The organism is Streptosporangium sp. NPDC004379 (assembly GCF_042873875.1).
Lineage (GTDB): Bacteria > Actinomycetota > Actinomycetes > Streptosporangiales > Streptosporangiaceae > Streptosporangium.
Genome location: NZ_JBIAMC010000011.1, coordinates 222205 through 278256, shown reverse-complemented (window position 1 = coordinate 278256; position 56052 = coordinate 222205). Strand labels below are relative to the sequence as shown.

The window sequence follows — 56052 nt, the reverse complement described above, 5'->3', positions numbered from 1 at the left end:
AGCAGAAACCCGCCTCCAGCGGGGCGGCCATTGTGGCCTAGCCGCTCACTGGGGGCGTAGCCGGGCCGGGCCGGTGTCGCAGGAGGGTAGAGGCGGTTGTGGGCGTCTAGGAGCAGCCCAGCTTGGGCGGGGCCGTCGGCCAGGTGGGCGCGGTGCAGCAGGATACGTGCCTGGCCCATGTCCTCCAGGGGACCGAACAGGGTGGCTAGGAACACCATGCGCTCGATGACGGCCGGGGAGGTGAAGGCGGGTGCCGTCGCCTGCCAGTAGCGCATCTCGTGCTTGAGCAAATAGTCCGACAGACCTGGCCGATCTGGGGCGGGGGTCTCTTGCTGTGCGGCGTAGAGGGCGGCCAGGGCGGCCATGTGCAAAGTCAGCGCTGAGGCATAGTCGGGATGGTCCAGGTCTGCTGGCGGCCCCGGCACAGGGTCGGTGTGCTCCAATTGTGCAGCGAACGCGGCGACGGCCTGGCGATAGGCCTGCGGCCGGTCGGCGGCCGGGGTGAAGTCGCCCACGGCGATGGGGTCGGCCAGGTCGGCGCCAGTGCGATCCAGTTGCGCGCATAGGCTCTGCCACAGGTCTTCTCCCGGGCGAGCTAGCAGCAGCAGGCGGACGGTACGGCCGAGCAGATCCCAAGCCAGGCCGTCTATCATTTGGGCCAACGTGGACGGGTGCCAGCGTTCGGCATAGTCGGCCACCACCAGCAGCGGTTGCCCGTCGGCCAACTCGACCGCGCCGCTGCCGTCGCGGAGGCGGGGGGTTTTCTCCACCGCCCGAGCCACCGCCCACCCTGCGGCGTGGCTTATGGAGGCGAAGTGGGCGGCCAGGCGAGTCTTACCCTGCCCTCCGGGCCCATGCAACAAGATCACCGACACGGGTTCATCTGGGTCATCCCGCCAAGCGGTCAATGCCTCTTCCTCGGCGGGGCGAGACCAGTAGGGCACTACCTGGCGCTGCACGTCCAGCAAGTAACTGGGACCGCGCCGAGAACGCGGCAGACGCACCGGCGGAGCAACCCCGAGCATCTCCAGCCGGTAGCCGGGCCGATCGAGAGCGATCAGCACATCCCCAGCAGCGTGCCCGATCTGAATGTTGGGCCCGCCGATCAGTGAGCCGAACACCGACGGGATGCCGGAGGGTAACCCGCCAGGGAGGGATGCAGCCTCAGCGCTCATAGCGGATGTCCACATCCCCGCCAGCATGGCCGACCTGGATGTTGGGTCCTTCGATGGTGGAGTTGGACACGACAGGACCGCCTCCAGCCTTCTCATGGGGCGCTATGGGCTGGGTCCGGGTCTGCGGCAGTTCCTCCGTAGCAGAAGGTAGGACAGTGGCGGAGCGGCGGGCCAGGACGATGCTGTAGACCGCCAGCGGCAACCCGGCCGCCGCGATACACATGCCGATGATGCTCGCCCACTTGTCGGCGTCATCCAGCCCGGCCCGCACCAACAGCACCCCGGCCAGGGTGCAACCGGCTCCTGCCACCGCCGCGCCGACCCACACCACCATTCGCCCGCCTCTCATGTTCTTCATAATGAACCACCGTCCACTAGCCAGCGGGCGATTACCGGATATGACCGGATCACTGCAGATACTGATTCGGTGACCGAATCGTCCCTTCCCCGCTTGGCGACGGGGGTTCACCAGGTGATCTGGTAGCAAGCCGACCCGGAGCGCAGGACCCCGGACCCGAGCATCGGAGTGATGCGGCAGGCCTGACCTTCCGCTTTTCAGGCGGACCAATCACCCTGCTCGGGTAGCGGAGACCGTGGTCAGAGGGTGGTGGACGGTTGCCGAAGTGAGTCCGTGTGCGGGGACGTTGCTGTCAGCGCTGCTGTCACCCTCGACCATGACCACCGGGTGGTAAATCCCGACGAAGGAGGGCTCGGCGTCGATCGTCCCAGCAGCCAACCCCTTAGCTGGTCTCAGCTTTAGCTTGAGAGTGGAGTCTCTTCCTTCCCAGCCGACACAAGGCCGACTCAGACGAAGTGTCCGTCCTGTGGGGAACTCAGGGTGACATTGGAGCCAGTCATGATGTGTTCCAACAGCCGTCGTTCGTGTGCTGTATGAAAGAGATCAGGTATCTGACTTCCTCCACGCATTGGGGCCAATATGGACGGCGGCATCGTAGCGATCCTCACTGGAATCGTCGGAGTAGCAGGCACACTCGGAGGCGCGCTTGTCGGCAGACAGGGTGCGGTCAGGGTGGCTTCGGTGACGAGCGATTCCAACCACGAGTTGGCGCGCCATGCAGCCCGCCGCCAAGCTTATGCTGCGCTCGGCACGGCCGCGTTTCGGTTCGGGCGCAAGGTCGTTGACATCCAACAGATCATGGACAAGCGCTGGACCGGATCGCGTCCTACTCATGTAGCTGTGCCGACCGAGGAGTATGCCGCGCTGGATGCCTGCCTGGACGAGGTGGCACATACTGCCATCAGCGTTCAACTACATGGACCGGTCGAGCTTGTCGATATGGCTTGGGACGTCTACACCGCTTGTCAACATACTGAGAGGGCTCTCGCGAAATACGGGGTAGTCAGCAAATCTAGCTTGGAAGAGGCCAGAGGGGTGCTGGAGACCGCCATGAATGAGGCGTCCCGGGCTCGTGGAATCTTCTTGAGCAACGGGCGCGCCCATCTGGAGGGAAAGCCGATGTCGCTTCAAATCAAGCCGGCCCTGCGAACCGCAAACAACGGCGATAGGACTCAAGGCTAACGCGCTTCCACCACGAAGCCGCAGCGCTCACGAAGTAATATCCGGCGCGGGTCCAGGTCACAGACACTAGCCATAGTTCATTCGGTGGCAAGCCGACCCGGAGCGCAGGGCCGCCAAGGCCCGAGCACCGGAAGCGGTGCGGCAGCATCGTAATGATGACAAGCTGTCGCTCCCGACCCATGCCCTATACCCCGAAGGGTGCGCCACACAACAGGCAGTAGATAGGCTCTGTCAAGCCGTTGGGTACTTTGACCGGCTCATAGGAATGACACGGTGATGCGACTATCTGCATGTCGTCTGGCTCGACAAGAGAGACAGGTACCTCAGGAAGTCCGACATTGTTGGGCTTGATTTTAATGTATTTGTTCCGCTTGAACACTGACGTCAATTCATCAAGGGCGAAACGTATCGCTGCTGGTTCCGCGAAGCCGTGAGAGTAGTCAAGCTGCTCCTGAGTCCACCACTCGTCGAGCCCGGCAGGCCTCCCACACAGCGGACAATAGTAGACGACGGGAGGCGTCTGTTTCTCTGCTTCTTCGTTCGCAGGCCCGTAGTGCCACTTAAACTGCTGTTCACAGTTAGGGCATTCACGGCGCAGAAAACCGTCTGAGTCTAAGGGGAATTTGACAGATATCTCCATATCAGTGCTCATTCATAAATATCTCTTTATTGATGGCCATCCCATCAACAGTCTTGCCTGTTACGGTGATATTGAAGTAGGAGTTATTGCGTGACCCGAGCCCTCCTGAGCTCATGTGCATGATACGAACCGACTTTCCATGAGGAAGCTTCGGAACTGGGAATTCTTTGTCGTTATTGGCCGCCAGCTGTTCGTCGGATTCGATGTTAAGTTCATATACATCACCTGGGCCATAGTTGGTCACCTCGATCAGGTTAATTTTATTGCCTCCGCGGTTGATGTACTTGGCATCGAGGTGCGGTTCCCCCGCCGCTTTCGTCGACGGGAGCTTCCTGCCCAAGGGAAGCCCTCCGCCTGGAGGAGATGGCGGCGTAAGATCTCCCGCTTCATGCCAGTCTCTCCCAGTAAGATTCACCGCACAGCCAGCGCTTTGAAGCCTATGCGCGAGATCTTGGCGCTTCGCGATCGAGTCGTTTAGTCGCACAGCGTGCCGTCCGTGAATGTCGCTAAACACCTTGACCTTTCCAAGCTCTACGATCACGGTCCTGTCGGGGCTCCGTCCCATCGCCATACCTGCCTCGAAGAGGACGTTAGGTCGAGCTTGTGGCTGTGCCTCACACTCAGGATCATCCGGGTGAGTAAGGCTTGGATGCAGGTAAGCGATATCATCGGGGGTCTGCAGTACCACAACTGCCTGTGCTGCGCCGAACACTGCGTCCAAAACCTCGCCGATGTAGGGTGACGCTTTCCCCGTCATGCTTATGGCTTGAGACCATTCGATCGGATCAAGGCCGATGGCACGGAGGAAGCTAAACATCGCTTTGCGGGCACGATCGTCCCTACCGTGGATGACGAATACCTTTCGCGGGTCTGGTCCGCTGTCCTCGGCCACTAGTACCTCACTCACCATAGGTTTCACCAATCCTAAACATAGCGGAATGGCTGATCTGACATTAGAGTTATTGAATTTCATCAAGATGCAGGCCTGGATGCACCCCAAAGATTATTCTCTCGCAGGATGGCATCCTCGACTGCATCTACATAACTCTCCCAGGCTCCCTCGTTAACCGCCACAGATGCGCTTGTCCTAATCATAGCCAGCTCATGATAGGCGACTGCATATGCGGCCGATAGCGAATGATACCGCTTTGCCTGCGTCCAAGCTATGCATCCAGCTGCCACCGCAGAGAGAATGCCCAAAACGTCTACTGCAAGGACTCCGGAAGCTCTAAGAATAGCTGCGACCAGCCCGGTAAACTCTAGCCCTAGCAGCACCATCATCCAGATCAGCGCGTTCCTCTTGTTGAAACGAGAACGCTGACCATACCATTCTATTTGTTCCTCTAGGCGTCCTTTAATATAGCGCTCTCGACGTTCTTTAAATGACAGAGATCTAACATAGAGCATGTGCTCTGTTATCTCATCCGAATTCCCCTCCCCTGGAGGAAGGTGTAAATCAGGGAAGCCCTGTACTATTTCTTGACATCTCCGAATGAATAGCTTTTCTTTTGAGTGACCATCGGACGCACTACCAATGCCGAAAGTTTGTCCGCCCACCATGAATCGCCACATTAGAGACTTGACAGACTCGGCGACCGCACGCCCTTCATACCAAGATTTTTCAGGTCTGGTTATTGCAAGATAGGTATCTATAACTAAGGCACCTCCAAAGGAGGCGGCGGAGAGTATTGCCAAAACCTCGATGCTGCCGATTCGCCAGCTCGTAACAGCGCACGTAGCAGCGGCGGCCAAAAGAATTAATCGAGAGCGGGTGGATCGAAGGAATCGCTTTTGGCCATCACTCGAAGCTGCATGTGCAGCTCGATACAGCGAGGGGATATCAGACGATGACGGGACGAATCTATTCAACTCGCGAATTCCATACTTACGATAAGCTGCAGCGACTATTCATGGTCGACCCGACCTCCAATTGGGCAATTACATGATCTCGTCATTCTTGGGCGCCTGCCCTAAGCTTTTGCCTCAAACTACACATGAATTCGATTGCGCTTTCACGTGTTCCACAATGCAACCCACAGCATCATAGATTAACCCTATGAAGCCACGCGTGCATACCAGCATTCCGCCAGACCGAAACAAGCGATGGCGGTCATCCGAATGTTCGGGTTGCGTGGGGCGGTGCTGGCCGCGACCGGCCGAAGAGCCGCAGCGCGGCCAGCGGCCGCCCGACGCGCAGGCCGCCGCAGGCGGACTGCCTTGAAAGCGAACAGATAAGTTACGTTCGATCTCGGGGTGAAGAGGTGTTAGGCCGTCTGATCTGCCGTTTCGGTGCTGGTCCAGACTCGTTCGAAGCTGTTGAGGTAGGTCGTTGCGGCGTTGCCGTTCTCGGTGCCGGTCAGGTAGATGACGGGTGCTTCGGAGGCTCGGGTGCCGTAGGCGTGGAGGTTGACCAACAGGCTGTCGTCGGCGCGGTAGATCGAGTTGTACAGCACCGTGCGGTGCAGGCGGATCTCGATGCCCTCAACGTCTTGCAGGGGCCGGTAGAGGGTCAGGGTGTTGCGGACGCGGGCGGCCATGACGTCGCCGCCGATGCCCTCCTCGATGCCCCGGGCGGCAATCTCGGGGCTGTCGGGGTCGCCCAGGAGGATGCGGACCCGTACCCCTGCCCGTGCTCGCTGGGTCAGGATGCGCAGGAGGCCGGCGTCTTCGGCGAGGAACAGGCCGCTGTAGACGAGGATGCCGATCTCTTCCTCTGCGGCCTCGAAGAAGGTGCGCCAGACGTCGGCGGGTACGGCCCAGCGGTGGGGATAGATCGCTTTTATCTCCTCGGGGACGCGTCGGCCGCGGGCGGCGTCGGGCCACAGGTCGCTCTCCTCGGCTCCGAGGAGGTCGGCAACCGCGAGGCGGTGGCGGGGATGCGGGATTCGGCCGCTGATCCAGCGGGCGACGGTCTTGGGGTCGACCGCCAGGCGGGCGGCGATGTCGACGGGCTGCAGTCGCGCCCGGATGAGGGCGTGCCGGAGGTTTTCGTTCATCGCAGGAGACGTACCTTCCGGAGCAGGAGGGCCGGTGCCTGCGACGCTAACATAAGACGTCCCTAGACGTCCCTAACTTGCGGTGCCCGAGTCCCTCCCCGGCGACGAAGCTCATCGGCATACGACCCCGCCTGATCCCGGGGTCTTCGCCCTCCACCATCCGATGGGAGCCGAAACAGTCATGGGCACCGTGAAAGAAAGCCAGCACGCCTACCAGGTGGAGCTGCTCACCGCGCTCCGCAATGAGCTGATCAACCGGGAGATCATCGCGGTCCTGATCACCGACAGCAAGAACCGGCCGTGCCTGGACGTCACCGACAGTGCCTTCCGCCCCCGCCGCGTCTACGCCCACCTGGCGTTCCAGTGGTACTACTGGGGCGCCGAGCACGACGAGCGCGTCTCGTGCCTGAAGCTGTTCCCCGCGGCCGACCGGATCGCCGAGGCGGCGCGGGCCGGCTGGCGCGACGGCGAGCAGGAAGAGCTCGGCCTGGACCTCAGCCAGATCCGCCAGGCCTACCGCTCCTGAACTCGGCCTTCGATGTCGGTTGCTGAGAGCAGGTGGCTGACCGGCGGGCGCATCTACCACCAGCTCGCCGATCGGCTCCGCGCGCAGATCACCGCGGGAACCTACCCGCCGGGCAGCACCCTGCCCTCAGAAACGGCTCTCGCCGACCGGTTCCGCATCGCCCGCTCCACGGCCCGGCGCGGCCTGGCGGTCCTGGAAGACGAGGGTCTCATCGTCACCCTGCCCGGCAAGGGCCGCGTCGTCAGATGCGATGACCCGGACCGGCAGGCGGCCTACCGCTACCAGGCGATCGCCCGCGGCCTGCGCGAGCAGATCCGCACCGGGGCGTTGCCCGCCGGGGCCGTGCTGCCCAGCGAGCACGCGCTGTGCCGCCGGCACCGGGCCTCGCGCAACACCGTCCGCCACGCCCTGGCCGAACTGGAACGCGAAGGACTGATCACCACCGCACACGGCAAGGGCCGATTCATCCGGCCTGCCCCGGATTGAGACGTCTGAGGACGTCCCGGCACTGACCCTGGAAACCTCCCTAAGGTTGACGTCTATCGTGAGCCGTATGGGACATGCTGAATGGGCACGCGACCTGGCCGAAAACCTCCTGCGAAAACCGCTGCCGCGCCGCTGGGCGCACACCCAAGGAGTGGCCGCGCGTGCCGAGTCCCTGGCATCGATCCTCGGGCAGGAAGCCGACCTGCTGACCGCCGCGGCCTGGCTGCACGACATCGGCTACGCACCCGATCTCGTCGACACCGGCTTTCATCCGCTCGACGGCGCCCGGTACCTGCGCGATGTCCACCAGGCCGACGCCCGGCTCTGCCGCCTGGTCGCGCATCACTCCTGCGCGGTCAACGAGGCGCGCAACCGCGACCTCTTCGATGCCCTCACGAGCGAGTTCGATCAGGAACGTCCCGAGCTGGTCGAGGCGCTGACCTACTGTGACATGACCACCGGCCCGGACGGCGTACCGCTCGATGTCACAGAGCGCCTGGCTGAGATCCACTCGCGCTACGGTCCCGAGCATCTCGTCTCGCGATCGATCACGGCGTCTACGCCCTGCATTCTGGCCGCAGTTCGTGCCGTACAAGCCGCGTTGCAGCAAAGCTGAGGCCCTACCGGTCGCACACCAGCACTGTGTTCCCGTCAGGGTCGCGGGTGGTGAAGAAGACGCATACGTCCGGCGATCCAGCGATCTCTCCGGTTTCGCAACCATGGTGCCTCAGAAGGAGATGAGTCTGCGGGAGGTCGTCCACCACCAGGTTGCATGTCGCCCAGGAAAGGCCAGGGTCCGCCTGGATGCCGCTGGCGGGCCCGAGCAACGTCCGGGACGCTCCGCCGCTCGTCTCGGATGAGAGCACCGCGCTCCACCCGTCCACAGAACTGATCTGGAACCCGAACATGTCGCTGTACCAACGCGCGGACTCTTCGACGTCCGTGACGGGGATGAACGCAGTGCCGATTCGTGCAGTAGCCATGGGTCGCACCGTATTCGACCTCACCGACCTTCTCCCCCAGGCCCGTTGGTACGGCCTGCCGACCTCGACCTGTCTTCCGTGAGGGGTCGGCCTCGGTACAGCCCGCAGGCCTCTTATCCGATGTACGGCGCCGCCCGGCCATCGAGGAAGTGGCCGATCCGCAGTCGCATTGACCGGTCCATCGACAGCGCGCCGACCTCTTCGCGAGGAACCCACCGCACCTCACGGGACTCATCACTCGGCGTCGGCTCCCCGGCGATCGGCCGGCCGTGCAGCACGATGGAGAACTCCTGGCGGGCCTCGCCGTTGGAGGTGTAGAGGATGACGTGCTTGGGGTCGGTGTAGGTGCCGACCAGGCCGGTGATCTCACACGTGATGCCGGTCTCCTCCAGCGTCTCGCGAATCGCGGCCTCGGGCAGGGACTCGCCCAGGTCGATCGCACCGCCGGGCACAGCCCAGTTGCCGTTGTCGGATCGGCGGATCATGAGGATCTCGCCGGCGTCGTTGGTGACCACGACGTTGACCGACGGGACCAGGCTGTTGGGCTTGGGTGCGTCGGGGTCGTCGTAGAAGTCGATGCGGCGGGCCATGGCTCAGGACTCTAGCGGGGTGGCGCCGGCCCAGATGGCGTCGAAGCTGCCGGTGTAGGTGGAGACCATGTCGCCGCCGGTGACCTTGCGCAGGTGGAAGACGGGGGCGTTGGCGGCGGGCTGGCCGTAGACGTGGGTGTTGACGAGCAACTGGTCGTCTCCGCGGTAGATCGAGTTGTACAGCACCGTGCGGTGCAGCCGGATCTCCACGCCCTCGATCTGCCGCAGCGGCCGGTAGAGCACCATCACGTTGCGGATCTTGGCGGCCATGCCGTCGTCGATGCCCTCGTCGGCGCCGCGCTGGGCGACCTCGGCGCACTCGGGGTCACCGAGCAGGATGCGGACCCGGGTGCCGGCAGCGGCCTTGTCGGCGAACAGGCGGACGATGCCGGTGTCCTCGGCCAGGAACAGGCCGCTGTAGACCAGCACACCGATCTCCTGCTTGGCGGCGGTGAACAGACGTCCCCAGGCGTCCCGGGGGACGGCCCAGCGGTGCGGGTAGACGGTGACGATCTCACTTTCGGACACGGCCGCGGCCTGCTCGGGCGTTAGCGCCGCCGGCCACAGGTATGCCTCGTCCATACGCAGGAACGACGCCACCGCGTAGCGGTGCTTGCGGTACGGGGTGCGGTCTTTGGTGATCCACCGCTCGACGGTTTTCGGATCGACCGCAATCGACTCGGCGAGGTCGGCCACCGTCGCCCCGCGCTCTAACAGGGCCGCGCGCAGTCGCTCGTTCGGCATTTCACCTGCCACCAGGGGACGTCCAGGGACGGGGCAATCGTATGCCGGACGTCTTGAACATGTCCCGTCCTGTAGTGATCCCGTCCTGCCCTTTGGCCGGATTCTCGTGTCACACCGCACGACACCGACTCGGCGAAGGGAGATGCGACCATGATCGACTTGATGGCCTCGCTGGACGAGGGACCGGTCTGCGCCTGCGGCGCGGCCGTGGAGGAAGGGCAGACGCTCTGCCGTAAGTGCCGCGCCTCGGCGCGGTGGCTGCGCCGTACGGCTCAGCGCCGCCGTAAGGCGAGCAGGCGGCGTGGTGAGGTCCAGCGTCCGGCCGGCTACCCGCGCGGCACCGTGGAGGCGGGGGTGATCTGGACGTGAGCGCGCTTCCCCTCATCGTCGCCCTGGTGCTCGGGGCCGCCACGGCTATCGGCTACGCGCTCGTCCTGATCGGGATGCGTCAGGAGGACCGGTGCATGAGCCTGGGCAAGGTTCCGCCGACCCGTACGGCGGGCCTGGCACGGCGGGTGACCGGCTGCCACGTCCGCGGATGACCGCGAAAGCGGCCTGCTCGATCTACTGGCGGTCGGTCAGTGCCGACTCGACCCGGGCGAGCCGTTCCGACAGGTCCCGCAGGGTGGCGCGGATCTCGGTCAGTTCGTCCGATGAAGCCTCGGGCGGGGCCGGCACGGCGCCCTCCCGGACGAAGACGCCCTTGCCCTGCTGGCCGATGACCAGGCCCTCATTGCGCAGAACGCCGACGGCGAGCTTCACCACGCTCAACGACGCCTCGTAGCGCTCGGCCAGGCGGGTGGTGGACGGCAGCGGGGCGCCGGGGGTGAGGGCGCCGGTGCGGATCTGCTCGCGCAGATCGTCGGCGATCTGCAGGTAGCCGGGCCGCCCGGTGTTCTTGACCATCCCGCGTCTCTCTTCCGCCCGCTGCATGCCTGGTAGTCCAGCTCGGTCTACCAACCTCTTGTTGGTCTACCAACCTCTTACTTCACCACAGACGCGCGACCAAGCCAACCATGAGAACGTTGACAACCGAGCCAACTAGGTTAACTATGTTGGCTACGACGAATAGGAGGTCATTGACCATGCGCAACATCCCGATCCCCGTCGACACCACCAAACTGCAGTTCGTCTGCGTCGCCGCACCCCGCCCCCGCCTGGTCAACAAAGACACCGGCGAGATCAAGACCGACAAGAGCGGCAACCCCGTCTACGAGGTCGCCCTGTCGGCCATCGACGCGACCGGCCGGATCGAACTGCTCCGCGTCAACGTCTCCGGCGAGCCGCCCGTCACCCTCGGCATGCCCGTCCACCCCGTGGACCTGGTCGGCTTCGTGTGGGAGCAGACCCGAGGCGGCGAGGTCCGCTGGGGCATCAGCTACCGCGCCGCCTCGATCCTCCCGGCGGAGGTGAACGCTCTTGCGCGATGACCTACTGACTCTTCTCACCGTTCTGGCCGCCGTGGCGGTCGGGCTGTGGGCTTGGCGGCGCTGGCACTACCGCTCCTTCTGGCTGGTGGCCGGCTACCCGCTCATGGCCCTCACGGTCCGGGCCACCTGGCGCAAGGTCGCCCTCGGCTGCGGCCTGACCAAGAAGCGGCAGCGCTGGTGGTTCACCCTCACCCCCGGCGCGGTCGCCTCCACCGGCCTGGTCAAGGTCCGCCGCCGCTTCCAGCGCATCGCCGTCGACACCAAGCCCTGGATGTGGCTGCCGCTGCCGACCCGGCACGGCTGGCGCGTCACCCTCCATCTGCTGGAAGGGCAGATCCCCGACGACTACAGCCAGGCCGCCGAACGGCTCGCGCACTCCTGGCGGGTCCACGCCGTTCGGGTCTCCTCCCCGCAGCCGGGCCGGGTCGTGCTGGCCGCGACCATGCACGATCCGCTGGTGCGCATCGACCGGCTCCCGCCGTCCGATGCGCTGCTGAAGGTGGTCGTCGGACGGCTGGAGACCGGCAAACCCTGGGAGATCGACTTCCGTACGGTGCCGCACTGGCTCAACGCCGGAGCCACCCAGTCGGGCAAGTCGAACCTCGCCAACGCCCTCATCGTCGGCCTAGCACCGCAGCCGGTCGCCCTGGTCGGCTTCGACCTCAAGGGCGGCGTGGAGTTCACCCCGTACGCGCCCCGGCTCTCAGCGCTGGCCACCACCCGCGCCGAATGCGCGGCCCTGCTCGATGACCTGGTGGCGCTGATGACCGACCGGATGGGCGTCTGCCGTACGGCCGGCGCCCGCAACATCTGGCAACTCCCGCCCGGCGTGCGGCCGACTCCGCTCGTGGTTCTCATCGACGAACTGGCCGAGCTGTACCTGATGGCCGACAAGAGCGAGAAAGACGAGATCGCCCGCACCTCCACGGCCCTGCTGCGCGTCGCCCAGCTCGGCCGGGCCTTCGGCATCTACCTGTTCTGCTGCGGCCAGCGCATCGGCTCCGACCTCGGACCCGGCGTCACCGCCCTGCGCGCCCAGTGCTCGGGCCGGATCTGCCACCGGGTCAACGACCCCGAAACCGCCACCATGACCCTCGGCGACCTCGACCCGGCCGCCCTCGTCTCCGCCCGCGCGATCCCCGCCGAAACGCCCGGTGTCGCCATCATCGCCGGCCAGGACGGCCAGTGGTACCGCGCCCGCTCCTTCCTCGTCACCGAGCAGGCGGCCGAACACGCCGCCCGGATGTACGCCGACCTCACCCCGGCCTGGGCCGACATCACCTCCCACGTCCACGACACCGACACCAGCGACCTTGACCTGACCGAACTCCTCGACGCCTGAACCCACCAACTCGACTCGATCAGAAAGGGGGACACGATGCGACGCCTTGCCCGCCGGCTGCTCGACTCCGGCCCGGTCGTCGTCCTGGCCGCCATCGCGGGTGCCGGATCGTTCACCCACATCCACGACACCGCCACCGAACACGGCCAAGACGGCTGGATGGCCTGGGCCGTGGCCGTCTGCGTCGATCTGACCTGCGTCATGGCCGCCCGCGAACGCCAACGCGACGCCGCGACGGGCCGTCAGCGGTCCGGGCCGGTCTCCTGGCCGGCGCTGGTACTGGCCGGTGGTGTCGTGCTGTCTCTGGCGGCCAACCTGCACCAGGCTGAAGCGTCGGTATGGGGCTGGCTGGTCGCCGCCACGCCCGCCGGGGCGTTTCTCATCGCGGTCTCGATGCTGGAGCGCCGCGCCACCGCCTCCCGGCCTGCGCCGGTCCCGGCGACCGTCACCGCCTCGGCCGCGCCCGTTCCCGCACCGCCGATGCCCGAGCTCACCCCGGTCGACGCAGACGCTCCCGGGTCCGCGGCCGGGCTGCCCCCAGCCCTGGTCACCTTCGCCCGCCGCGTGGCCGACGAGCACCACGCCACACACGGCGCCCCCATCACCGCCGAGACGCTGCGCGCCCGGCTGGGCGTGTCCGACCAGCTCGCTGCCGATCTGCTCCGCACCCTGCACGCCGTTCCTGAAACCGCCTGACAGCAGAGAGGAGAACCACCATGGCAACCACCAACGATCACCGTGCCAACCTGGCCCGCGGACTCGTCAGCCTCGCCGTGTTCACGCTGACCCACCAGGACGTCCCCGTCCCCTCCCACGTCACCGTCACCCACTACGCCAAGGGAAGTGACGAGGAGATCCGCGCCGAGATCGACCGGATCGCCGCCCTGCTCGGCACCGAGACCAGTCCCGGCGACGCAGAGCACGGCCACTACACGACCGCCGTCAGCTTCGGCCCGGTCACCTACCAGGCGGTGGGCATCCTCGCCGCCGCTCGCACCCGCTACCAGGCGCAGACCTCTTACGAGGACTGCATCACCCTCGACCCTCCGGCCTCTTGACCCGAGAGGAGACGCCCGCCGTGCCCGTCCCCGACGACCCCGGGGACCAGATGCCGTTCGTCGTGCTGACCCCTCAGCGCTGGCGCTGCTGCTCCTGCGGCGGAGGCGGCATTACCGGCGACGGTTTGACCTGCTCCTCCTGCGATGGCCTCGGCTTCTGCTGAGCGTCGTCGGCGCCCCCGGCCTGGCCGCATATCCGCCAAGACGCCCGCCAGGTCGGGGGCCATCCCCTTCGCACCCCGACGAGTGAAAGGAGGTCTCCATCTTGCCCGTATCCACGCTCAACCCGCACGCGATCCGCGGCATGATCACCCGCCTGCACGATGCGGACTACTCCCGCTGGGCCGCCCAGATCCGCGCCACGAACGGCTGCCGCCAGCCGATCCACCTGCGCGGCCGCGTCGACCACATCGACCGGGCCACCGGCGAACTGCTCCACCGCTACACCACCCGCACCGAACCCGACGGCGTCCTGCGCGTCCCGTGCAAAACTCGCCGCGCCTCCCGCTGCCCGGCCTGCGCCGAGACCTACCGGGCCGACACCTACCAGCTCATCCGCGCCGGCCTGACCGGCGGCAAGGGCGTCCCGGAGACCGTCACCGCGCACCCGTGCCTGTTCATCACCCTCACCGCCCCCTCCTTCGGCACCGTCCACACCCAGCGGGAGAAGAACGGGAAGATCCTGCCCTGCCACGCCCGGCGCGACGCCCCTACATGCCCGCACGGACGGGTCATGTCCTGCACCGCCCGGCACGGCGCCGAAGAGACCCGCCTTGGCGAACCCCTGTGCGCCGACTGCTACGACTACACCGGCTCGGTCCTGTTCAACGCCCTGGCCCCGCAACTGTGGCGCTACTTCACCGACGCCCTGCGCCGCCGCGTCGCCAAAGCCGCTGGCCTGACCCTCCGGGAGCTCCGCGCGCAGGCCACGATCGCCTTCGCCAAGGTCGCCGAATACCAGCGGCGCGGCGTCGTCCACTTCCACGCCGTCATCCGCCTCGACGGCCCCACCGGACCCACCTCCCCGCCCCCAGCCTGGGCGAGCGCCGACGTCCTGGCCGACGCCGTACGGCACGCCGCCTCCGCCGTCTCCGTCGCCACCCCGGCCGCGGGCGACGAACCCGCCCACGTCCTGCGCTGGGGCGCCCAGCTCGACGTCCGCCCGATCACCCTGAACGGCGACCTCACCGACCAGGCCGTGGCCGGCTACATCGCCAAGTACGCCACCAAGGCCGCCGAATGCGTCGGCACCCTCGACCGGCGCATCAACCCCCTCGACGACCTGGCCGCCCTGCCCCTACGGCAGCACGCCCGACGGCTCATCACCGAATGCTTCCGCCTGGGCACCCTCGATGAGCTGGCCGACCTCCGCCTCGTCCAGTGGGCGCACATGCTCGGCTTCCGCGGCCACTTCTCCACCCGCTCCCGCGGCTACTCCACCACCCTCGGCGACATCCGCGCCGACCGCACCACCTACGCCCGAAACGAGGAGATCACCACCGGCCGGCTCCCCCTCTTCGACGAGGACACCGTCCTCGTCATCGCCGAATGGCAGTACGCCGGAAAGGGCCACTCCCTCGGCGACGCCCTCCTCGCCGCCGCGTTAACCGGCGTCCCTCTGGCTGATCCCGGAGGGCAGCGATGAAGATAATGGATCGTCTCTGGACGGTGGATGAGGTCGCCGCCTACCTCGGAGTACCGGTCGGAACCCTCTACCAGTGGCGGTGCAGGAGGATCGGTCCGCCCGGTCGGCGGATCGGCAAGCACCTGCGCTACCTCCCCGAGGATGTGCACGCCTGGGTCCGGGAGCAGGTATGACCGTCTATGACCGTTGGCATAAGTCCCACCCTGATCCCGGAGAGGCGAAGTGCTCCGAGCACAAGCGGGTGCCGACCACCGAGCACGGCCAGGGGACGCGCTGGCAGGTCCGCTACCGAAATGAGAAGGGGCAGCAGGTCAAGCGCAACTTCGATCGAAAGGCCGACGCCGACCGCTTCGACGTGACGCGCCGGGCCGACGAGCCGCGTGGTGAGTGGATCGATCCCAAGCTCGGACAGACCAGGTTCCAGGTGTACGCGGGAACGTGGATGGCGTCACGGCTGCACAAGCCCGGGACCGCCACGACCTACGAGGGGCACCTGAGAAACCACATCAACCCGGTGTTCGGTCTGACGCCTCTGGTCTCCATACGTCCCACCTCCGTACAGAGGTGGGTCAAGGACCTGCACGCGAAAGGCTTGGCTCCGCGTACGGTCGAGACCGTCTATGTGATCTTCTCCAGCATCATGCGCGGTGCCGTACGGGACGGCATGATCCGCCGTTCTCCCTGCGTCGATATCCGTTTGCCTGAGCCCGACAAGACCACGATCCGGCTCCTCTCCCCCGCCGAAGTGATCGCGCTCTACCGGGCCATGCGGCCCGAGTACGCGCCGTTGGTCCTTCTAGGCGCCATGGCCGGGCTTCGGCAGGGGGAGGCGCTCGGGCTGGCCATCGACCGGATCGACTTCGCCGAGGGCATGCTGACGGTGGACCAGCAGGTCGTGGTGATCGATCGGCGTCCGATGCCGGCCCCGCCTAAGACACGGGCGTCCATCCGTGACGTCCCGATACCGGCCGTCCTCGCCGACGCGCTGGCCGGGCACATCGACCGGCACAAACCCGAGGACGCGTTGTTCCGGACAACGCGCGGCAACCTGATCCGGCGCGACTACTTCAACGCCGACATCCTCAAGCCCGCGATCCTCGCGGCCGGTGTGCCGGTGGACATGACATTCCACGATCTGCGGCACACCTTCGCCAGCACGGCACTCGCCGAGGGCGTGCCGATCTCCGAGGTGTCGCGGTGGCTCGGACACGAGTCCATCACCACGACCGTGGACCTGTACGGGCATCTCGTCCCGGAGGCCTCCGAGCGGGCGCGGACGGCGCTGGACAACGCCTTCGCCTCGGCCCTCGGGTCCGCGTAATGTGCCCCCGATGTGCCCTCTCAAGGATTCGATCTTCCTGAGCGAGGGTTCCGCCGCAGGTCAGAGACGGAGAAGGCGGACGAGTCGGCCTGTAGGCCGGGTTTTGTCCTTCACTGACGTGAAGGGGCGACCATCCATCTAGGGCCGTCGTTGCCGGCGGCCTCAAGCGGTCTACCCGCGCGGCTCGGGCGGGCAGCCCTCGAACGTCGCGCGCGGAACGCTCCGGAGAGCGTCCCTTCTTGACCTTGCTCCAGGTGGGGTTTACCGAGCCGCCCACGTCACCGTGGGCGCTGGTGGTCTCTTACACCACCGTTTCACCCTTACCCCTCCCGCGAAGGAGGGGCGGTCTGTTTTCTGTGGCACTGTCCCGCGGGTCACCCCGGGTCGGCGTTACCGACCACCCTGCCCTGTGGAGCCCGGACCTTCCTCGGCGGGCCCGGAAGGGACCCGACGCGGCCGCCCGGCCGGCTCGTCCGCCGTACTCCAAGCTTATCGGCTCCCAACCGATCTCCAACCGGACGACAAGTCGTCTCCGGTCGAATGTGGAACGCGGGCGGCGCCGAGGAGGGAGCCGCCCGCGCTCCGGACGGACGTGCGGCACGTCACGGCCCCCAGCCTGTACGGACGTCCGGAGCGCAGGCTTCAGCAGGCTTCAGGGACGGGCGGACGTCCGGCGCGCGGATCTCAGCGCGGACGGACGCCCACTCGGTGAACGTTCAGAGCGCGGGGCCTCAGCGCGGACGGACGCCCGCCCGGTGGGCGCCCGGAGAACGGACGTCCACGGACCGGAGGGCCTCAGCGGAGGTGGGAGGTGTCGTTGACCGCCTTCACCACCGCGGGCCCGTCGGCGTAGTACTCGATCAGGGACAGCGCGGCGAGGTCGAGATGCATGCGGTACAGCGCGGAGGGGGGAGCCTCCAGCGCGAGCCGCAGCAGCGTCTTGATCGGCGTGACGTGGGAGACGGCGAGGACCGTCCTGCCCTCGTAGCGCTCGACCAGCCGGTCCCCGGTCGTCCGGACCCGCCGCGCCGCCGTCTCGAAACTCTCCCCACCCGGCGGCGCGGCGGACGGATCCGCCAGCCACGCGGCGAGCTCGTCCGGCCAGCGACGCTGGATCTCGGTGAAGGTGTGGCCCTCCCAGTCGCCGAAGTCGACCTCCTTGAGCCCTTCCTCGACCTCGACCTCCAGCCCCAGCCTCGCCGCGACGATCTCGGCGGTGACGCGGGCTCGCTTGAGCGGCGAGCTGACGACGACCTGGATGCCGTACGGCGGGCGCGACAGCCTGGCGGCGGCGGCCTCGGCCTGGGCGATGCCGACGGAGGTGAGCTCGGGGTCGCCGACGCCGGAGAAGCGACGCTCGGCGGAGAACGGGGTCTCACCGTGCCGGAGCAGCAGCAGCGAGGTCGCCACGGTGGTGGGCGGACGCCAGCCGGTGCCGACGCCGGATCCGGTCGCCGCGGTCGTCTCGGGGTCCGTCCCGTTCGCCGGGCCGTACGGGGCCGGTGTCGCGGTCTCCTCCCCGCCGATGAGGTCCAGCAGGGAGTCCTGGATGGTGGTCGCGGCCCGGTGACCGGCCGGGCCGGGCTCGCGGACCCCCGCCGCGGGCCCACCGGAGACGACCGGGCCGGAAGCCCGGGAAGCGGCTTCACGGGAGACGGTCTCGCGGAACCCGGCGGCAGGCCCACCGGAGGCGGCCGGACCGGTCGGCGGGCCGGAGGCGGACGGGGCGGAGGCGGACGAAGCAGCGGCCGCCTCGCCGGCGAGGCGCCAGGGGCGGCCCTTGGCCGCGGCGTCCATCGCCTCGTTCGCCAGCCGGTCGGCGTCCTTGTTCTTCTCCCGGGGGATCCACCGCCAGGTGACCCGCAGCCGCCGAGCCAGCCCGGCGGCCTCGGAGGCGAGCGGCCGCAGCCCCTCGTTCTTGATCTTCCAGCGGCCGGCCATCTGCTCGATGACCAGTTTGGAGTCCATCCGGACCTCGACGGCCGCGCCGTCGCCGGCGATGGCCAGGAGGGACCGCAGGCCGGCGATCAGCCCGCGGTACTCGGCGACGTTGTTGGTCTGGGTTCCGATCGCCTCGGCGGTCTCGGCCAGCACCTGACCGTCCGAGGCGTCCTTGACGACGGCGCCGTACCCGGCGGGCCCCGGGTTGCCCCGGGAGCCGCCGTCGGCCTCGATGACGAAGGAGGTCACAGGCCCGATTCCGCGGTGCGGACCAGGATGCGGCGGCACTCCTCGCAGCGGATCACCTCGTCGTGGGAGGTGGCCTTGATGCGGTTGATCTCCGCGATGGACAGGCTCGTGCGGCAGCCGAGACAGCGGGCGCCCTGGAGCATGGCGGCGCCCACCCCGAACTGCTCGCGCAGCTTCTCGTAGAGGGAGAGCAGGTCGGCGGGGATCTCGGTGGCGACGTCGCCGCGCTTGCCCTTGACCTCGCCGTTCTCCTTGTCGATCTCGGCGAAGGCGGCGTCCCTGCGGTCCTCGGCGTCGGCGCGGAGCCCGGCGAGCCGGTCCCGCTCGGCGGAGAGCTTGGTGACCTGCTCGTCGGCCGCCTCGCGGCGCTCCATGATCTCCAGGACGACCTCCTCCAGGTCGCTCTGGCGGCGGTGCAGGGAGGCGATCTCGGACTGGAGGCTCGCGAGGTCCTTCGGAGAGGTCACCTGGCCGGAGTCGAGGCGCTTCTGGTCGCGGTCGGCGCGGACGCGGACCGAGTCGACGTCGGACTCGGCCTTGGTCTGCTCGCGGGCGAGGTCGCCCGCCTCGGTCTCGGCGGCGATGACCTGCGTGGCGAGCCGGGCCACGCGGGCCGACAGGTCGTCGATCTCGGCCAGCTCGGGCAGGGTGCGGCGGCGATGGGCCAGCCGGTCGATGACGGAGTCGAGTTCGGCCAGGTCGAGTAGGCGCTTCTGCGCCGCCGGGGCTGCTTTCACTTCAGATCCTCGCACTCTGCTGTTGTCGTCCAGGCGTCCGTGACCGTCTCGGATACGCGCGTCTCCACAGTATTCCCCTTCGCGGCCAGTCCGGATGCCAGGCGGCGCGCCGCGTCGGCGAGCCAGGGCCACTCGGTCGCCCAGTGGGCGGCGTCGATCAGCGCCGGCCCCCCGGGCTCCTCGGTGAACTCGCTGGCCGGGTGGTGGCGCAGGTCGGCGGTGAGGAACACGTCCACCCCGGCGGCGCGGGCCGCGCCGAGGAGGGAGTCGCCGGAGCCGCCGCTCACCGCGACGCGCCGTACCTCGCGGTCGGGGTCTCCGGCGATCCGCAGGCCGCCGGCGGTGGCGGGCAGGCCCCGCGCCGCCTGCCGGGCGAACTCGCGCAGGGTGACGGGGGCGGGCGGCGATCCGACGCGGCCGAGGCCGCGGCGTGGGTCGTCGGCGGCGGGGACGAGGGGGGTGAGCGGGCCGGTGAGGCCGACGGCGCGGGCCAGCGCGTCGGAGACGCCGGGGTCGGCGACGTCGGCGTTGGTGTGCGCGGCGAACAGGGCGATGTCGTTTCTGATCAGTGTGTGGACCAGGCGGCCCTTGAAGGTGGTGGCAGCCACGCTGGTGGTGCCGCGCAGGTAGAGGGGGTGGTGGGTGACGATCAGGTCGGCGTTCCAGGCTCGGGCCTCCTCGGCCACGACCGGCACCGGGTCCACGGCGAACAGGATCCGCCGCACCGGCGCGGCGGGGTCTCCGCAGACGAGCCCGACCGCGTCCCAGGACTCGGCCCAGCGGGGGTCGTAGGTCGATTCGAGCTCGGTGACGACGTCAGCAAGGGTAGGCACGTGCGCAGACTACCGGCCGGCCCGGCGGCCGGTACGGACGGCGTTCCCGGCGTTCTCCGACCACCACGGCTCCCTCACGGAGGGCCGGCCGGCGCGAAGACCCTGCCGGTGGGGCGCGCCCTCGTCGCGGGCCGGAGCCGGCCCCTCCGCGCGGTCTTTACTTCGCCGCCCGGTCTGCAGGACGCTGATCTCCGGCGGAGCGCACGGCCCGCCGGGGTCTCCCCGGCGGGCGGGCACGGGCATCCGGGAGGGCGGGCGCATGGGGCCGACTGTCGCGATCATCGGGGCCGGGTTCGCCGGCCTGTGCATGGCCATCCGGCTGAAGGAGGCCGGGATCGGTTCGTTCACGGTCTTCGAGCGGGGGCCGGGCATCGGAGGCACCTGGCGGGACAACACCTACCCGGGGGCGGGGTGCGACATCCCCTCGCACCTGTACTCCTTCTCCTTCGAGAGGTATTCGAGCTGGACCCGCCGCTATCCCGGGCAGCCGGAGATCCTCTCCTACCTGGAGATGTGCGCCGACAGGTACGGCGTGCGGCCGCACGTCCGGCTGGACACCGAGGTCACGGCCGCCGTCTACGACGAGTCGCTGGGCCGCTGGCGGGTGCGGACCGATGCCGGGGAGGAGCTGTTCGACGTGGTGGTGTCGGCGGTGGGGCAGCTCAGCCGTCCCCACCTGCCGGACATCCCCGGCATGGAGGACTTCCGGGGCGTCTCCTTCCACTCGGCCCGCTGGGACCACTCGGCGGACCTGACCGGGCGGCGGGTCGCGGTGATCGGGAGCGGGTCGTCGGCGGCGCAGCTCATCCCGCCGGTGGCCGAGGCCGCGGCCCACCTGGACGTCTTCCAGCGCACCCCCAACTGGGTGCTCCCCAAGCCCGGCGGCGTCTTCGGTCCCGTCGCCCGGACGGCCCTGCGCCGGGTGCCGTTCCTGCAGCGCGGGTACCGGGAGTGGTTCTACCGGTACACCGAGGGCACCCTCTATCCCGCCCTGTCCGGCGGGTGGAGCGCCGGGATGGTGCGCGAGCGGGCCCTGGCCCACCTGCGGGCACAGGTGCCGGACCCGGCGCTGCGGGCGAGGCTGACCCCGGACTACCCGGTCGGCTGCCGGCGGATCGTCATCGACAGCGGGTTCTATCCCGCGCTGACGCGGCCGGACGTGGACGTCGTCACCGAGCCGATCGTCCGCGTCACGCCGGGCGGCGTGGAGACGACCGGCGGGCTCCGCGAGGCCGATGCGATCGTCTACGCGACCGGTTTCGACGCCACCGGCTTCCTGTCGCCCGTCGAGGTGGTGGGCCGCGGCGGGCGCCGCCTGGCCGAGGAGTGGAAGGACGGCGCCGAGGCGTACCTCGGGATCGCGGTACCGCGCTTCCCGAACCTGTTCCTGCTGTACGGTCCCAACACCAACCTGGGCCACACCTCGATCGTCTTCATGATCGAGTGCCAGGTCCGGTACGTCATGGGCTGCCTGCCGTACCTGGTGGAGCGGGGGCCGATGGAGGTGGATCCCGCGGCGATGGACGCCTGGCGGCGGCGTCTCGCGGAGGCCATGGGCTCGACGGTGTGGCAGGCGGGCTGCACGAGCTGGTACAAGGACGCGGCGGGCCGGATCACCACGAACTGGCCGGGCCCGACCACCCTCTATCGGCGGCTCACCAGGGCGCCCCGGCCGTCGGCGTTCCGCTTCGCCCGCTGACGGCCGTACGCCTACTGACGGCCGTACGGCCGCGGCACGGGCGGCGGGCCGCCCCGTACGCGATGGGCCGGTGGCCGTGCGTGGCGGGTCGCTGGGCCGTGCGTGGCGGGCCGTGCGGCGCGGAGGGCCGGTTGCCGGTAACGTCGCGGGGGCCGAACCGCCACCCGCGAAGAAGGGCCCGCCCGTGTCCGTTGACCTCCACCGTGCCGCCGTGGTCGCCGACACCCACAACGACCTGCTGATGGCCGTCACCGCCCGGCCGCCGAAGCGGTGGGCGGCGTTCTTCCGCGAGCGCTGGCTGCCCCAGCTCCGCGAGGGCGGGGTGAACGTGCAGGTGCTGCCGGTGTTCGTGGACGACGGGTTCCGGCCCGAAGGCGCGCTCCGGCAGACGCTGCGCATGATCGAGTGCGCGCACGTCATCGCCGAGGGCAACGCCGACGCGGTACGGCTGTGCGCCGACGGCGCACAGATCGATGCCGCGCTCGCCGAGGACCGGATCGCCCTGGTGCTGGCGCTGGAGAGCGCCCCCGGCCTGGACGCGAACGTCGAGCTGCTGTCCACCGTGCACCGGCTGGGCGTGCGGGTCGCCTCGATCGCGCACGTGGGCCGTACGGCGCTGGCCGACGGCAGCGGCGAGGACGCCACCGGCGGCCGGCTCACCGCGGCCGGGGTGGAGGCCGTCCGGGAGATGGAGCGGCTGGGCATGATCTTCGACATCTCGCACCTGAGCGCCTCCGGGGTCGCGCACGTGCTGGAGCTGGCCACCCGGCCGGTGATGGCGACCCACTCCGCGGCGCGGGCGCTGCGCGACCACCACCGCAACCTCACCGACGAACAGATCCGCGGCGTGGCCGCGACGGGCGGCGTGGTGTGCGTCAACTTCCTGGCGGCCTTCCTGGCGGAGGACGCGGCCGACCACACGATGGACCGGCTGGTGGACCACATCGAGCACGTGGTGAGCGTCGGCGGGCTCGACCACGTGGGCCTGGGCCCCGACTTCATGCGTGAGGTCATGACCGACCTCACTCCCCCGTGCTGTGAGGGGTTCAGCTACAGCGGCGTGGACGCCTGGGCGGCCGTCCCGGGGCTGGCCGGGCCGAGCGGCCTGCCGCTGGTCACCGACGCGCTGCTCAAGCACGGGTTCTCCGACGAGGAGGTCGTCAAGATCGTCGGCGGTAACGTCCTGCGGCTGTTCCGCGAGGAGCTGGGCCGCCCGGCCTGATCACGGGAGTTCCCGGGCTCGGGCCGGGCCGGTCCGGAAGGCGGCCCGCCCGGCCCCGAGACGGTTCCGTGCTCTCAGGACCCGGCTCGGGCAGGACCCGGCTCGGGCAGGACCCCGCTCGGGCAGGACCCCGCTCGGACAGGACCCCGCTCAGGCGGGGCCCGCCGCGGCTCCGGGGGCGCGGTCCGTCAGGTAGTCCTCGCGCAGCCGGGAACGGGAGAGCTTGCCGGTGGGGGTGCGCGGCAGCTCGTCGCGGAACTCGATGATCCGGGGGTGCTTGAACCGGGCCAGGCGCGGGCCGAGGTGGTCCAGCAGCTCCTGCGGGGTGGGCCGGGCGCCCGGCGCGGGCTGGACGAGCGCGGCGACGCGGTGGCCCCACTCCTCGTCGGGCACGCCGATCACCGCGACGTCGGCGACCGCCGGGTGCTCCAGCAGCGCGGCCTCGACCTCCGCCGGGTAGATGTTCACCCCGCCGGAGACGATCAGGTCGGTACGGCGGTCGCACAGGAACAGGTACCCGTCCTTGTCCAGGAACCCGATGTCGCCGGGCGCGTACCACTCGCCGCGCATGCCGGCGGCGGTCTTGGCCGGGTCCTTGCGGTAGGTGAAGCGGCTAAGACCCGACTTGACGTACACCATGCCGGGCTCTCCCGGCGGCAGCTCCTCGCCCTCGGGGCCGAGGATCCTCGCCTCGAACCCGGGGACGGGACGGCCGACCGTGCCGGGGCGCTCCAGCCACTCGTGCGGCTTGACGGCGAAGGCGATGGCCGCCTCGGTGGAGCCGTAGTACTCGTACAGGACCGGGCCCCACCAGTCCATGACGGCCTTCTTCACCGCCGGCGGGCAGGCCGCGCCGGTGTGCATCACCTGCCGCAGCGACGACAGGTCGTAGGAGCGGCGGACCTCCTCGGGCAGCCGCAGCATCCGGTGGAACATCGTCGGCACCATCATGGAGTTGGTCACCCGGTGGCGGTCCACCAGCTCCAGCACCCCGGCCGGGTCGAAGCCGGGGGCGATCACGAGGGTGTGGCCCAGGTGCAGGGCGAACATGGTGTGCGCGCACGGCGCGGAGTGGTACATCGGCGAGGTCACCAGGTGGATCCCGTCGCCCGGCCGCAGGTCGCAGACCTCGCCGAGGAACCAGGTGACGGCCGGGACGGCGGCCTCCGGCTCGGCGCCGGACAGCCGCCGCTGGACGCCCTTGGGGAAGCCGGTGGTGCCGGAGGTGTACCACATGACCGATCCGGCGGTCCGGTCCCCGGGGTCGGTCGCCGGCTGCCCGGCGGCCAGGCCGGCGGCGGTGAGCGCCCCGGCCACGGGGCGGTCCGGTCCGGCGACCACGACCCGGGCGTCGCAGTCGGCGAGGATGTAGGCGATCTCCGCGTCCGTCAGGTGCCAGTTGACCGGCACGTAGTACAGGCCGATCTGGCCGGTGGCCATCAGCATGACCACCTGGTCCAGGCCGTTGGGCAGCACCCCGGCGACCACGTCGCCCCGGGTGAGCCCGCGGGCGCGCAGGCCGTGCGAGACCCGGTTCACCAGGGCGAGCAGCTCGCCGTACGAGGTGGTCGTGCCGTCGGCGTCGATCACCGCGCGGCGTCCCGGGTCGGCGTGTGCGATCCGGTAGAAGCCGGGGAGAGCGGTGATGTCGGGCATGGGTCCTCCCGGTGCCGTCGGCCGACGGGACGCGAACGGGACCGCGGAGTACGGCGGACTCCCCTTTTCATCCCTTTTGTAGTAGAGATGCGCGCGGCGGTGTCCGGCGAAACCGGAAAGGCGGGACGGGGAGCGGCTAGGGTTCCGATGTGGCACGGGGATTCGGGCGTCTGCGGCGTGACGACCTGCTCCGCGCGGCCTGCGGCGTGATCGCCGCACGGGGGTTCGGGCGCACGCGCACGACCGACATCGCGCGGGCCGCGGGGTCAGCCAGGCGCTGCTGTTCTATCACTTCGAGACGAGGGAGAAGATGCTCGCGCATGCCCTCGCCTACGCGGCCGAGCGTGACCTGGCGGCCCTGGAGAGACTGGAGGCGTCGGGCGGCTCCCCGCCGGAGCGGCTGCGCGCCCTGCTCGCCCTCTACTCCCCCGGCGGGCGTCCCACCTCGTGGACGCTGTGGATCGACGCCCGCGCCGAGTCGGTGCGCGACGCCGACCTGAAGGCGATCTGCCGGGAGACCGGCCTGCGCTGGCGGCGGGCGCTGCGCTCCGTCGTCGACGAGGGGGTCGGGACCGGCGCCTTCGCCTGCGCCGACCCCGAGGGCTCGGTCTGGCGGATCATCGCGCTCGTCGACGGCCTGGCCGTCCAGGCGACCGCGCACCGGCGGCTGCTGACCCGGGCCCGGCTGGCAGAGCTCGTCCGCGCGTCCGCCGAGCTGGAGCTGGGTCTGCCGCGTGGCGCGTTGTCCTGAGCCGACCGCCGGGCCACCAGCGGCCTCCGGGCGACCGCCGCCCGCCGGGCCACCACCGCCCGCCGGGCCACCACCGCCCGCCCGGCGACCGCCGTGCGCCGCGTGACCTCCTCCCGCCGGACGGTGGGCTCCCGCCGGGCGACCGGCGTCCACCGGGCCGCCACCGGCCGCCGGGCAGCACGACCATGAGCATGGCCAGGGCGATGAGCCCGCCGCCGACGAGGAAGGTGCCGGTGAGCGGCTCACCGTACGCCGCGACGGCCAGGGCGGTGACCCAGAGTGGCTGGGCCGACAGGATCACCGCGGCGGGCACCGGCGGCACGTGGAGCTGCCCGAAGGAGCGGGCCAGGAAGCCGAGGGCGCAGGCGACGACCGACAGGTGACCCAGGACCGCCCAGTCGGCCGGGGTGGCGGGCAGCGTGAGGCCGCCGGGCACGGCGAGGACGCCGGTCATGAGCGCGATGGTGCCGAGCTGGATCACCGCGATCGGGTAGGCGTCGCGGCGGGCGCCGTCGTAGCCGCCCAGCACCAGCGTGTGCGCCGCGTACAGCACCGCCGACAGCAGCGTTACGGCCAGCGCGGGCAGTGACACGTCGCCGCCCTCGGCCTCCTTCAGCAGCGTGAAGGCCGCCATCGCGGTCGTCGCGAGCGCCACCGCGACCCAGGTGCGGCCGGAGATCCGGGCGCCGGTCAGGATCAGCCCGAGGAGCGGGGTGATCACCACGTAGGAGCCGACGGCGAAGCCCGAGACCGAGGAGGGGAGGTCGCTCAGGGCGACCGCCTGGGCGGTCTGGCCGACGCCGAACACCAGGCCGAGCAGGGCTCCGGTCAGCCACGTCCGCTCCGACAGTCCCCGCAGGCAGCGGGGGCGGATCGCGACCAGGACGAGCGTGGCGATGCCGTACCGCTCGGTGAGCAGGTCGGCCACGGGCACGCGGGCGATGAGGTCCTTCATCAGCGGAAAGGCCGAGCCCCAGGCCGCGCTGACGAACAACAGGAGGACGGTTCCCAGGAGGGGACGGGGGGCGGACGCCGCTGTCATACCCGGAAGGATTGCATCACGTTCGGCGACGTTGACGTCACCGAATGAATCGGAGTGGTCCTAATACGCCTCTGAGGAAGTCCGTTCCACCGGCGTGTGACACCTCACACCCCAGACAGCGGTTTTTGAGGCTTACAAGCGTTCCGTCCGGTTTCGGGACGGGGCACCGGGAGACCACTTGCGGGTGTTCCATCCAGTCCCCGGGACGGGGGCATCGGGAGGGCACTTGCGGATGTTCCGCCCGGTTCCCGAGTGGTGACACCGGGAGACCGCTTACGGGTGTCCCGTCCGGTTGCCGGGTAGGGGCGCCGGGAGACGCCGGGAGGCCGCCCGCGGGTGTTCCGCCGGTCACCGGGTAGGGGCCACCGGACGGCACAGGAGACGCGGGAGGCTGCTGATGAAGACGGCGATCGTGACCGGGGGCGCCTCGGGCATCGGCCTGGCCCTCGCCCGCGAGCTGCGCGGGCACGGCGTCCACGTGGTGGTCGCGGACTCCGACGGCGACGGAGCCGGGCGCGCCGCCGCCGAGCTCGGCTGCGCCGGGGCGGCGCTGGACGTCACCGACGCGGACGCGGTCCGGGAGCTGGTGGCGAAGGTCCGGGCCGACCACGGCCGGCTGGACTTCATGTTCAACAACGCCGGGATCGCGGTCGGCGGCGCCGCCGAGGAGTTCGGCCTGGAGCACTGGAACCGGGTGATCGACGTGAACCTGCGCGGGGTGGTCCACGGCGTCCACGCCGCCTACCCGGTCATGATCGAGCAGGGGTTCGGCCGCATCGTCAACACCGCGTCCGTGGCGGGGGTGTTCCCCGCCCCGTTGATGCTGCCCTACACCACGGCCAAGCACGGGGTGGTCGGGCTGTCGCTCGCGCTGCGCGCCGAGGCGGCGGCGCACGGGGTGAGGGTGCACGCGGTCTGCCCGGGTTTCGTCGACACCCCGCTGTTCGACCGCGTCAACCCGGGTCTGCCGCAGACCGCGGTCAGCGCGAACGCCCGGCGCTCGGCGGAGCTGGCGGCGCCCTTCCTCTACCCGGCGGAGACGCTGGCCCGCGACGTCATGCGGGGCGTCGCCCGCGACCGGGCGCTCATCGTGGTCCCGGCGTCGGGCCGGGCGGCCTGGCTCCTGACCCGGCTCTCGCCCGCGCTCGCGGTCCGGGCGGCCTCACTGGGAGTCCGCCGCCTGCTCCGCGGCTGACGACCGGACGGTCCGCCCGGCGGCCCGGCACCGGGCCGGGCCCCTTGGATCGCTCCTGGCCCGGGTCCGGGGTCCACGGGTTCAAGACACCGCGGGTCCACGGGTCCACGGCCCCACGGGCCCACGGCCCCACGGGCCCACGGGCCCACGGCCCCACGGGTTCATGAACTCACGGGCTCACGGGCTCACGGGCTCACGGGCTCACGGGCTCACGGGCTCACGGGCTCACGGGCTCACCCAGGGGGAAATACTCGAACCAGTCGAAGTCCGCCGGACTCCGGGCCGCCTCCGGGCCGCCCGCGGCGTACATGCCGATGTAGGCGCCGGTGAAGCCGCCCGCGACGGTCGTGCTGAGCACGCGCCCGTCCACCGCGGCCCCGAGGGGCAGCCACCGCCCGGGGGTCGTGGCGTAGCGCATCCGGTACTCCTGGCCTCTCGCCTCCACCCCGAGGAACAGCCTGCCGCCGGGCACCGGGGCCGTGGCGAGCACCTCGTCGGCGCCGGCGTGCCGGCGAACCACCTCCAGGCCGCGCGCCGACAGGACGTAGCGGATGTGGAAGTCGTCGTTCTGCACCAGCACCAGGCCCGCGCACCCGTCCCCCGCCGGGGTGAAGTCGAGGGCGGTGTGCGCGGCGAAGTCGCGGTGGCACTGCCTGCGCGCCACCAGGCTCGGCGCGGCCCGCTCGGCGAGGGTCCGCGGGCCCGGCCGCAGCCTCAGGTGGCCGGGCCGCTCGGTCAGGCTCCAGTACGGCTCGCGCGGGGTGCGCAGGTGGTTCCAGCACGGCGCGAGCCGTTCCGCGTCGAAGTTGTCGCATACGGGTTCGGCGGGCCAGCGGTGCTCGGGCAGGCCCGGCGCGGCCGCCTCTGGCCGGACCTGCTCGGCGAGCGGCCAGCCGTCCTCCCAGCGCACCCGGGTCAGGAAGGTCTCCCGGCCCAGGTTGTAGTGGTATCCGCCGTAGGGGCGCATCGCCAGCAGCACCATCCACCACTCGCCAGCGGCGGTCCGCACGAGGTCGCCGTGGCCGGTCCCGACGATCGGGTGGTCGAGGCCCAGATGGCGGTGGGTGAGGACCGGGTTGCGGGGGTTGCCGTGGTACGGCCCGGCGACGTCGTCCGAGCGGGCGACGGTCACGGCGTGGTCGTGCGCGGTGCCGCCCTCGGCGATCAGCAGGTGGTAGCGGCCGTCGACCTTGTAGAGGTGCGGGCCCTCGGCCCAGACGGCGTCCTTGAGCGCGCCGTCCCACAGCACGGTCTCCTCGCCGGTGAGGGTCATCGTGCCGAGGTCGAGCCGGCGCAGGAAGATCTCCGTGTGGCCGAGGTCGTTCGTGGGGCGGGTCGCGGTGACCCAGGCGGTCCCGTCGTCGTCGAAGAACAGCGACGGGTCGAAGGCGCGGGGCAGGTCCAGCGGGTACGGCTCGCTCCACGGGCCCGCCGGGTCGGTCGCGGTGACCACGAAGTTCTCCAGGCCGGCCTCCGGCCGCCCGTCGACCAGCGTGGTGATCATGTAGAAGACGCCCTCGTGGTGCCGGAGCGTCGGGGCGTAGATCCCGCCGCTGGGCTTGGTCCCGTCGAGCGGGAGCTGGGAGGGACGGTCCAGGACGTGGCCCAGCGGCCGCCAGTGCACCAGGTCGAGGCTGTGGAAGATCGGCACGCCGGGGAACCACTCGAAGCTCGACGTGACCAGGTAGTAGTCGTCGCCGACCCGGCAGATCGAGGGGTCGGGGTGGAAGCCGGGGAGGATCGGGTTGGTGAACGTCCTCGCCGCGCCCGCCGCGCCGAGAACGCCCGCCGTACCCGCACCGCCCGCCGTACCCGTCGCGCCCGGACCGCCGGCCGTGCCCACCGGGTTCACCGTGCCGGAGACGTCCGCCGTGCCCGTCGTCTCCGGGACGCCCGCCGTCACCGGGCCGCCAGGTTGCCGGCGAGGAGTTCGAGCAGGGGCTCGCGGCGGACGCAGGCCGTCAGGGCGAAGGAGTCGGCCAGCGCGATCAGCTGCTCGTCGGACAGGCCGCGGAACAGCGAGGCGTACTCCGGCAGCATGGCCTGGGCGATGAGGATGTGCCGGATGAGGTCGTCGGCCTGGTACCGGGCGCCCCACGGGTAGGGGTCCCAGCCGGGGAACTCGGTCTCCAGGAGCCGGTGCAGCGGCGCGAGGACGTCCGCGGACTCCTCCATGGTGGAGCCCCACCGGTCGGCGCCGAGCCGCGACTTCTTCGCGATGAACGGCCCGAAGCGCTCCATGTAGGGGCCCGCGGCGTACACCAGCCCCTGGAGCCCGACGTCCTTGTAGGTCCACAGGGACCAGCCCGCCTCGTGGGCGTCGTAGATGTCGAGCTGGTCGCGGAGGATCTGGTAGCGCTGCCCGTCCACGCCGGGGTCGCCGGTGTAGACGGGGCCGAACTCCCCCACCCACAGCGGTGTGCCCGTCTGGCGCTGGAAGGCGGTGCGCCGCTCGAAGGTCAGCTCCAGCTGCTCGCGGTCCACCCACTCGCCCCGGGTGTGACCGGGGTACGGCCCGCCGTGCGCGAACCCGGCCAGGGCGTAGTCGTGGCAGACGAAGACGGTGTTCTCGTAGACCTCGCGGAAGACGGAGAAGTCGGTGGAGTAGGTGTTGCCGTCGAGGAACAGCACGTGGCCGGGGTCGGCCGCGCGGACCGCCTTGACCAGGCGGTCGTAGAACGGCCCGACGACCGTGCCGGTGGGGTCGGCGGGCTCGTTGACCGGGTTGTAGCCGGCCACCCACCGGTGGTCGCGGTAGCGGTCGGCGATCGCCTCCCACAGGTGCACCACCCGGTCCTGGAAGTGCCGGTGCCGCCAGAACGAGGCGACGTGGGTGGGGTTGTCGGAGTGCCAGTGCTGGTTCTGCGCCCCGGGCAGCGCGTGCAGGTCGATGACGCTGTAGATGCCGTGCTCGCCGAGCAGGCCGACGACGCGGTCGAGGTGCCGGAAACCCCGTTCGACGATCTCCATGGGGCGGTCGTCGGACTCCAGGTGACGGTAGTTCACCGGGATGCGCACGCAGTTGACGCCGAGGGAGGCCAGCAGCGCCGCGTCGCCGGGGCCGAAGAAGGAGGTCAGCAGCCGGTCGAAGAACAGCTCGGCCCGGTCCTCACCCAGCACCTCGCCCACCGAGCGCCGCATCTCCGACTCGGTGGAGGGGTAGCCGGTGATGAAGTTCTCCATGTTCAGCCAGCCCCCGAGGCCGACGCCGCGCAGCCGTACCGCGGCGCCCTCCGGGTCGACGAGCCGGGATCCGGAGACACGCAGGGTCATGGATTCTCCTTGTGCGACGATCGCCGTCCGCCGAGCGGGCGCCGAAAGCGGTTCTTTGAAACTTTCATCAGGAAATTGAACTTTTCAGAGCCGAGCGATACGCGGAACGCGCATATCACTCGAATGATCCGTTCGGATGGAATGACCGGCATGCCGCGCCGGGCGGGCGGAGAGCCGAAAGTTTCGGCTACACTCCTGGGCATGCCAGCGAAGAGGCGGGTGACGATCGCCCTCATCGCCGAGGAGGCGGGGGTTTCCGTCCCCACGGTGTCCAAGGTCATCAACGGGCGTCCGGAGGTCGCCGCCGAGACCCGGCGGCGGGTCGAGCGGTTGCTGCACAAGCACGGCTACCGGCGGCGCGTCAGCCAGAGCGACGGGCCGGTCGGGCTGATCGACCTGGTCTTCTCGGAGATAGAGAGCCCGTGGGCGATGGAGATAGTGCGCGGCGCCGAGACGGCCGCCCGCGAGGCCGACGCCGGCATCGTGGTGTCCGTGCTGCACACGCACGCAGGCCCCGGCCGCGACTGGCTGGAGCGCATCGCGGCCCGCCGTACCGACGGCGTGGTCGTCGTCGCCTCGAAGCTGTCCGCCACGCTGCAGGGGCAGCTCAACGCCCGCGCGATGCCGTTCGCCGTCGTCGACCCGGAGGGCGAGCCCGCGCCGGGCGTCACCTCGGTCGGCGCGACCAACTGGAACGGTGGGCTGGCCGCCACCCGGCACCTGCTGGAGATGGGGCACCGCAGGATCGGGATGATCGGCGGACCGGCCGACATGCTGTGCAGCCGGGCCAGGATCGACGGCTACCGCGCGGCGCTGGAGACCGCGGGCGTGACCGTCGCGCCGGAGCTGATCTGCCACGGCGACTTCCTGGTCGACTCCGGTCGCGACCACGGCCACGCGCTGCTCTCCCTGGACGACCCGCCCACCGCCATCTTCGCCGGCAGCGACATGCAGGCGTTCGGGGTGTTCGAGGCCGCCCGGCGGCGCGGCCTGCTCGTCCCGGACGACCTCAGCGTCGTCGGCTTCGACGACCTGCCGCTGGCGCGCTCGGCCTGGCCGCCGCTGACCACCGTCCGCCAGCCCCTGCAGGACATGGCGGCCACGGCCACCAGGATGGTCCTGGGCATGGGGCGGGGCGAGCCGGCGCAGGCCCGGCGCGTCGAGCTGGCCACCGACCTCGTCGTCCGGGAGAGCACCGCGCCGCCCCGGGCCGCGCGGGGCTGAGGCGTCCGAGGGGACACCGTACCCCTGGGCCGGCGGGGCCGCGCCGTACTCCGGCCCCGTCCGCCCCGGGGCGCCCGCCGGGGTGCCGTGTCCCGGGGCGCCCGCGGGGGCGCCGCGTCCCAGATCCACCGGCCGTCAGCCCTTCATCGCGCCGGCGGTCAGGCCGCTGACGAGCCGGCGCTCGGCCAGGGCGTAGAACGCCAGCGCCGGCACCATCGCGACGGTGACGTAGGCGAGGACGCGCGCCCACTCGGTGGCGTACTGCCCCTGGAACTGCTGGACGCCGAGGGGGAGGGTCCACCAGGAGGGGTCGTTGAAGACGACCAGGGGGAGCATGAAGTTGTTCCAGCTCCCCACGACCGCGAGCACCGAGACGGTCGCCAGCGCCGGGCGGGCCATCGGCAGCAGGATCTTCCAGAAGAAGCCGAACGCGCCGCACCCGTCGAGCGTCGCCGCCTCCTCGATCTCCCCCGGGATGCTCCGGAAGAAGCCCCGCAGGATGATGATCGTCATCGGCAGGCCGAAGGCGGCCTGCGGCAGCACGACCCCCAGCGGGTTGTCCAGCAGGCCGGCGGCCCGCAGCAGGACGAACAGCGGGAGGATCGCCACCGCGAACGGGAACATCAGCCCGACCGTGAAGAGCGTGAAGAACAGCTCCCGCCCCCGGAAGGCGAAGCGGGCGAAGACGAAGGCGGCCAGCGCGGACACGCCGACGACGACGAGCGTCGTGGCCGCCGCGATGAGGACGCTGTTGCCGAGCTGTCGCCAGAACGTCGGGGCGGTCAGCACGTCGGCGTAGTTGGTGAACACCCACGGCGACGGCAGGCCGACCGGGTTGGTGGACAGCTGGACGGTGTCCTTGAACCCGCCGAGCAGGCCGAAGAGGATCGGCACGATGACGAACGCCCCGACCGTCACGGCGATGACGTGCAGCCCCAGGGACCGCGGCCGGACTCCGGCGCGGGAGGGGGCACTCCGCCGGTTCAACGCTGGCTCCGCATGGCGGTGAGGGCTCCCTCGGTGTCGCGGCGCATGACGTACCGCTGGTAGAAGAGTGCGAAGACGAGGCTGATCGCGAACATCACGACGCTGATCGCGTTGGCGTAGCCGACCTGGTAGCGCTTGAAGCCGAACTGGAACATCGTGACGGCCATGGTCTCGGAGGAGTGGGCCGGGCCTCCGCCGGTGAGGACCCAGACCAGGTCGAACAGCTGGATCGCCCCGATGACGGACAGGAAGACGCTGATCCGGATCGTCGGGCCGAGCAGCGGCAGCGTGACGTACCGGAACACCTGCCAGCTCCCCGCGCCGTCGATCTGCGCCGCCTCGGTCACCTCGTGCGGGATGCCCTGACGGCCGGTCAGGTAGAGGATCATGTGGAAGCCGAAGTACTTCCAGGTCATCACCAGGAAGAGGGACGGCATGACGGTGGACGGGTCGGAGAGCCAGTCCGACTCCAGCCCCACCGTCCCCAGCACGAGGTTCGCCAGGCCGCCGTCCGGGGACAGGATCATCGAGAACAGCACCCCGGTGATCACCTCGGAGAGGATGTACGGGGCGAAGAAGATCATCCGGTAGACGGCCCGGCCGCGCATGCGCTGGTTGAGCAGCATGGCGACGCCGAGGGCGAACGGGAGCTGGACCACCAGCGACAGGACGATCAGCACCACGCCGCGCCACAGGTCGCCGAGGAAGACCTCGTCGCCGAACATCCGCTCGAAGTTGGCCGTCCCGATGAAGTCGTCCGGGAGGCCGCGCAGGCCGTTCCACTTGAAGACGCTGGTGTAGATCGCCACGAGGATCGGGGCCAGGACCAGCAGGCCGAACAGCAGCAGGGCCGGGAGCAGGAACGCCGCTATCGTCAGCCTGCCCCGGAACCGGTGCCCGCGCGGCGGCCGGGGCGCCGGTGCCCCGGCCGCCGTGTCGGCGGCCGGGGACGGCGCCCGCCGCTCCCCCGTGGGGGGCGCGAGCCGGGAGGTGCCTTCCGCAGCCCTCATCTACTCGGACTTCGCCGTCTCGGTGATGGCCTGCGCGACCTGCTCGGGCGTCTTCTTGCCCACGATCAGCTCGGCGACGCTGTCGTTGACCTCCTGCCCGACCGCCGGGGGGTAGGCCTGGTCGAGGTAGAGCTGGAAGCCGCTCGCCGTCGACAGCGCCTTGGCCACCGTCGCCAGGTTCGGGTCCTTGACGGCGTCCTCGGTGCCCTTCAGCACCGGCAGGACCGCCCCGGACGCCACCACGTCGCGGTGGTTCTTCTCCTCGGAGATGAACTTCAGGAAGTCGAGCGCCTCGGCGGGGGCGTCCGCGCCGACGGCGTACCCGCCGCCGCCGCCGAAGGCGTCCGTCACCTTGCCCGTCCCGCCCTCGACGGCCGGGAAGGGGAAGAAACCGAGGTCGTCGCCGATGCCCTTGCCCGCCTCCTTCTCCACCGACGGCGCCCACTGGCCCATCAGCTCCATCGCCGCCTTGCCGTTGCCGACGAGCGCGGCCTGGCCGTCGGGGGTGTTGTAGGCGGCGCCGAGGAAGCCCTTCTGGAACGGGTCGAGGTCGGCGAGCTCCTTCAGGCGCCGCCCGGCCTCCACGAAGGGGGGCTTGGTGAAGTCGTGGTCGGTCGCCGCCTGCTGCAGGGCCTGCAGGCCGCCGATCCGCATGGCGAGGTAGGCCCAGTAGTAGTGGCCGGGCCACTTCTCCTTGCCGGCCAGGGCGATCGGGGTGATGCCGGCCGCCTTGAGCTTCTTGACGGCGTCGATGTAGGCCGACCAGGTGGCCGGCGGCTCGGTGACGCCCGCCTTGGCGAACAGCGCCTTGTTGTACCAGAAGCCGACCATGCCGATGTCGGCCGGGATCGCGTAGGTCTTCCCGTCGACCTGGTACGGCTGCAGCGAGGCCGGGGTGAACGAGCCGCTCCAGGCCGCGCTGTCATCGGTCAGGTCCTTGACCAGCCCGGCGTCCACCTGCTGCTTCAGGACGCCGCCGCCCCAGGTGGTGAAGAGGTCGGGCGTCTTGCCCGACTGGTTCAGCGTCGTCATCCGGGCCTTGAAGGCCTCGTTCTCGATGGGGAGGTTCTTGATGACGACGTTCGGGTGCTGCTTCTGGTACTCGGTGGCCATGCGTGCGAGGAAGGACTTCAGCGGTTCGGTGGTCCCGATGTTCCACCACTCGACCGTGACCTTCCCTCCGCTCCCTCCACTCCCGGAGGCGGCCTTCGGCTCCTCGCCGCCTCCGCCGCCGCATCCTCCGAGGAGGAGCGTGGCTGCGACCAGGGCCGCCGCGCTTCGCCGTCCCAACGACATCACAGTGGTTCCCTTCCTCATCTCTCGGGGGTCGTGCGGGGGCTCAGGCCCTGGCCGACGTCGGGCGGACGCGCCCGGCTCCGCCGCCGCACCACTGTTGCTGAAAGTTTCGACAGATACCCGATATTTTCTGGGTGGCGCCGACGTTACATCGGCGTGACGGCCGGATCAACGGTCGTTGTAGAGACGTTATGGGGCGGTCTCCGCACCTCCGGGGGGTGGATTCGCGGCGCCGTACGGTGTCCCAGCTCAGGGCGTCCCATGGCGGCGCCCCGGGAGGACGGCCCCGGCGGCGGGGTCCGAAAATCCCGGGAGGGGCATGAAAGTTTCAAAGGCCGGCCCGCGGTCCCGCCTCCGCCAGGCCGCGGTCACGCCGGGCCGACGCGGGGCTCCGGCGCTTCGGCCCCGTACCCGTCACGCCGCCGCCGCGGACGTGGACATGGACGTGGACGTGGACGTGGTCACGGAGCCGCTACCGACCCGCTATCCGTGGCCACCACGGAGGCGGCCGGCACCCCCGCTGCGGAATGCTGTGACCACGGCGATCGGACAAGCAGGAGATTCTTGACGATCGCCCACCCATACCGACAGGAGTGATGACGATGGCCGGCGACGAGAGCGGCACCTACGAGGGATTCACGGCCGAGGAGCGCGCCGCGATGAAGGACCACGCCCAGGAGCGGAAGAAGGCGGCGCGCCGCGCCTCGCGGGAGGAGAAGGCGGCGGAGGCGGAGCGGGACGTCCTCGCGAAGATCGCCGAGATGGAGGACACCGACCGGATCATGGCCGAGCGCGTCCACGCCGTCATCAGGGCCACCGGCCCGGAGCTCGAACCGAGGCTCTGGTACGGCATGCCCGCATACGCGCTGGACGGCAAGGTCGTCTGCCACTTCCAGAACGCGGGGAAGTTCAAGACGCGCTACGCGACGCTCGGGTTCAGCGACGTGGCGAAGCTGGACGAGGGCGCGATGTGGCCTGTCGCCTTCGCCCTGACCGAGGTGACGCCCGAGGTGGAGGAGCGGATCGCCGCGCTGGTGAAGCAGGCGGTGAGCTGAGGTCCGCCCCCGGCGGGAGACCGAGTGCGCCGATCGGCTCGCCCGGCTCGCCCGATCCGGGCGGGCGGGGCGGTCCGGGCGCTCTGGGCGGTCCGGGCGGGCGGGGCGGTCCGGGCGGTCCGGGCTTTTTCCGGCCCTCAGCCGCCGTGACGGGCGTACGGCGGGGCGGCTACCGGACGGCCGCGGGCGCGAGGCCGAGGCCGACGAGCGCGGCCTGCCCGGCGGCGGCGTGCCCGCCCCCGGCGAGCACCAGCGTGCGCGCCGCCTGGTGGCGGCAGCCGGCCGCGTCGAACGCCGCCGCGACGGCGAGCTGCCGGGGCAGGTCGCCGTCGAGCAGCGCCTCCGCCCGGTCCACCTGGGCGGAGGCGACGGGGTTGCCGGTGACCACGGCCCGGGCGGAGGCGATCCGGTCCCGGGCGTCCGGGTGCCCGGCGAGCACTGCCGCCTCCGCCCTGAGCGCCGTATACCAGTGAAGCCAGATCCAGGAGACCCACTTCCACACCTCGTCCGGCTCCGGCGCGATCCGTTCCAGCGCCGCGTCCGCGTCCCCGTGGTGAAGCAGGACCGTGGCGTCGAAGACCGCGCCGTAGCCCCAGCGGTGCTCCGGCCCGGTGCCCGCCTCGTCGACGATCCCGAGCCAGGTCCTCCGGGCGCCGTGGTCGCCGCGCAGGCCGTGGACCATCGCGACCGACGCGGCGGCGGGGCCGAGGGAGAACGACCGTCCCCGGCCGCTTCGCTCCCAGGCGTCGAGGAGCCGCGCGCCGCCGGCGAGCACCTCGGCGGCGTCGCCGGTGAACGCGTCGGCGACCAGGAGCCATGACATGGCGTGATGACCCGCCTCGGCCAGCAGTGGGTGATCGGCGAGCCGCCTGCCCCACCGGCGGGCCCCCCGCAGATCGCCGACGCCGAGGGCGGTTCCGGCGGCCATGGCCAGGGCGTCGACCAGCTCGTGCGTTCCGGCGGGTGAGGGCGGCGCGGACGCCAGGACGTCGATCCGGCGCCGGGCGGCGGCCGCGGCGGCGAAGGGCTCTCCGGCCCAGCTCCGGGCGCCGGAGAGCGCGTCGAGCGCGGCGGACTCCGCCACCGGGTCGCCCGCGTGCCGGGCGAGCTCGACCGCTCGCTCGGCGAACCCGACCGTCTGCCACGCGGTGTTGCCGGTGTCCCCCTGGACCGCGCCGAACGCGTCGGCGACCACCGCCGCCTCGGCCAGCGCGACGGCCGCCTCGGCGGCCGGGGCGTCGCCTGCCAGCTCCCGCGCCTCCTCGAGGAGGGCGGCAGCCTCCTCCGCCGAGGGAACCCGCGTGAACAGGCTGGAGAAGCGGTACGCGACGGTGGCGGCGGCGGCCAGGTCGCGGCCCGCGCCGGTGGTGTCACCGGCCCGGCGGGTGGCCTCCGCGGCGGCGCGGTGCAGGCGGAACATGTCGTCGCCGAGCCCGCGGCATCCGGCCACCGCTGCGGCGCGCCGCAGCGCCGTGGCCGCCTCTGCGTCGCCGGGGGCGGCGGGGACGTCGGGGGCAGGGGCGTCGGCGGGGACGAGGGCGGCGGTCCCGGCGGTCCCGGCGGCGAGCCGGGCCGCCTGTTCCAGCCGCTGCTGGGCCTCGCCGAGCAGGTTGCGGGCGAAGGCCAGATCGGCCAGGGACAGGGCGAGCCGATGGGCGTCCGCGCGCCGTTCCGGCTGCCCGGAGGCCCAGGCGAGGGCGGCCCGCATGTCCTCGGCCACGGCGTCGAAACCGGCGCGCCGGTCCGCGCCGCCGGCTCCCGCGAGGGCGTCCGCCCCGGCCAGGCACCAGCCCAGGTGCCGGGACCGGACGTCCGTCAGCTCGCCGGCGCCGGTGAGCCGCTCCACCCCGTACTGGCGGATGGTCTCCAGCGCCTGGTACCGGGTGCCACCGGTCGAGGCTGTCACCACGTCGATCGGCCCGGCGGAGCGTTCCGGGCCGATCGTGACCCGCGACGACAGGAGTGACCATGGCCGGCTCTCTCATCCGGATGACCGGTACGGCATCGCACGCCGCACCCGGGCCGCATCCGGCGCCCGGCCCGGCTACGGCCGGTGAGACCGCGCACGACGCGCACGACCGTCGTCCGGCGGACACCGGACCCCGCTCCCGCTCCCGGCGCCGCCGCGACACCGAGCACCGGCTCACCCACGACGTCGACGTCTGGGTGGCCAGCGCCTCGGCCGACGGCGCTCCGTACCTGGTGCCGCTGTCCTTCGACTGGGACGGGGAGGCGCTGCTGGCGGCCACCCCGGCGGACAGCCCGACCGGCAGGAACCTGGCCGCCACCCGGTCCGTCCGGCTGGGGCTCGGCCTCACCCGCGACGTGTCCGTGATCGACGGCGAGGTCGAGGTCCTGGAGATCGGCGAGCTGCCGCGGGAGCGGGGCGACCGGTTCGCCGAACGCACCGGGTTCGACCCGCGCGTGTCGGCCACGCCGTACCGCTGGTTCCGCATCACCCCGCGCCGCGTCCAGGCGTGGCGCGAGGTGGACGAGCTGCCCGGCCGCGAGCTGATGCGCGACGGTCGCTGGCTGGCCTGACGCCCCGGCGGGCGAGCGGGCGGACCGGGGAGCGAGGCCGGCCGGGGCGGAGCGGTTCGGGGCGGAGCGGTTCAAGACAGCGGAGGTCCGGGCGGAGCGGTTCGGAGGGCGGCGAGGATCAGGGGACGGAGCGGATCTTCCCGACCAGGACCGCGCCGAGGAGCGTCAGCGCCGCGGAGGCCAGGTAGAGGGCCGGGTAGCCGCCGGCGCCCGCCACGATCGGGCCGGCGATGACCGGCCCGAGGACCTGCGGGCCCGAGTTGGCGATGTTGATGACGCCGAGGTCCCTGGCCCGCCCGTCGGCGGCGGGCAGCACCTGGGTGACCAGGGCGTTGTCGACCGACAGGAAGACGCCGAAGCCGACTCCGAGGATCACCGCGGCGACCAGGGCCGCCTGCCAGGTCGGGCGGAACGCGAGCAGGACCGCCGGGACCGCGCTGATCAGGCCGGAGACCACGACCAGGAGCCGGCGGCGGCCGAGCCGGTCGGAGACGACGCCCGAGACGATGGTGGTGACGACCACGGCGGCGGTGTAGATGAGGATCAGCACGAGCAGGCCGTCCTCGGACTTCTCGCCCGGGAAGATCCGCTCGTAGCCGACCGCGTCGGCGAGGAAGTACAGCAGGTAGAGCGTGGCGATCGCGTTGCCGAGCTGCATCAGGAAGCGGGTCAGCCAGGCCCAGAAGAAGTCGGGGTGGGTGCGGGGGCTGATCCGGAAGCTCCTCAGGAAGGCCCGCGCGTCGAACCGGGGCGCGGCGGCCAGCGGAGGGTCGGCGGTGGTGAGCACGAAGGGCAGCACCCCGAGGGGGACCAGTGCGGCGATCAACAGATAACCGGACCCGACGGTGGTGGCCACGGCGGTGACGAGCACCACCCCCAGCACCACGCCCAGCGCCTGCGGCATGCCGACCCAGCCCGACACCTCGCCCCGCTGGCGCACCGGCACGTGGTCGGGCACCCCGGCGCTGAGCGCCGCCTGCATCGCGTTGAGCCCGGCCTGGGCCAGGCACCAGCAGATCATCACGCCGGCGACGGTGTCCTGCCCGGCCAGCAGCGCCAGCGCCGCGGCCCCGGCCAGCGCGCCGGCCAGCGTCCAGGGGTGCCGGCGGCCGAACCGGCCGGCCGTGCGGTCGGACAGCGCCCCGGCGACCGGGTTGGACAGCATCGCCACCGCGGCCCCCGCACCGGTGACCAGCGCCAGCGCCGTCTCCTTGCCGTCCGGTGCGATCCGCGCCATCTGCAGGGGCAGCAGCATCTGGAGCGGCCCGGAGTAGCCGATCCAGAGGGCGAGGTTGGCCAGCGAGATGCCGGTGATCCACCACGGCCCGACCCTGCGCACCGGCTCGGCGAGCGCGGCCGGGACCTCCGGGACGGGTTGGACAGCGCTCATACGGCTCGCACCTCGCGATCACGACCGGGCACCCGACAACATGAGGGGTGCTCGGATGTTACGCCCCTCTCATCCCGTGCGACAGCCCCCGCCGCGAGATCACGGAGGGCGGGACCGGAGGGCGGCGGAGACCCGGGCCGGGGCGGAGACGGACGGCTCCGGAACCGTTCGGGCGAGGCCGCCGGGCGAACGGGCCGGGAGGTCAGGCGGGCCGGGAGGCGTCGCGGTTGCGGGCCCACTCCCCGCCCTCGGGGCCGGTGTCGAAACGGACCGCGGCGACCGCGTTGCCCTCCATGTCGTTGTCCACCACCCGGCCGTACACGCATCCGCCGGCGCCGGTGATCCACAGGCCGTGGGTCTGGGTCCCCGGCCGCTCACCGTCCCAGATCCGGTTGGCGCGGAGGGTGTAGTCGCGGGCCTCGGCGTTCAGCGTGATGCCCGCCCGGATCTCCGGGGCCTCCGGCAGCCGGTACGGCGTGCCCGCCATGGGCGGCTCGTCCCGCCACGCCGAGGCCGTGCCGGGACGCCAGGGGGCCAGCGTTAGCTCGGTGGCGGTGTTGCCCGTCACGACCGCCGTCACGGCCGCCGTGCCGTCGCCGGCCGTGAGGGTCTTGCCGAGGTGACCGCCGGGCTCCCAGCGGGCCGAGGCGTCGGTCATGGCCGTGGCCGTGTAGGTGACGGACGGGCCTCCTCCCTCCGCCGCCGGGGCCCGCCGCGCGCCGTTGTCGTGGATCCGGTTACCGAGGACGGTGGCGTCGACGATGGGACTGTCGATCCGGATACCGTCGAGGGCGTTGCCCCAGATGTCGTTGCCGTCGAGGACCATCCCGACCGAGGCCGACCCGGCGGTGGAGGCGGAGGCGAAGGGCGAGGTGCCCGGGGTGTTGTACTCGCGGTAGCCGTAGCGGCCGTTGCGGCTGATCCGGTTGCCGGTGACGGTGTAGCGGCCGGGGGTGTTGCCGACGCTGACGCCGTCGCGGACGTTGGCGTCGATGACGCATCCGGTGAGGATCCCGCCCCGGCCGGGGACGCCGGTGGTGCCCAGGCCCGAGATGTCGAACCCGGCCTCGTGGTTGCCGATCATGACGCAGGCGGCGACCACGAGTCCCTCGGCGCCCCAGTCGGAGATGCCGTAGCGGTTGTCCTCGGTGTGGCAGTTGGTGATGCGGATGCCGCGCGGCGGGGTCCACGCCGCGTTCTGCAGCTCCAGGAAGATGCCGTTGGTGCCGTTGCCGACGGCGGTGCAGCCGCTGATGGTCAGCCGTTCCACCCCGCCCCAGCCGCCGATCCCGATGCCCAGTCCCGCGCCGCCGATCTGCGTGCCGGTGTCCAGCCGCCCGCAGCGCAGCGCGATGACGCCCTGCACCACCGTGTCCTGTAGGAAGTCGCAGCCCAGCCCGGAGGCGGCGGTGTCGTGGATGTACAGGTCGCGGAAGCGGCCGCGGAGCACGTACTGCAGGCCCAGCCCCTTGGCCAGCACGTCGTACGGGTCCGCGCTCACGCCGGAGCCGTCGATCTCGAAGTCGGCGAAGGTGCAGTCGGCGAGGTGGTTGCCGGGACCCGCGCCGTGCTGGAGCTCGGTGAAGAAGGCCAACGGAACCGCGGTGCCCGGATTGCCGGGGTTGGACAGCGTGAAGCGGGTCGCGCCCGCGCCGGCGCCGACGAGGGACACCCCGCTGCGCCACACGGTGCCGGCGTCCCTGATCGAGTACACGCCGGGCGGGCAGTGGATGGTGCGCGCCCGGCCGTCGGCCGCGCAGGCCGCCCCGACCCGGTCGACCAGCGCGGCCAGCGCCGGCTGGTCGTTGGTGACGCCGTCGCCCGTCAGCCCGTACTCACGGGCGTTGTAGACACCGTCGGGACCGTTCACCGGCGCGCCCCCTCTCACCGAACCGGACGGTGCGCGCCTCTTCGGTGACGCCCGTCCCGTGATCCGGCCGGACACGCCGGATCACGGGCTCAATTCCCCCTTCCGGAAAGGAGTAAGCGCAGGTCATCGGCCATTTATCTGCCCCGCCCCGACACCGGGGACGGTCAGGGCTCCTCGGCCCCGGCGAGCAGGGCCTCGGCCTCCTCATCGCTCAGCGCGGTCAGCTCCTCGATCAGCAGCCGTTCCGCCTCCTCGGCCAGGGCCGCCACCGTGCTCGCGGCGAAGATCGTCTTGATCGGCACCTCGACGCCGGTGGCCCGCCTGATCCGGGCGGCCACCCGGGTGGCCAGCAGCGAGTGGCCGCCGAGGTCGAAGAAGTCGTCGAAGACGCCGACCGGGCCCGTGCCGAGCAGCTCCTCCCAGATCGAGGCCACCAGCCGCTCGCCGTCGGTCCGCGGGAGGACCCGCGCCGCCGCCGGGGCGGCCTGCGGCTCGGGGAGCGCGGCCCGATCCACCTTGCCGCCCGGGGTGAGCGGCAGGGCGTCGAGCCGTACCCAGGCCGTCGGGACGAGCTGGCGCGGGAGCGCCCGCTCCAGGCGGGCGCGGAGGTCCGCCGGGTCGGCGTTGCCGGTGACGTAGGCGACGAGCTCCCCGCCCCGCGCGGTGACGAACGCCTGCCCCACGCCGGGGCAGGCCAGCAGGCGGCTCTCCACCTCGCCCGGCTCGATCCGGAAGCCCCGCACCTTCAGCTGGCCGTCCAGCCGCCCGAGGAACTCCAGCCGCCCGTCCAGGCGGCGGCGCACCCGGTCGCCGGTGCGGTAGCGGCGTGCCCCGGGCCGTCCACCGGGATCGGGCACGAAGGCGGCGGCGGTGAGGGCGGGCCGGCCCAGGTAGCCGCGCGCCACCCCGGCCCCGCCGACGACCAGTTCCCCGGCCGCCCCGGAGGGCAGCGGCTCTCCCCCGTCGCCGAGCACGTACGCCGTGGTCGCGCCGATCGGGCGGCCGATCGGCGGGCGGCCCGTCGCGGCATCCGCCCCGAGGTCGCAGGCGGTGGCGATCACCGTCGCCTCGGTCGGGCCGTAGGTGTTGACGAGCCGTACGGCGTCGCCGAACCGGTCACGCCAGCGCGCCACGGCCGCCGCCGAGACCTGCTCGCCGCCCAGGATCACCAGCCGCAGCGCGGCCGGCCAGGCGATCTCCGCGAGGTCCTCGGTCAGCGAGTGCCAGTAGGCGGTCGGCAGGTCCAGTACGGTGACCCGGCCGCCCTCGGGGGAGGCCAGCACGTCGGGCAGGGTCGCCGCGCCGTCGGGCAGGAGCAGCAGCGTGGCCCCGGCGGCCAGGGCCGGGAAGACCTCCTCGACGTGCGCGTCGAAGCTGAGCGAGGCGAACTGGACGACGCGGTCGGCGGGGGTGAGCCCGTAGTCCGCGCGCATCCACCGCACCCGCGCGGCGAGGGCGCCGTGCTCGACCAGCACGCCCTTGGGCACGCCGGTGGAGCCGGAGGTGGTGATGACGTAGGCGGCGTCCCCGGGCGTCACCCCCGCCGGAGGGCCGGCCGTCCCGGGGCCCGCCGGTGACGGGTCGACGGCGGTGAGACCCACGGGCGCGGCGCGCCGGGTGACCACGTGGGTGGCCGAGGCGTCCGCCAGCGCGAAGGCCAGCCGCTCGTCCGGCACGTCGGGGTCGAACGGGAGATAGGCGGCTCCAGCCCGCCACACGGCGAGCAGCGCGGCGACGGCCTCCGGTGAGCGGGGCAGGCAGACGCCGACGACGTCACCCGGCCGCACCCCGCCGTCGCGGAGTGCGGCGGCGAGCGCGTCGGCGCGGGCCAGCAGCTCGCCGTAGGTGACCCGCTCGCCGCCGCAGACCACCGCGACGGCGCCGGGCGTCCGCCGCGCGGTCTCGGCGATCATCTCCGGCACCGTCCGCGGACCGTCCCCTTCGGGGAGGGCCGGGCCGGCGTCGGGGAGGCTCAGTTCGGCCTCGTCGTCGTCCGTCCAGATCCGCAGCGCGGAGACCGGGGTGCCCGGCCCGGCGGCGGCCGACTCCAGCAGCCGCGTGAACCGCCCGGCGAGGCGGCCGATCTCCTCGGCCCCGAACAGCCCGGTGTCGTAGAAGAAGGCCACGGAGAGCCCGCCGGAGCCGTCGTCGCTCCGCCACGCCTCGACCATCAGGTCGGTCTTGACGCGCTGCAGCCCGACGTCGACGTGGGACACCTCCAGGCCGCCGAACGACCGGCGCGGGCCGTTGTCCTGGCTGTGCAGGATGAGCATCGTGCGCAGCAGCGTTTCCGCCGGGTGGCTGAGCTTCTCGAACGGCACGGCGGGGTTGCCCAGCGCGCCCAGGACGTCGCCGCGGACCCGGCCGACGAGATCGGCGAACGCGGGGTCCCCGCTCAGGTCGCCGCGGAGCAGCACCGTCTGGGCGACGTACCCCACCATCGGCTCCAGCTCGACCCGTTCCCGTCCGGCGACGACGCTGCCGACCAGGACGTCCCGCTGCCCGCTGTGCCTGGACAGCAGGACCTGGTAGGCCGCGGTCAGCACGGTGAACAGGGTGGTGCGCGCTGCCCTGGCCAGCTCCTCCAGCGCGCGGACCGTCGCGGGCGCGACCGCGACGCGGTGCAGCCTCCCCTCCCCGGTCGCGCCGCCGTCGCGGCGGAACGGCAGCTCGGTCACGGGCGGGCCGGCCAGCCGTTCCAGCCAGTACGGCTCGGCCCGCCCGGCCCGGCGGCGCTGCCAGCGCCCGTAGTCGCCGGCCTGGACCGGCAGCGGGCGCAGGGACGGCTCTGCGCCGCGGACCCGCGCCGTGTAGCACTCGGCGAGGTCGTCGAGGACGACGTTCAGCGACCACCCGTCGGCGACGATGTGGTGCATCGTGACGCACAGCAGGTGCTCACCGCCGGTTACGCGGATCACCGCGGCCCGCACCGGCGGCCCGGCCGCGAGGTCGAACGGCGTGTCGATCCACTCCGCCGCCAGGCGGTGTGCCTCCCCGTCGTCCACCGGGCCGACCCACTCGACGGGCGGCGGGGCGGGTTCGAGGACGGCCCACGGCACGCCGTCCTCCTCGGCGAACCGGGTGCGCAGGCTCTCGTGCCTGGTCAGCACGTCGGTGAGCGCCCGGGTGAGGGCGTCCTCGTCGAGCGGGCCGCGCAGGCGGCGCGCCAGGTACATGGTGTAGGCGGCGTTTCCCGGATCGAAACGCTGCAGGAGCCAGAGCCGCTCCTGCGCCGGGGACAGCGGGGCCCTCATGCGCCCGGGGCCATCTCGTCGAGGACGGCGGCCAGCTCGTCGGCGTCGAGGCCGTCGAGCTCGTCGCGCAGCGCGGCGATCTCGGACAGGTCGAGGTCGTCGTCGAGGCGTTCCAGCTCACCGGCGAGCCCGGCGATCGTGGGGTTCTCGAAGAACGCCACGATCGGCACGGCGGCGCCGTAGCGGGCCTGGACGCGGGCGATGATCTGGGCCGCGGTCAGCGAGTGCCCGCCGAGGTCGAAGAAGTCGTCGTCCACGCCGACGGGCTCGCCGAGACCCAGCACCTCGGCCCACATCGAGGCCAGCTCGTCCTCCACGGCCGTTCCCGGGGCCCGGTAGGCGGTGATCCTGGCGGGCGCGGCCTCCGGCGGCGGCAGCGCCGCGCGGTCGAGCTTGCCGTTGGGGGTTAGCGGCAGCGCCGGGAGCGTCACGAGGCAGGCGGGGACCATGTACTCCGGCAGGCTCCGGCGGAGCCGCTCACGCAGCCCCGGCCACAGGTCCGCGCCCGCGGGCGGCGTCGCGCCCCCGGACGGCGCCGGCCCCCCGGGGGGCTCGCCCGCCACCGTGCCGGGGCCCGCCGGGGGCTCGTCCCCCGCGGGGACCACGTAGGCCACCAGCCGGGGCGAGCCGTCGGGTCCGGTCCACACGCCCGCCGCGGCCTGCCGTACCTCCGGGGCGGCGCGCAGCGCGGTCTCGATCTCCCCCAGCTCGATCCGGAAGCCGCGGATCTTGACCTGCTGGTCGGCCCGGCCGAGGTACTCCAGGCGCCCCCCGGGGCCGAGGCGGACGAGGTCGCCGGTGGCGTACATGCGCGCCCCGGGCCGGCCGGACCAGGGGTCGGGCAGGAAGCGGTCCGCGGTCCTGGCGGGCATGCCGTGGTAGCCGCGCGTCACGCCCGTCCCGCCGATGTGCAGCTCGCCGACCTCGCCGCCGGGCACCGGCAGCCCGGTGTCGTCCAGGACGTACAGCGACGTCTCGGCGATCGCCTCCCCCAGGTCGATCGGGGCCGGGGAGGGCAGGACCCCTCCGGCGGCGGACCACACGGTGGTCTCCGTGGGGCCGTAGACGTTCCACAGGCGGGCGCCGCCGGCCAGCAGTTCGTCGGCCAGGTCGCGGGGCAGGGCCTCGCCGCCGCACAGCCGGGTCCGCACGGCCTCCGGGACGCCGCCGGCCTCCAGCAGGATCCGCCACGTCGCGGGGGTGGCCTGCATGACCGTGACCCCCTCGGCGAGGGCCAGTTCCCGCAGCGCCCGGCCGTCGGACGCCTCGCGGGCGTCCGCCAGCACCACCCGGGCTCCGACGGACAGCGGCAGCAGCAGCTCCAGCACCGAGATGTCGAACGACAGGGTGGTGACGGCCAGCCACCGGTCGGCCGGGGTGAGGCCGAGCAGACCGGCGAACGAGACGAGCAGGTTCGTCACCGCCTCACGCGGGACCGCCACGCCCTTGGGACGTCCGGTGGAGCCGGAGGTGTAGATCATGTAGGCCAGCGCGCCCGGCGGCGCGGGATCGTCCCCGGCGGGAGCCGCCGTGGCCGGGGCGGCGCCGTCTCCTCCGGCCGGGAAGCAGGGGGCTAGGACGTCGCCGTACCCCGAGGCGTCGCCGTACGCCAGGACGTCGCCGTACGCCGGGGCCTCGCCGTACGCCGGATCCGCGCCGGGTGCGCCGGGGATGGCGGCGCGGCGGGCGTCCGCCGGGGCGGCGCCGTCCCACCCGAGCCGCAGCACCCGGGACACGCCGCGCAGCAGGTCGCCGTCCACCCCGTCCTGGGTCAGCACCAGGTCGATCCCGGCGTCCTCGCGCACCATCCGGAGCCGGTCGGCGGGGAAGGCCGGGTCGAGCGGGACGTACGCGCCGCCGGCCGCCCAGACCGCCAGGAGCGCGACCACCATCCCGGGGGTGCGCTCCATGCACAGCCCGACGAGGGACTCCGGGCCGACGCCGTACCCGCGCAGCACCGCCGCCAGGTCGTCCACCCGCCGGCACAGCTCGCGGTAGGTCAGCTCGCCCCCGCTCCCGGTGACCGCCACCGCCTCGGGGGCCGCCTCCAGCCGGCGCCGGACCAGCCCCGGCAGGGTCACCGGTTCCGTTCCCGTCTGCGCCGCCGGTCGTGCCGTCGGTCGTACGGTCGTCGTTGTCATCGCCGTCGTCGTCACGGTCGGATGCCTTTCAGGTCGGACAGCCGGAGTCCGGGGTCGGCCCCGGCGCGCTCCACCAGTTCGGTGAAGGCCCCGGCCAGCCGCCGCGCGGTCCCGGCGGAGAAGACGTCGCTGTTGTAGTCGAGGACGCCGCCCAGTCCCTCGGGCGCGCGCCAGGCGTCCACCGACACCTCGGCCTTGGTACGGCCCGCCGCCGGGACCGGGTAGACCTCGGTCTCGAGGTCGGCCATGGAGGTCCGCAGCAGGTCGTCCTTGGGCAGGTTGTGCAGGTTGAACATCACCTGGAAGAGCGGCGGGCGGCTCAGGTCGCGGGGCAGGCGCAGCGCGCCGAGGATCCGCTCGAAGGGCACCTCGGCGTGCTGCATGCCGGTGAACACCGCCCTGCGGGTCCGGCCGAGCAGCTCTTCGAAGGTCGGGTCGCCCGACAGGTCGGCGCGCAGCACCATGGTCGTGGCGAAGTAGCCGATCAGCGGCTGCAGCTCGGTCCGGCTCCGCCCGGCGACCGGCACCCCGACGCACAGGTCCTCCTGCCCGGCGGCCAGCCCGAGGACCGCCTGGTAGGCGGCGAGCAGGGCCATGAACAGGGTGCAGCGCCGTTTCTTTGCGGTCTCCTCCAGCCGGGAGACCACCTCGTCGGGTACGGCCAGCTCCACCCGCCCGCCCCGGCCGGTCCAGCGCGGGGGGCGGGGACGGTCCGCGGGCAGGTCGAGGACGGGCACGCCGGCGAGCGTCCGCGTCCAGTGGGCCAGGTGGGCGCCGTCGTCGTGTCCGGCCCGGCGCCGCTCCTCGGCCGCGACCTCGGTGTACCGCACGGGCAGCTCGGCCAGGACCGGCTCGCGTCCCTCACGGTACGCGGCGTAGCACTCGGCGAGCTCCCGCATGAGGACGTCCAGCGACCATCCGTCCACCACGATGTGGTGCAGGACGATGCAGAGCACGAACTCCCCGGCGGCCAGGCGCAGCAGCGCCACCCGCAGCGGCGGGTCGTTCTCCAGGTCGAAGGGCCGGTTGACGAACTCCACGACGGCGGGCGCGGGGTCGCCGGTGACGTCGGCGCGTTCCACGGTGACGGGCGCGGCGGGCACGATGACCTGCACGGGGCGGTCCCCGGCCAGGCGGAAGCGGGCACGCAGCACGTCGTGCCGCTCGGTCACCCGGGTGAAGGCGGCGGCGAGCCCCTCGGCGTCCACCGGGCCGCGTAGCGTCACGCACCAGGGGGTGTGGTAGGCGGTGTCGGCCGGGTCGAAGCGGCTGAGGAACCACAGCCGCTCCTGCCCGAACGACAGCGGCCACTCCTCCGTCCCGGCTGTCCCTGCGTCGCTCCCGGAACCGGTCCCCGACGTGTCCGCCGTGTCCGCCGTACCCGCGACGTCGCCGGCCGTCCCTGAGCCGGCGGCCCGCTCACGGGCGCGGGCGAGCAGTGCGCGGCGCTCCCCCGGCGGCAGCGCGGCCAGGCGGCCGAGCAGCGCGGCCCGCCGGTCGGCGCTCATCGGACGCCTCCCCCGGCGGCCACGTCCTCGGCGGCCCCGACGGCGCGCGCGGCCGCCACGGACACGGCCTCCGTGGGCACGGCCACCGCGGGAACGGTTTCCACGCGCGCGGCCTCCACGGGCACGGCCTCCTTGGGCTCCATGGGATCCGTCCCCGCGTCCCCACCCGCCGCTCCGGGCGTTCCCGGACCGCTCCCGTGGGGCCGGGTGACCGGGGTGATCCCGCACAGTTCCGCGACCGCGCCGAGCGGCACCTCCCCGGCCACACTGCTCACCAGCAGGGTCTCCATCCCCAGCAGCAGCTCGTGGGCGGTGGAACGGGGCAGGCGGGCGGTGTCCACCAGCAGGTGGAGGCCGCAGGTGTGGGTGGCGGGGGTGGTGGAGAAGAACACCGTCGCGTCCACCTCGGGCCACGCGCCGACGAGGAACGTCCGGGTCCGCCCGGTGAGCGCGGCGATCGCGGCGGGATCGCCGGGCGGCTCGACACGGGGCAGGTTGGGCCAGTGGCCGACGGACCGCGCGTCGTTGAAGTAGGCCGACAGGTCCACGGTCCCGCCGCGTTCCCGGCCGACCTCCTCGCGCAGCGCCATCATCGCGAACGGGTCGTAGTGCGCGTTGCGGTAGGCGGTCAGCGCCCGCCCGTGCCCGGTCCGCGCCGCGTCGGCGAAGGTCCCGCCGGACAGGTCGAGGACGAACAGCCCGTCCTGTACGGCGGTGCCCGCCATCGCGCCGGTCCTGGGGTCGTGCCGGTTGGCGACGATGAGCTGCATGGCCACCCGGCGGTGCCCGGTCAGCGCGGAAAGCAGCACGGCGCTCGCGGTGGTCAGCACGCTGGCGGTGCTGACCGACCAGCGTTCCGCCAGCGTCTCGGCCGCCGCGGCGACGGCGGCCGACTCCATGCCGATCCGGACGAACCGCGGCTCCTCCGGGGTGACGCCGGGGAAGTCGAACAGGGTGAGGGGCGTCGTCTCCAGCTCCGCCCGCCAGTGCCGCAACGCCCTGGCCCCGCGTGCGGCGCCGGCCCCCTCGCGTTCGAATCCGGCCTGGTCGAGCGGCTGCCAGGCGGGGGCGGGCAGTTCCCGCCCGGCGAGCAGCGCCTTCCAGTCTGCGGCGAGGATGTCCAGCGTCCAGGCGTCCACCGCGAGGTGGGACAGGGCGAAGGCGATCGCCCTGGGCCGCCCGTCACCGGTCACGACGACGCAGCGCAGCGGCGGCTCGGCGGCGTAGTCGAACCCGGTGGAGGCCAGTCCGGCGGCGATCTCCGCGGCCACGGCGAGCGGCCTGGCCTGCCCGGCCTCGGCCACCCCGACCGCCAGCCGACCCTGCCGGGCCACCCGCTGCACGGGCCCTTCGGGCGTCTGCGCGCAGGTCGTGCGGAGCGTCTCGTGCCGCTCGACGAGCCCGCGCAGCGCGGCGAGGACCGCGTCGAGGTCGTGCCGGCCGGGGACGGGCACCGTCCAGGGCATGTTGAAGTACGGGTCGCCGTCGTCCAGCCACCGGGTCAGCCGCCAGAACGCCTGCTGGCCCCAGGTGAGCGGGGCCTCCCCGCCGCGTGCGCCGGCGAACTCGACCGTCACGGACGCCCGCCGGGCGGCGGGGTCGCCCGTCACCGGGACCCGGCGATCTCACCGGTCACGCCGGCGACGGTCGGGGTGTCGATGAACAGCTCGAAGGACAGCTCTACGCCGAACCGGTCGCGGACCCGGGCGATGATCTGCGTGATGGTCAGTGAGTGGCCGCCGAGGTCGAACAGGTCGTCGTCCGGCTCGATCTCGTCCACGTCCAGCAGCTCGCGCCAGATCGCGGTGACCTCGGCGATGATCTCGGCGTCGGCGCCCGTGCCGGCATCCGGGCCGACGTCCGTGCCGCTCCCGGAGCCGGCGACGCCGGAGCCCGCGGCGAGGCCTGTGCCGGCCTCCGGGGCCGCGTCCGCCGGGGCCGCGACGGCGGGACCCTGCGCACGGGGCGGCAGCGGCAGCTCGCCGAGCGGGGCGTCGGGCCGGGCCGCGGCGCCGCGCAGCAGCGCGACGAGGTCGGCGGCGACGCTCTCGCATCCGGCCCGGCCGATGGCCCGGGGGTTGAACAGCAGCCGCGCCTCCGGCCCCTCGGGGGCGTCCACCACCTGCAGGTGCAGGGTGTTGCGGACCGCGCCGTTGAACATCGCCCAGTCCACCGAGGCGTCCAGTCCGTCGAAGGCGGGGGCCGGGCCGGTGCGGCGGCGGTAGCTGACCGAGACGGGGGTGAGGGCGCTGCGCGGGCTGATCCCGCCCAGGGCGCGGGCCAGCGGCACCTCGCGGTGCCGGTAGACGGTCCGCAGCTCCTCACGCGTCCTCCGGGCGAACTCGGCGAACGTGCCGCTCTTCCAGACGGCCTCGGCGGACGCGCCGCTCTCGCGGGGGGACCCGGTGAACGCGCCGCCCTCGCCGGCGGATCCGGCGGGCGAGCCGCTCTCACCGGTGGACCCGGCGGACGTGCCGTGCGGCGCGGACACCACGGGAAGCTCGTTGACGAACGGCCCCACGTGGTCGCGGGTCTCCTCCGTCCGGGTGGACAGGTCCGCGGCGACCGCGACCCGCTCGTTGCCGTAGGCGTGCAGCAGCACGTGAAGGGCGGCCATCAGGGCCTCGAAGCGGGTGACGCCCAGCCGTTCGGCGACCGCGGCGAGCCCGGAGCCGAGCGCGGCGGCGTCGAGTCCGGCCGTCTCGCCGGGGGCGGCGCGCAGCGACGGGGCCGTCAGGCCGGGCAGCAGGATCTCCCGGTCGTCGTGCCACCGTTCCCGCCAGAACTCCGCGGCCGCGGCGATCCCCGCGTCCACCCGGTCCTGCTCGGCGCGGGCGGCCTCGCCGTACGGCACGGCCAGGGGCGCGAGGGCGCGCCCGCCGTAGGCGGCGGCCAGGTCGGCCAGCACGACGTCCTTGGACATGCCGTCGAAGACGGCGTGGTGGACGACGAGCAGCAGCAGGTGCCGTCCGGGTGCGAGGCGGGCCAGGGTGAACCGGGCCGGCGGGCCGGTCTCCAGGTCGAAGGGCCGGGCGATCTCGGCCTCGACCAGCTCCGCCGCGGCGGCCTCGACGGCCCCGGCCTCGTCATCGGCGGGGCCGCCGTTCACACCGCCGTCCGCGTCGCCGGTCAGGTCCGTGAAGCGGACCTGCGGGGGCGTCCGGCCGGGGAGCAGGCGCAGCAGCCCGTCCCGCTCGGTCATCGCCGCGGCCAGCACGGGGTGACGGACCGCGACCGCGGCGCAGGCGGCGAGCATCGCGTCCACGTCCAGCGGGCCGTCCAGCCGGACTGCGAGGGGCATGGCGTAGACCCGGCCGCCCGCGCCCGCGCGCTCGGTGACCCACATGCCGTGCTGTGCCAGGGACGCCCGGTCCCACTCGTCGACCAGGGATGCCGTCATGTCGTCGTGCCTTCCGTGCGAGCGGTCGCGGCGGCGTCGAACAGCCCCCGCAACTCCCTTTTGATGACTTTTCCTGACTGGTTCCTGGGCAGGGTGTCGACGACGAGCACCCGTTCGGGGATCTCGTGTCCGGCCAGGCGTTCCGTCAGGAAGGCGCGCAGCCCGCTGCCGGTGACCCCGCCGGAGCGCGGGACGACGGCCGCGGCGATCGCGGTGCCGAGCACCGGGTGCGGCAGGCCGACCACCGCGGCCTCCGCGACGTCCGGGTGCTCGTAGAGAGCCGCCTCCACCTGGAGGGTCGAGACCTTGAACGCGCCCGACTTGACCACGTCGCTCTCCCGGTCCAGGAGGTGGAGGTAGCCGTCGGCGTCGAGGCGGCCGAGGTCGCCCATCCGGACCCAGCCGTCGCGGAACGCCTCGGCGTCGGCCCGCTCGTCGCGGTAGTAGGAGCGGGGCGCGGTGGGCGAGCGCATCCAGACCTCGCCGGCTTCCCCCGGCGGCAGCGGCTCGCCGTCCGGGCCGGCGATCCGCAGCGAGCCGCCGAACGCGGGCCTGCCCAGCGCCCCGGGCCGGGACGGGTCGTAGATCATGATGGTCTGGGCGGGCGCGGCCTCGGTGGAGGTGTAGTAGTTCGTGATCGTGGCGTTGGGGAACGCCTCCGCCAGCCGCGCCGCGACCGCCGGGGGCAGGGCCGAGGCGGCCGACCCCAGCAGCACGACGCTCGACAGGTCGCGGCGGGTGTGCAGGCCGGCGTTGAGCAGCTCGATCGCCATCGCCGGGACGACGAACACGGTGCCGACCCGGTGGGTCTCGATCAGCCGGGTGAACCGGCCCGGGGTGAACCGGCCGAGGGTGAGCACCGCCGGGCGGGCGTCGAGGGCGTTGAGCAGCATGGTCTGCCCGGCGTTGGTGCCGATCGGGAAGGCGTGCAGCAGGTGGCGCGAGTGCCCGAACCTGCGGCGGTTGGGCCGGGTCTCGCAGCCGTGGGCCAGGTTGGCGTGGCTGGCGGCCACGCCCTTGGGCACGCCGGTCGTGCCGGAGGTGTAGAGGATCTGGGCGAGGTCCCCCGGCCCGACCCGCACGTCCACCGGCCCGGCCGCGTCCCCCTCCAGTTCCGCGGGCCGCAGGACGGAATGGTCGCCCGGCGGCGGGGTGAGGTCGCGGCCGGCCACGACGGCCGAGGCGGCGCAGTGCCCGAGCATGTGCCGGACCTCGGCGGGCGCGAGGCGCTCCGACAGCGGCACGGCGACGGCCCCGGCCCGCTGGACCGCGCAGTAGGCGACGGCGAAGTCCACCCAGTCCCAGCCGCCGAACAGCAGCCCGACCCGGTCGCCGTGCCGTATCCCCCGGTCGAGGAGGCCGTGCGCCACGGCGTCCGCGCGGCGGTCCCAGTCGGCGAACGTCATCGACCCGCCGCCCTCGACGACCAGCGCCTCCCGGTCCGGGTCCTGGGCCGCGCGCAGGCGCAGCATCTCCGGCACCGTCCTCGGGACGGGTACGGCCGGCGCGCCCGCCCCGCCCGTCGCGCCCGCCGTCCTCACCGCGTCCCCTCGGCCACGTGGGCGGCCAGCAGCGGGAAGCTGTCGAGGTAGGCGGCGCCGCCGTCGAGGTCGAGGACGACGTCGAACTCCTCCTCCACCGCGTCGATGAGGCGCAGCAGCGCGAGCGAGGTGACGCCGAGCGCGGACAGGGGGACGCCGGGGGACGACGTGCCGGTGGCGAGGATCTCCGCGGTCGTGACACGGCCGTCGCAGGCGTCGGAGATCATCTGGGCCAGCCGGGCCGCGAGACCGGCGTCCACGGGGCCGACATCCGTGAGGCCGGCGTCCGCCGGGCTCCCGGCGTACCCGGTGGAGTCCTCCGCGACGGTGTCCCGGGCGGTCATGCCCGCGACCGCCGGAGGCTGAGCGGGCGCATGTCCGTCCACACCCGGTCGATGTGGGCGAGGCAGTCCTCCCTCGGCCCCTCGAACCCCTCGGCCCGCCAGCCGTCGGGCAGTTCCCGGCCCGCGGGCCAGACGGAGTACTGCTCCTCATCGTTCAGCACCACGAGGAAACTCATGCGATGACCTCTTCTTCCTTCTTCTCCGTCTTGTCGGTGTCCGTCACGCTCCGCGCGGTGTCCGTCCCGGCGTCCTCCGCGGCGACCGTCGCGGCGTTCGCGGTGTCCCCCCGGGTCTCCCGCTCCGCGTCCGGCGCGGAACCCTTACCGGGGTCCGTGCGGGAGGCCGTGCGGGGGTCCTTCCCCGCGGGGTCCCCGGCGCCGCTTCCGACGGCGTCTCCGGCGACGTTTCCGGCGGCACCGGTACGGCTCCGCACCGCCTCGAACCCGACCAGGTCGTCGGGGAGCGCGTCCGGCACGTCGGTGTCGAACCGCGCCAGCACCGGCACCCGCATCGCGATCAGCGCGACGGCCGCGATGGCCAGGCCGAAGCAGGTGTACATGAACCCGATGCCGCGGCCCGCCCCGGTGCCGATCAGCGCGCCGACGGTGCCCGCCAGCGGCCCGCCGGGCGCCAGCAGCGGCTCGAACACCTGCCCGCCGTACGGCGCGACCAGGCCGAAGCCGATGGGCAGCGTGGACCAGGCGACGAGGGTGTTGAGCGCGATGACCCTGCCGTGGAACCGCTGCGGCACCTTGACCTGGATGATCGTGGCGTAGACGCCGTTGAGCAGGGTCAGGCAGATCGACATGCCGAACGCGCCGGCCGCGATCAGCGGCAGGCTCGCCTGCAGACCGGTGAGCACGCAGAACACCGACAGGGCGAGCGTGGCCAGCAGCACGCCGCGCAGCCGCCGGCGGCGCGGGCCGCCCCAGGCGGTCATCGCGAACCCGCCGAGGAAGACGCCGAGGCCGCCGAAGAACGAGACCCGGCCGACGTCGTCGAGCCCGGCGAACGACAGCACCAGCGGGGAGATCATCAGGAACAGCGGCGACAGGAAGACGTTGAGCGCCGCGAAGAACAGCAGCATGCCGCGGAAGCCGGGGTTGCCCCACGAGTGGCGGACACCGTTCATCATCTCGGCCATGACGCTCTCGCGGCGGCGCCACGGCATTCCCGCGGGGAATCGTACGAACAGCAGGACACCCGTGGCGACCGCGTAGCTGACGACGTCGATGACGAGGATGCCGCCGAGCCCGATGGTCGCCATCAGGCCGGTCGCGATCAGCGGCACGACGAGCTGGGCGGTGCCGGTGGCCATCTGCACGACGCCGTTGGCGTGGCCGAGGAACCGCTTGGGGACGAGCTGCGGGATCGCCGAGCCGTACGCGAAGCGCTGGAAGGTCAGCGCGACCGACAG

At 72.0% G+C, this 56052-nt stretch carries 52 protein-coding genes, 1 other RNA gene and 1 pseudogene (2 of these 54 cut by a window edge); 21 read left to right on the top strand and 33 right to left on the bottom strand.

Annotated elements, in window-relative coordinates; all coding sequences use genetic code 11:
* Positions 1-1121 carry the 5' portion of a tetratricopeptide repeat protein gene (locus ACFYSC_RS24420; protein ID WP_389965820.1) on the bottom strand. Its footprint begins 1981 nt before the window's first position, so the window shows 1121 of its 3102 coding nt (coding positions 1-1121); the start codon lies at positions 1119-1121; the stop codon falls past the left edge of the window.
* Positions 1122-1164: 43 nt separating this feature from the next.
* Positions 1165-1509, bottom strand: coding sequence for a hypothetical protein (locus ACFYSC_RS24415; RefSeq protein WP_389965818.1), 345 nt, complete (start codon positions 1507-1509; stop codon positions 1165-1167).
* A gap of 705 nt (positions 1510-2214) precedes the next feature.
* Between ACFYSC_RS24415 and ACFYSC_RS24410 the strand changes: the two genes are divergently transcribed.
* Positions 2215-2715 (top strand): hypothetical protein, encoded by a 501-nt coding sequence (locus ACFYSC_RS24410; protein ID WP_389965815.1) that lies wholly within the window; start codon positions 2215-2217, stop codon positions 2713-2715.
* Positions 2716-2899: 184 nt separating this feature from the next.
* On the opposite strand, the gene ACFYSC_RS24405 is transcribed toward ACFYSC_RS24410, so the two are convergent.
* The 4 genes from ACFYSC_RS24405 to ACFYSC_RS24390 all read right to left on the bottom strand — a co-directional run bounded on the left by ACFYSC_RS24405 (position 2900) and on the right by ACFYSC_RS24390 (position 6351).
* Positions 2900-3355, bottom strand: coding sequence for a hypothetical protein (locus ACFYSC_RS24405; RefSeq protein ID WP_389965812.1), 456 nt, complete (start codon positions 3353-3355; stop codon positions 2900-2902).
* A 1-nt stretch (position 3356) separates the two neighbouring features.
* Positions 3357-4265 (bottom strand): TIR domain-containing protein, encoded by a 909-nt coding sequence (locus tag ACFYSC_RS24400; RefSeq protein ID WP_389965912.1) that lies wholly within the window; start codon positions 4263-4265, stop codon positions 3357-3359.
* A gap of 62 nt (positions 4266-4327) precedes the next feature.
* Positions 4328-5224, bottom strand: coding sequence for a DUF4231 domain-containing protein (locus ACFYSC_RS24395; protein ID WP_389965809.1), 897 nt, complete (start codon positions 5222-5224; stop codon positions 4328-4330).
* 395 nt (positions 5225-5619) lie between these two features.
* Positions 5620-6351: an XRE family transcriptional regulator gene (locus ACFYSC_RS24390; RefSeq protein WP_389965806.1), complete on the bottom strand. Its 732-nt coding sequence runs from the start codon at positions 6349-6351 to the stop codon at positions 5620-5622.
* Between the two features lie 181 nt (positions 6352-6532).
* Between ACFYSC_RS24390 and ACFYSC_RS24385 the strand changes: the two genes are divergently transcribed.
* The 3 genes from ACFYSC_RS24385 (at position 6533) to ACFYSC_RS24375 (ending at position 7979) form a co-directional block, all read left to right on the top strand.
* Complete coding sequence (locus ACFYSC_RS24385; protein WP_389965803.1) at positions 6533-6877, top strand: hypothetical protein; 345 nt, start codon at positions 6533-6535, stop codon at positions 6875-6877.
* 12 nt (positions 6878-6889) lie between these two features.
* Positions 6890-7363: a GntR family transcriptional regulator gene (locus tag ACFYSC_RS24380; RefSeq protein WP_389965801.1), complete on the top strand. Its 474-nt coding sequence runs from the start codon at positions 6890-6892 to the stop codon at positions 7361-7363.
* Between the two features lie 67 nt (positions 7364-7430).
* A complete protein-coding gene (locus ACFYSC_RS24375; RefSeq protein WP_389965798.1) occupies positions 7431-7979 on the top strand; it encodes an HD domain-containing protein in 549 nt (182 codons plus the stop codon).
* 4 nt (positions 7980-7983) lie between these two features.
* Here ACFYSC_RS24375 and ACFYSC_RS24370 read toward each other — a convergent pair whose 3' ends face one another.
* From ACFYSC_RS24370 to ACFYSC_RS24360, 3 genes are all read right to left on the bottom strand, one after another.
* On the bottom strand, positions 7984-8346 hold the full coding sequence (locus ACFYSC_RS24370; RefSeq protein WP_389965795.1) for a VOC family protein: 363 nt from the start codon (positions 8344-8346) through the stop codon (positions 7984-7986).
* Between the two features lie 113 nt (positions 8347-8459).
* Positions 8460-8936, bottom strand: a complete 477-nt coding sequence (locus tag ACFYSC_RS24365) for an NUDIX hydrolase (RefSeq protein ID WP_389965792.1) — start codon at positions 8934-8936, stop codon at positions 8460-8462.
* A gap of 3 nt (positions 8937-8939) precedes the next feature.
* Complete coding sequence (locus ACFYSC_RS24360; protein WP_389965789.1) at positions 8940-9680, bottom strand: helix-turn-helix domain-containing protein; 741 nt, start codon at positions 9678-9680, stop codon at positions 8940-8942.
* Between the two features lie 150 nt (positions 9681-9830).
* Here ACFYSC_RS24360 and ACFYSC_RS24355 point away from each other — a divergent pair, with 150 nt between their 5' ends.
* Both ACFYSC_RS24355 and ACFYSC_RS24350 read left to right on the top strand, forming a co-directional pair.
* Positions 9831-10049 carry a hypothetical protein gene (locus ACFYSC_RS24355; protein WP_389965787.1) on the top strand — a complete coding sequence of 73 codons (219 nt, stop codon included), beginning with the start codon at positions 9831-9833 and terminating at the stop codon, positions 10047-10049.
* Positions 10046-10222 (top strand): hypothetical protein, encoded by a 177-nt coding sequence (locus ACFYSC_RS24350; RefSeq protein ID WP_389965784.1) that lies wholly within the window; start codon positions 10046-10048, stop codon positions 10220-10222. The genes ACFYSC_RS24355 and ACFYSC_RS24350 overlap by 4 nt, the downstream gene beginning before the upstream one ends.
* Positions 10223-10244: 22 nt before the next feature.
* Here the strand turns inward: ACFYSC_RS24350 and ACFYSC_RS24345 are convergent, their stop codons facing one another.
* On the bottom strand, positions 10245-10586 hold the full coding sequence (locus ACFYSC_RS24345) for a GntR family transcriptional regulator (RefSeq protein ID WP_389965781.1): 342 nt from the start codon (positions 10584-10586) through the stop codon (positions 10245-10247).
* A 179-nt stretch (positions 10587-10765) separates the two neighbouring features.
* Between ACFYSC_RS24345 and ACFYSC_RS24340 the strand changes: the two genes are divergently transcribed.
* From ACFYSC_RS24340 to ACFYSC_RS24305, 8 genes are all read left to right on the top strand, one after another.
* Positions 10766-11110 (top strand): hypothetical protein, encoded by a 345-nt coding sequence (locus ACFYSC_RS24340; RefSeq protein WP_389965774.1) that lies wholly within the window; start codon positions 10766-10768, stop codon positions 11108-11110.
* Positions 11100-12452 (top strand): FtsK/SpoIIIE domain-containing protein, encoded by a 1353-nt coding sequence (locus tag ACFYSC_RS24335; protein ID WP_389965771.1) that lies wholly within the window; start codon positions 11100-11102, stop codon positions 12450-12452. The genes ACFYSC_RS24340 and ACFYSC_RS24335 overlap by 11 nt, the downstream gene beginning before the upstream one ends.
* Positions 12453-12488: 36 nt before the next feature.
* A complete protein-coding gene (locus tag ACFYSC_RS24330) occupies positions 12489-13148 on the top strand; it encodes a DUF2637 domain-containing protein (protein ID WP_389965768.1) in 660 nt (219 codons plus the stop codon).
* Between the two features lie 20 nt (positions 13149-13168).
* Positions 13169-13510, top strand: a complete 342-nt coding sequence (locus ACFYSC_RS24325) for a hypothetical protein (RefSeq protein ID WP_389965765.1) — start codon at positions 13169-13171, stop codon at positions 13508-13510.
* Positions 13507-13674 carry a hypothetical protein gene (locus tag ACFYSC_RS24320; RefSeq protein WP_389965762.1) on the top strand — a complete coding sequence of 56 codons (168 nt, stop codon included), beginning with the start codon at positions 13507-13509 and terminating at the stop codon, positions 13672-13674. The genes ACFYSC_RS24325 and ACFYSC_RS24320 overlap by 4 nt, the downstream gene beginning before the upstream one ends.
* A 140-nt stretch (positions 13675-13814) precedes the next feature.
* On the top strand, positions 13815-15155 hold the full coding sequence (locus tag ACFYSC_RS24315; RefSeq protein ID WP_389965909.1) for a replication initiator: 1341 nt from the start codon (positions 13815-13817) through the stop codon (positions 15153-15155).
* 5 nt (positions 15156-15160) lie between these two features.
* Positions 15161-15328, top strand: a complete 168-nt coding sequence (locus tag ACFYSC_RS24310; RefSeq protein WP_389965759.1) for a helix-turn-helix transcriptional regulator — start codon at positions 15161-15163, stop codon at positions 15326-15328.
* On the top strand, positions 15325-16476 hold the full coding sequence (locus ACFYSC_RS24305) for a tyrosine-type recombinase/integrase (protein ID WP_389965755.1): 1152 nt from the start codon (positions 15325-15327) through the stop codon (positions 16474-16476). Before ACFYSC_RS24310 ends, ACFYSC_RS24305 begins: the two co-directional genes overlap by 4 nt.
* A 76-nt stretch (positions 16477-16552) precedes the next feature.
* Here ACFYSC_RS24305 and rnpB read toward each other — a convergent pair.
* The 4 genes from rnpB to ACFYSC_RS24285 all read right to left on the bottom strand — a co-directional run bounded on the left by rnpB (position 16553) and on the right by ACFYSC_RS24285 (position 20236).
* An RNA gene (rnpB, locus tag ACFYSC_RS24300) (RNase P RNA component class A) lies at positions 16553-16948 on the bottom strand.
* 323 nt (positions 16949-17271) lie between these two features.
* On the bottom strand, positions 17272-18666 hold the full coding sequence (locus ACFYSC_RS24295) for a bifunctional RNase H/acid phosphatase (protein ID WP_389965752.1): 1395 nt from the start codon (positions 18664-18666) through the stop codon (positions 17272-17274).
* Positions 18663-19403: a C4-type zinc ribbon domain-containing protein gene (locus tag ACFYSC_RS24290; protein WP_362944927.1), complete on the bottom strand. Its 741-nt coding sequence runs from the start codon at positions 19401-19403 to the stop codon at positions 18663-18665. The genes ACFYSC_RS24295 and ACFYSC_RS24290 overlap by 4 nt, the downstream gene beginning before the upstream one ends.
* Positions 19400-20236: a Nif3-like dinuclear metal center hexameric protein gene (locus tag ACFYSC_RS24285; protein ID WP_389965749.1), complete on the bottom strand. Its 837-nt coding sequence runs from the start codon at positions 20234-20236 to the stop codon at positions 19400-19402. Before ACFYSC_RS24285 ends, ACFYSC_RS24290 begins: the two co-directional genes overlap by 4 nt.
* A 259-nt stretch (positions 20237-20495) precedes the next feature.
* On the opposite strand from ACFYSC_RS24285, the gene ACFYSC_RS24280 reads away from it, so the two are divergent.
* Entirely contained in the window at positions 20496-21935 is a 1440-nt protein-coding gene (locus tag ACFYSC_RS24280; protein WP_389965746.1) for a flavin-containing monooxygenase, read from the top strand.
* A 184-nt stretch (positions 21936-22119) separates the two neighbouring features.
* Positions 22120-23157: a dipeptidase gene (locus ACFYSC_RS24275; protein ID WP_389965743.1), complete on the top strand. Its 1038-nt coding sequence runs from the start codon at positions 22120-22122 to the stop codon at positions 23155-23157.
* Between the two features lie 150 nt (positions 23158-23307).
* Here the strand turns inward: ACFYSC_RS24275 and ACFYSC_RS24270 are convergent, their stop codons facing one another.
* Complete coding sequence (locus tag ACFYSC_RS24270) at positions 23308-24813, bottom strand: AMP-binding protein (RefSeq protein WP_389965739.1); 1506 nt, start codon at positions 24811-24813, stop codon at positions 23308-23310.
* Between the two features lie 310 nt (positions 24814-25123).
* Here ACFYSC_RS24270 and ACFYSC_RS24265 point away from each other — a divergent pair, with 310 nt between their 5' ends.
* On the top strand, positions 25124-25564 hold the full coding sequence (locus ACFYSC_RS24265) for a TetR family transcriptional regulator C-terminal domain-containing protein (protein WP_389965736.1): 441 nt from the start codon (positions 25124-25126) through the stop codon (positions 25562-25564).
* Positions 25565-25754: 190 nt separating this feature from the next.
* On the opposite strand, the pseudogene ACFYSC_RS24260 reads toward ACFYSC_RS24265, so the two are convergent.
* Positions 25755-26606, bottom strand: a pseudogene (locus tag ACFYSC_RS24260) (DMT family transporter); the annotation flags it as partial.
* A gap of 397 nt (positions 26607-27003) precedes the next feature.
* On the opposite strand from ACFYSC_RS24260, the gene ACFYSC_RS24255 reads away from it, so the two are divergent.
* On the top strand, positions 27004-27801 hold the full coding sequence (locus ACFYSC_RS24255) for an SDR family NAD(P)-dependent oxidoreductase (protein ID WP_389965733.1): 798 nt from the start codon (positions 27004-27006) through the stop codon (positions 27799-27801).
* Positions 27802-28018: 217 nt separating this feature from the next.
* Here the strand turns inward: ACFYSC_RS24255 and ACFYSC_RS24250 are convergent, their stop codons facing one another.
* Entirely contained in the window at positions 28019-29704 is a 1686-nt protein-coding gene (locus ACFYSC_RS24250) for a glycoside hydrolase family 43 protein (RefSeq protein WP_389965730.1), read from the bottom strand.
* Positions 29701-31074 (bottom strand): glycoside hydrolase family 5 protein, encoded by a 1374-nt coding sequence (locus tag ACFYSC_RS24245; RefSeq protein ID WP_389965727.1) that lies wholly within the window; start codon positions 31072-31074, stop codon positions 29701-29703. Before ACFYSC_RS24245 ends, ACFYSC_RS24250 begins: the two co-directional genes overlap by 4 nt.
* Positions 31075-31275: 201 nt before the next feature.
* On the opposite strand from ACFYSC_RS24245, the gene ACFYSC_RS24240 reads away from it, so the two are divergent.
* Complete coding sequence (locus ACFYSC_RS24240; RefSeq protein WP_389965724.1) at positions 31276-32298, top strand: LacI family DNA-binding transcriptional regulator; 1023 nt, start codon at positions 31276-31278, stop codon at positions 32296-32298.
* Positions 32299-32433: 135 nt separating this feature from the next.
* Here ACFYSC_RS24240 and ACFYSC_RS24235 read toward each other — a convergent pair whose 3' ends face one another.
* Genes ACFYSC_RS24235 through ACFYSC_RS24225 form a run of 3 tightly spaced genes read right to left on the bottom strand, consistent with a single transcriptional unit; the run spans position 32434 to position 35585 of the window.
* Complete coding sequence (locus ACFYSC_RS24235) at positions 32434-33285, bottom strand: carbohydrate ABC transporter permease (protein WP_389965721.1); 852 nt, start codon at positions 33283-33285, stop codon at positions 32434-32436.
* A complete protein-coding gene (locus tag ACFYSC_RS24230; RefSeq protein WP_389965718.1) occupies positions 33282-34295 on the bottom strand; it encodes a carbohydrate ABC transporter permease in 1014 nt (337 codons plus the stop codon). Before ACFYSC_RS24230 ends, ACFYSC_RS24235 begins: the two co-directional genes overlap by 4 nt.
* Positions 34296-35585 (bottom strand): extracellular solute-binding protein, encoded by a 1290-nt coding sequence (locus ACFYSC_RS24225; protein WP_389965715.1) that lies wholly within the window; start codon positions 35583-35585, stop codon positions 34296-34298. It lies immediately after the preceding gene.
* Positions 35586-36193: 608 nt separating this feature from the next.
* Between ACFYSC_RS24225 and ACFYSC_RS24220 the strand changes: the two genes are divergently transcribed.
* A complete protein-coding gene (locus tag ACFYSC_RS24220) occupies positions 36194-36646 on the top strand; it encodes an iron chaperone (RefSeq protein WP_389965712.1) in 453 nt (150 codons plus the stop codon).
* A gap of 169 nt (positions 36647-36815) precedes the next feature.
* Here the strand turns inward: ACFYSC_RS24220 and ACFYSC_RS24215 are convergent, their stop codons facing one another.
* Complete coding sequence (locus ACFYSC_RS24215; RefSeq protein ID WP_389965709.1) at positions 36816-38552, bottom strand: hypothetical protein; 1737 nt, start codon at positions 38550-38552, stop codon at positions 36816-36818.
* A gap of 62 nt (positions 38553-38614) precedes the next feature.
* On the opposite strand from ACFYSC_RS24215, the gene ACFYSC_RS24210 reads away from it, so the two are divergent.
* Positions 38615-39187 (top strand): pyridoxamine 5'-phosphate oxidase family protein, encoded by a 573-nt coding sequence (locus tag ACFYSC_RS24210; RefSeq protein ID WP_389965706.1) that lies wholly within the window; start codon positions 38615-38617, stop codon positions 39185-39187.
* 118 nt (positions 39188-39305) lie between these two features.
* On the opposite strand, the gene ACFYSC_RS24205 is transcribed toward ACFYSC_RS24210, so the two are convergent.
* The 11 genes from ACFYSC_RS24205 to ACFYSC_RS24155 form a co-directional block, all read right to left on the bottom strand.
* Positions 39306-40577, bottom strand: coding sequence for an MFS transporter (locus ACFYSC_RS24205; RefSeq protein ID WP_389965703.1), 1272 nt, complete (start codon positions 40575-40577; stop codon positions 39306-39308).
* Between the two features lie 202 nt (positions 40578-40779).
* Positions 40780-42447: a right-handed parallel beta-helix repeat-containing protein gene (locus tag ACFYSC_RS24200; protein ID WP_389965700.1), complete on the bottom strand. Its 1668-nt coding sequence runs from the start codon at positions 42445-42447 to the stop codon at positions 40780-40782.
* A gap of 164 nt (positions 42448-42611) precedes the next feature.
* Entirely contained in the window at positions 42612-45701 is a 3090-nt protein-coding gene (locus tag ACFYSC_RS24195; protein ID WP_389965697.1) for an amino acid adenylation domain-containing protein, read from the bottom strand.
* Positions 45698-47782 carry an AMP-binding protein gene (locus tag ACFYSC_RS24190; RefSeq protein WP_389965694.1) on the bottom strand — a complete coding sequence of 695 codons (2085 nt, stop codon included), beginning with the start codon at positions 47780-47782 and terminating at the stop codon, positions 45698-45700. The genes ACFYSC_RS24195 and ACFYSC_RS24190 overlap by 4 nt, the downstream gene beginning before the upstream one ends.
* 71 nt (positions 47783-47853) lie before the next feature.
* The gene (locus ACFYSC_RS24185; protein WP_389965691.1) at positions 47854-49350 is read right to left on the bottom strand and encodes a condensation domain-containing protein; all 1497 of its coding nucleotides are present in this window, start codon (positions 49348-49350) and stop codon (positions 47854-47856) included.
* The gene (locus tag ACFYSC_RS24180; RefSeq protein ID WP_389965688.1) at positions 49347-50960 is read right to left on the bottom strand and encodes a condensation domain-containing protein; all 1614 of its coding nucleotides are present in this window, start codon (positions 50958-50960) and stop codon (positions 49347-49349) included. The genes ACFYSC_RS24185 and ACFYSC_RS24180 overlap by 4 nt, the downstream gene beginning before the upstream one ends.
* Complete coding sequence (locus tag ACFYSC_RS24175; RefSeq protein WP_389965684.1) at positions 50957-52750, bottom strand: condensation domain-containing protein; 1794 nt, start codon at positions 52748-52750, stop codon at positions 50957-50959. The genes ACFYSC_RS24180 and ACFYSC_RS24175 overlap by 4 nt, the downstream gene beginning before the upstream one ends.
* Positions 52747-54291 (bottom strand): class I adenylate-forming enzyme family protein, encoded by a 1545-nt coding sequence (locus tag ACFYSC_RS24170; RefSeq protein ID WP_389965681.1) that lies wholly within the window; start codon positions 54289-54291, stop codon positions 52747-52749. The genes ACFYSC_RS24175 and ACFYSC_RS24170 overlap by 4 nt, the downstream gene beginning before the upstream one ends.
* Entirely contained in the window at positions 54288-54635 is a 348-nt protein-coding gene (locus ACFYSC_RS24165) for an acyl carrier protein (protein ID WP_389965678.1), read from the bottom strand. The genes ACFYSC_RS24170 and ACFYSC_RS24165 overlap by 4 nt, the downstream gene beginning before the upstream one ends.
* Entirely contained in the window at positions 54632-54811 is a 180-nt protein-coding gene (locus ACFYSC_RS24160; RefSeq protein WP_389965675.1) for an MbtH family protein, read from the bottom strand. The genes ACFYSC_RS24165 and ACFYSC_RS24160 overlap by 4 nt, the downstream gene beginning before the upstream one ends.
* Positions 54808-56052, bottom strand: partial view of an amino acid adenylation domain-containing protein gene (locus ACFYSC_RS24155; protein WP_389965672.1) — the 3' end only. The gene runs 4731 nt beyond the window's last position; the window shows 1245 of its 5976 coding nt (coding positions 4732-5976); its start codon lies beyond the right edge, outside the window; it ends in the stop codon at positions 54808-54810. Before ACFYSC_RS24155 ends, ACFYSC_RS24160 begins: the two co-directional genes overlap by 4 nt.

Bases quoted from the DNA above. Each gene is read 5' to 3' on its own strand.
- ACFYSC_RS24415 (WP_389965818.1), bottom strand. From the start codon at position 1,509: ATGGTGGTGTGGGTCGGCGCGGCGGTGGCAGGAGCCGGTTGCACCCTG.
- ACFYSC_RS24405 (WP_389965812.1), bottom strand. From the start codon at position 3,355: ATGGAGATATCTGTCAAATTCCCCTTAGACTCAGACGGTTTTCTGCGC.
- ACFYSC_RS24400 (WP_389965912.1), bottom strand. From the start codon at position 4,265: ATGGTGAGTGAGGTACTAGTGGCCGAGGACAGCGGACCAGACCCGCGA.
- ACFYSC_RS24390 (WP_389965806.1), bottom strand. From the start codon at position 6,351: ATGAACGAAAACCTCCGGCACGCCCTCATCCGGGCGCGACTGCAGCCC.
- ACFYSC_RS24385 (WP_389965803.1), top strand. From the start codon at position 6,533: ATGGGCACCGTGAAAGAAAGCCAGCACGCCTACCAGGTGGAGCTGCTC.
- ACFYSC_RS24380 (WP_389965801.1), top strand. From the start codon at position 6,890: ATGTCGGTTGCTGAGAGCAGGTGGCTGACCGGCGGGCGCATCTACCAC.
- ACFYSC_RS24375 (WP_389965798.1), top strand. From the start codon at position 7,431: ATGGGACATGCTGAATGGGCACGCGACCTGGCCGAAAACCTCCTGCGA.
- ACFYSC_RS24370 (WP_389965795.1), bottom strand. From the start codon at position 8,346: ATGGCTACTGCACGAATCGGCACTGCGTTCATCCCCGTCACGGACGTC.
- ACFYSC_RS24365 (WP_389965792.1), bottom strand. From the start codon at position 8,936: ATGGCCCGCCGCATCGACTTCTACGACGACCCCGACGCACCCAAGCCC.
- ACFYSC_RS24360 (WP_389965789.1), bottom strand. From the start codon at position 9,680: ATGCCGAACGAGCGACTGCGCGCGGCCCTGTTAGAGCGCGGGGCGACG.
- ACFYSC_RS24355 (WP_389965787.1), top strand. From the start codon at position 9,831: ATGATCGACTTGATGGCCTCGCTGGACGAGGGACCGGTCTGCGCCTGC.
- ACFYSC_RS24345 (WP_389965781.1), bottom strand. From the start codon at position 10,586: ATGGTCAAGAACACCGGGCGGCCCGGCTACCTGCAGATCGCCGACGAT.
- ACFYSC_RS24340 (WP_389965774.1), top strand. From the start codon at position 10,766: ATGCGCAACATCCCGATCCCCGTCGACACCACCAAACTGCAGTTCGTC.
- ACFYSC_RS24330 (WP_389965768.1), top strand. From the start codon at position 12,489: ATGCGACGCCTTGCCCGCCGGCTGCTCGACTCCGGCCCGGTCGTCGTC.
- ACFYSC_RS24325 (WP_389965765.1), top strand. From the start codon at position 13,169: ATGGCAACCACCAACGATCACCGTGCCAACCTGGCCCGCGGACTCGTC.
- ACFYSC_RS24315 (WP_389965909.1), top strand. From the start codon at position 13,815: ATGATCACCCGCCTGCACGATGCGGACTACTCCCGCTGGGCCGCCCAG.
- ACFYSC_RS24310 (WP_389965759.1), top strand. From the start codon at position 15,161: ATGGATCGTCTCTGGACGGTGGATGAGGTCGCCGCCTACCTCGGAGTA.
- ACFYSC_RS24305 (WP_389965755.1), top strand. From the start codon at position 15,325: ATGACCGTCTATGACCGTTGGCATAAGTCCCACCCTGATCCCGGAGAG.
- ACFYSC_RS24280 (WP_389965746.1), top strand. From the start codon at position 20,496: ATGGGGCCGACTGTCGCGATCATCGGGGCCGGGTTCGCCGGCCTGTGC.
- ACFYSC_RS24270 (WP_389965739.1), bottom strand. From the start codon at position 24,813: ATGCCCGACATCACCGCTCTCCCCGGCTTCTACCGGATCGCACACGCC.
- ACFYSC_RS24265 (WP_389965736.1), top strand. From the start codon at position 25,124: ATGCTCGCGCATGCCCTCGCCTACGCGGCCGAGCGTGACCTGGCGGCC.
- ACFYSC_RS24255 (WP_389965733.1), top strand. From the start codon at position 27,004: ATGAAGACGGCGATCGTGACCGGGGGCGCCTCGGGCATCGGCCTGGCC.
- ACFYSC_RS24245 (WP_389965727.1), bottom strand. From the start codon at position 31,074: ATGACCCTGCGTGTCTCCGGATCCCGGCTCGTCGACCCGGAGGGCGCC.
- ACFYSC_RS24240 (WP_389965724.1), top strand. From the start codon at position 31,276: ATGCCAGCGAAGAGGCGGGTGACGATCGCCCTCATCGCCGAGGAGGCG.
- ACFYSC_RS24230 (WP_389965718.1), bottom strand. From the start codon at position 34,295: ATGAGGGCTGCGGAAGGCACCTCCCGGCTCGCGCCCCCCACGGGGGAG.
- ACFYSC_RS24220 (WP_389965712.1), top strand. From the start codon at position 36,194: ATGGCCGGCGACGAGAGCGGCACCTACGAGGGATTCACGGCCGAGGAG.
- ACFYSC_RS24210 (WP_389965706.1), top strand. From the start codon at position 38,615: ATGGCCGGCTCTCTCATCCGGATGACCGGTACGGCATCGCACGCCGCA.
- ACFYSC_RS24205 (WP_389965703.1), bottom strand. From the start codon at position 40,577: ATGAGCGCTGTCCAACCCGTCCCGGAGGTCCCGGCCGCGCTCGCCGAG.
- ACFYSC_RS24195 (WP_389965697.1), bottom strand. From the start codon at position 45,701: ATGAGGGCCCCGCTGTCCCCGGCGCAGGAGCGGCTCTGGCTCCTGCAG.
- ACFYSC_RS24185 (WP_389965691.1), bottom strand. From the start codon at position 49,350: ATGAGCGCCGACCGGCGGGCCGCGCTGCTCGGCCGCCTGGCCGCGCTG.
- ACFYSC_RS24175 (WP_389965684.1), bottom strand. From the start codon at position 52,750: ATGACGGCATCCCTGGTCGACGAGTGGGACCGGGCGTCCCTGGCACAG.
- ACFYSC_RS24165 (WP_389965678.1), bottom strand. From the start codon at position 54,635: ATGACCGCCCGGGACACCGTCGCGGAGGACTCCACCGGGTACGCCGGG.
- ACFYSC_RS24160 (WP_389965675.1), bottom strand. From the start codon at position 54,811: ATGAGTTTCCTCGTGGTGCTGAACGATGAGGAGCAGTACTCCGTCTGG.